This is a genomic window from Phycisphaeraceae bacterium, from assembly GCA_019636735.1.
Classification (GTDB): domain Bacteria; phylum Planctomycetota; class Phycisphaerae; order Phycisphaerales; family SM1A02; genus VGXK01.
In genome coordinates this window covers 1-57,671 of sequence record JAHBWY010000007.1, presented here as the reverse complement: position 1 = coordinate 57,671, position 57,671 = coordinate 1, and the positions used below count along the sequence as shown (strand labels likewise).

The following is a 57,671-nucleotide window of genomic DNA, read 5'->3' as shown; positions in this document are numbered from 1 at the left end:
GGATCGGCGTGATCCGCATGGCCATGGATGGCTTCATCGATGAGACCCTCGCGCTGATGCGCGACTGGGCGACGGGAGGCGCCCGCTAGATGCGCGAGGATCTCGGCGAGCGCACGATCGAACCGACGGCGAAGCGCCTCCAGGATGCGCGGGAGCGCGGTGATGTTGCACGGAGCGCTGAGGCGACCGGCGCCGTGGTGCTGGTGGCCGTGGTCGCGGCGTCGATGGTGCTGGTGCCGTTCGCGTGGGAAGGGGGGCTTCGAATGATTCGATCGCTCCTTGACCCTGCGAGTGTCGTCGTGGCGTCAACGGAACCGGGAGCGGCGCTCCTCGGCGGCGCTCGCTGGCTGCTCATGCTCGGGCTGCCGCTCGCGCTCGTGCCGGTGGTCGCGGCGTTCCTCGCGGGCCTCGCCCAGGTCGGCTTTCGAGCGACGCCGTCACGGGTCGCGCCCGATCCCACGCGCCTCGATCCGATCAAGGGATTCAAGCGCATCTTCGGCTTGGACAGCGTGGTCAAGTTCGTGCTCGACACGGCCAAGGTGCTGCTGGTGCTCGGCGCCGCCGGCTGGGCGGCGTGGTCGGCGGCGGAGGTGATCGTCACCCTGCCGGCGCTCGAATCGGGGGCGGCCTTTCTGCGCCTCGCCCGACTTGCGCTGACGGTTGCTGCGATTACCGCCGGTGTGGTCGCGCTCCTCGCCCTGCTCGACTGGTGGTGGCAGCACCATCGCTGGCGCGGCCGGCTCCGCATGACGCGCGAGGAACTCAAGGATGAACTGCGGCAATCCGAAGGTGACCCCGAAATGCGTCTTCGTCGGCGCCAGATGGCGCGGCAGATCGCCATGCATCGGATGACCGACGCGGTGCCTCGCTCCGATGTGATCGTGACGAATCCCGAACACATCTCGGTGGCGCTTGCCTACCGGCCTGGGCGCGATCGAGCGCCGATCGTGACGGCGATGGGCAGTGACGAACTCGCGCTGCGCATCCGGATGCTCGCGCAGAAGCACGGCGTGCCGATCATCGAGCGTCGCTCGCTCGCGCGGGCCCTCTGGAAGGACGCGGACATCGGGCGTGAGGTTCCGCCCACGCTCTGGAAGGCTGTCGCTGAAGTCCTCGCCTTCGTGCATCGCCTGAAGGGCCAGGTGGCGACATGAGCGCACCTGCACCTGGCTCCGGTGCGGCCGACCGTCTGGCGAATGGTTTCGCATGGCTCGCCGCGCGCAATGACCTGCTCGTTCCGCTGGCGTTCCTCGGTCTCGTCGTGGTGCTGGTCGTGCCCATGCCGACCTGGGCGATGGATCTTCTCCTGTGCGGGAACATCGCCCTCTCGTCGATCGTGCTTCTCACGGTCATCACCATGCGGCGCCCGCTCGACTTCAGTGTCTTCCCGGCGCTGCTGCTGGGCACGACGCTGCTTCGACTGGTGCTCAATGTCGCCAGTACGCGGCTGATTCTGGGCATGGAGACGGAGACCCCCGTCGACGCCACCGCCGTCGCGGGTCATGTGATCGAGGCCTTCGCCGATGTCGTCGCCGGACGCAACGCCGTGGTCGGCGCGGTGGTCTTCACCATCCTCGTGATCGTGCAGTTCGTCGTGATCACCAAGGGCGCCACACGCATGAGCGAAGTGGCCGCGAGATTCGTGCTCGACGCACTGCCCGGCAAGCAGATGGCGATCGATGCCGAGCTTTCCAGCGGATCGATCGACGACAAGGAGGCTCGCAAGCGCCGCGATGAGATCATGCGCGAGGCGGACTTCTACGGCGCCATGGATGGCGCGAGCAAGTTTGTGCGCGGCGACGCCATCGCGGGCATCGTCATCACGGTCATCAATGTCGTCGGTGGACTCCTGATCGCCACGCTTCAGAAGGGGTGGTCGCCCGGCGAAGCACTGCGGACCTTCACCCTGCTGGCGATCGGCGATGGACTGGTGAGCCAGATCCCGGCGTTCATCGTGGCGATCGCCGCGGGCCTGATCGTGGCGCGGGCCGGTGGCGGCCGAACGATCGGCGGCGAGATTCCCGCGCAGATCGCGAGCCAGCCCGTCGCGCTCTGGATGATCTGCGGCTTCCTCTTCCTGATGGCGGCCACGCCGCTGCCGACCACGCCGCTTCTGATCGGCGGCTCGGTGGTCGGCGCGATCGCCTACTTCGCGGGGCGCTCGCTCGCCCGCAAGCGCCGGGCGCAGGAGGAGGCGAGCGCCTCGCCGACACCAGCGGAGCCTGCGGCGGGCGGGGAAGGCGCGGTTGACGCCCTCGAGATCGAGATCGGCTACGGGCTTGTGCCCCTCGTCGATGCGGCGGGAGGAGGCGATCTTCTCGCCAGGATCGGCGGCGTGCGCCGCCAGCTTGCCGGGGAGCTGGGGCTTGTGATTCCGCCAGTCCGCATTCGCGACAATCTCAGGTTGCCGCCCAACTCCTATCGCATCCGCCTGCGAGGGGCCGCGATCGGCGAGGGTGCCATCCACCCCGATCGGCTCATGGCGATGGACTCAGGCGTCACCGGCGCTCCCATCGACGGCATTCCCGGTCGCGAGCCGGCCTTCGGTCTCGAGGCGATCTGGATCGAACCCGACCTGCGCAGTCGCGCGGAGAGCTTGCATTACACGGTGGTTGAGCCCTCGGGAGTGGTTGCGACCCATCTCGTCGAACTCGTGCGAGAGCACGCCGATGAACTCCTCATGCGCGAAGAGGTCGCCTCGCTCCTCGCCGCGCTCAAGGCGCGCGCGCCGAAGCTCGTCGAAGAGACCATTCCCGCAGTGGTCAAGCCCGCTGAACTCCAGAAGGTGCTCCAGGGGCTTCTGCGAGAGCGGGTCCCGATCCGCGATCTCGAGGCGATCATCGAATCGACGGCGGATTGGATTCCCCACACGAGGGACCCCGATGTGCTGGTCGAGTACGCCCGGCACGCCCTTCGACGCTCCATCTGCCAGCAGTTTGCCGACAGCGACGCCGAGGGTCGTCAACGCCTTCACTGCGTCACGCTCGACCCCGCCGCCGAGGCGAAGATCGCCGGGCATATCGAGCGAAGCAACGCCGGGACGAGCGCCACCGTGCCGCCGGCGCTGGCGGCGAAACTCGCCCGCGCCGTCGCTGAAGTGGCTCGACCGCTGGCCGCCGCTGGCCGACCGGTGGTGGTGGTCACCGGACCCGGAGTCCGCGCGACGGTAAGGCAGATCCTCTCGCCTCACATTCCCGGAGTCGCGGTGCTTGGGTACAACGAACTGGCCAAGGGGGTCGACATCGAGTCCGTCGGCTTGGTACAACTCGATGCTCACGCGGCGCAGGCGGCATGACGCCTTGGATGCGTCGCGGATCGTTGAGGCGGGCGTGACCGCAGCATGAAGCCATGGAGGGCGTCATGAGCAGGTTGAAGCGATACAAGGCACTCTCACTCGACACATGCATGCAAGCCGCCCAGCGCGACTTCGGGGCTGACGCGGTCATTCATGCCGTGCGAAGTCGACGCGAGGGGCCCTTCTTCCGCCGCCGCCTGGTCCATGAACTGCTGGCCGGTCCCGCGAGCGATCTTCAGTCGATGGCGGCCGCGGGTTCAGCGCATCGTCCCTCGCCATCGGATCGCATCGCGCCGTGCATGAGTGAATCCGCCGAGGGACGAGGTGATGCCGCATCACCCGACGCGGACCTGCGAAGCGCGGTGGCGAAGCGCGCCTATGGCGCCGCGACGAGCGGCGTGGTGAGCGATCTTGATCGAAAGCGCACGCGCCTTCTCGCGCAGGCGATGGCGATTCGACTCGAACGGGACGAAGCTGCGCGACGCCTCGCCGAAGCCAACGAAGTGGAGACGCGGCGTCGCATGGCTCCCGACATCGAAGCGGGAGTCGACATCTCGCATCCGCTGCCCGCAGACGACCTTGCTGAGGGCGAGTCGGCGTCCGCTCTGAACGCACCCTCGGCGCGGCGATTCCTGCTGGTGCCCGCCGCTGGAGTCCGACACGCGACGGCGCCTGGCGATCTTCTGGCTGCGGAAGTGGCCGACCCGGCCCGCGCAGTCTCGATCCTCGCGTCCGATCTTCGGGCGCTGCGCGCCTTGGTCGAGCGCGTGGTGCAGGCGAGAGAGACCGGTGACGATCGCGAACTCGCCGAGGCGTATCTCGCTTCACCGGCACCGTGGACCGACTCAGTCGATGCCTCGCTCGTTGGTGAACCGCTCGCCGGCTTCTATGCCACCCTCATCGGGCACGCGATGGCGGCGGACCTCGCGCGGCGCCTGATCGAAGAGACGCACTCGCAGCTCTCGGCGGCCGAGCGCCTCGATCCTGTGACGGTTCGGATGGCGCTCCGAGATCGCGTCATGGCCCTGCTGCCGACGACTGCGCCAAGCGAGCCCGTGAGAAGGCGCGGCGTTGAAGGTCGCATGGGGCGCCCCCATGTGATTTCGCTGGTCGGCCCGACGGGAACAGGAAAGACCACCACGATTGCCAAGCTCGCGGCAGGTTTCGCGCTCAGCGAGGGACGCAAGGTCGGGCTCGTGACCACGGACACCTTCCGCATTGCCGCGGTCGAACAGCTCCGGACCTATGCGGACATCGTGGGACTGCCGCTGCATGTGGCCAAGGGCGAAGAAGGCGTTCGCGCCGCCTGCGAGACGCTCGCGGATCGAGACATCGTGCTCATCGACACCGCGGGGCGCGGACACACGGACCGTGAGCGGCTTTCGGAACTCGCGCGGCTGGTTCGCGCGGCGGAACCGGATGAGACGCACCTTGTGCTCAGTGCCACGGGGCGAGATGAGACGCTGGTGGCGCAGGCGCACGCCTTTGCGGGGGTGGGGGTCGATCGTGTCGTGGTGTCGAAGCTTGACGAGGCTGTCGGCTTCGGGGTTCTGCTCGGAGCGCTCTCGCGCATCGGGCAGCCGGTGAGCTGGCTGACCACGGGCCAGCATGTTCCCGATGACATTGAGCCAGCCCGGGCGGATCGCCTGGCGGAGCTTGTGCTTGGAGGAGTGGCGGCATGAGTGATCAGGCGGCGCTCCTGCGTCGAATGGTGGGGGTTCGCGAAGGAGCCGAGGGCGGGATTGGAACGCCAACGATCGTTCCCGAGACGAAGACTCCGCCGCTTCGGATGGCGCGGACCCGGGCGACCGCCATCGCGGTCACCAGTGGCAAGGGTGGGGTTGGCAAGAGCAATCTCTCGGTGAATCTCGCGATGGCGCTCGCGCAGCAGGGGGAGCGGGTGGCCCTGGTCGACGCCGATCTCGGCCTGGCCAATGCCGATGTGCTCTGCGGTGTTCAGCCCCTGGCGACCATCGAACAGTGCCTTGCGCTTCGTCGGCCGGTGCTGGACTGCGCGGTCGAGGTTCGCGGCCGTTTCACGCTGATTCCCGGGGCAAGCGGGGTGGCGCGACTGGCTGATCTTGACGCGAGTGATCGGGGTTGGCTGCTCGGCGAGATCGAGTCGATCGCGAACACGGTCGACTGGCTCATCGTCGACACTGGCGCCGGGCTCGGGCTGAACACGGTCGCCTTTGCCGCGGCGGCAGACCGCGTGCTCGTGGTGACGACCCCGGAGCCGCCGTCCATGGCCGACGCCTACGGCATGATCAAGACGCTTGCGCCTCGCGTCGAGCCCGGCGTGGTGCAGACCGTGGTGAATCAGGCTCGTGACGAGGAAGACGCCCGAGGCGTCTGGCTCAGGCTCGACCGCGTGAGCCGGGCCTTTCTCGCCCGGGAGCTGCCTCTCGCAGGGTGGCTGCCCTATGACGCGTCACTCCCGCAGGCCGTGCGCTCGCGGGTTCCGCTGCTCGAGCAGTCGCCGAACTCTCCCGCCGCACGAAGCATCCTCCGACTTGCGCAGCAGATGCGCGGTCCCTCACCGATTGCCAATCCGATGCAGTCGCGGCGCCATGGAGCGCCACCGAGTGACTCGCAGCAGGGCTTCCTCGGCCGTCTCCGGCGCCTGGTCATGGGGTGATCGAGGGCCGGAAGCAGCGTTGTCCACAACTTGTCTCGGTGCATGAACGGCGGATCGATCGGTCGGGCGCTTCAGTCAACCGTCGATGGCTCGTGGAAGGCGCGTGGAGGGGCGGTCGACGGTTTGCACCTCGACCCTAAGAAAACCCTACCAGCAGGCAGGATGTGCGCCGCAATCCGTCATCGACCCGGCATATCCCGCGCGATTCGTCGAGAGCGCACTTGCGTCGTCGTACTTTGGCCCCATATATTCCGCCACGCCTGAATTGTTCGTCATGGATCGACGACAGGTCAGGTGGAATCTCTGCTGTGGGGATTCTGGCTCGACGAGCACACCGTTGGGCCGCGTGAAGTGTCAAGGAGCGACCATATGCCGAAGACGAGTGCACGCAAGGCGCGTCAAGTGAGGGGCGGTGCTGTTTCGCAGGCTTCACCAGGGGCGCGTCGAAGGGACGGGTCAACGAGCGCGATCACCTCGCCTGCCAACTCGGCAGTCGCAGTCATCGAGCCGCCAGCCAAGGGACGCCGCATCGGTCGCAAGACCGTCGCCGAGCTGCCCGCGGTCACGGAACAAGTGACGAAGACTTCGAACGGCGACGCCGAGACGGACGCGCTGTGGACGGAGTTCCGTCGCGTCTCCCAGGCCAAGCCCTCGGAGAAGCAGGAGGCGAAGCGACGCGAGCTTCGCAACCGGCTCATCGAGCGCTTCTACGAGATCGTCAAGTTCACCGCCGAGCGCATGAGGGTCAAGCTGCCCTCCGAAGTCGATGTCGACGACCTCATGTCCGCGGGCCTCTTCGGTCTGATGGACGCCATCGAGGCCTTCGACCCGAAGCGCGGCGTGAAGTTCGAGACCTACTGCGCCCAGCGCGTTCGCGGTGCGATCGTCGATGAGCTTCGCAGCATGGACTGGGTGCCCCGCCTGGTGCGTTCGCGCACCGCCAAGGTGGAGCGGGTCCGCAAGCAGTTCGAGATGCAGACGGGCCGTCGTCCCACCGAGGGCGAGGTCGCCGAGCGCATGAATGTCTCCGCGGAGGAGTTCTCGAAGCTGAACAAGGATTCGCGTCCCGTCGGCGTCGTCAGTCTGAATCGCAAGTTCTTCGAGACCGACTCGAGCCGCGATGTGCGCGAGATCGATGTCATCGAGGACATTCGCCAGTTGAACCCCAACCAGCTCGCGCAGCGCGGCGATCTGCGGACGCTCCTGACGCGAGGGCTGTCCCGCGCCGAGCGGCTCATTCTCATCCTCTACTACGAGGAGGAGATGACCATGAAGGAGATCGGCGCCACGCTGGATCTCTCTGAGAGCCGCGTGAGCCAGATGCACTCGTCCATCATCCAGCGCCTGAAGGCGCGGATGAGCCACCGCCTCAAGGACGACTGAGAGCGTCTCGACGACAACACACAGGCCCTGACACGACCACCGTGATGATTCACGGTGGTTGTGTCATGCGAGCCCTCTTCACGGGGCTGCGAGCAATCGTTGGCAAGTCAGCGGGCGCCGACGAGTGCCTGATCGAAGCGAATCACTTCGGGAGTGACATCCGTCAGGATTTCAGCGGCCGTCTTCGCCTTGACCTCTTCGGCCGTCACGCCCGGCGCCACCTCGGTCAATCGGAAGCGGCGCTTCGCGGGGTCCATCTGGAGGACGCCGAGGTCGGTGATGACCATGTCGATGCAGCGAAGGCCGGTGAGGGGCAGCGTGCACTTCGGGATGATCTTGCTCTCACCCTTCTTGTTGCAGTGCTCCATGACCACGATGCAGCGACGCACGCCGGCGACGAGATCCATGGCGCCGCCCATGCCCTTGATCATCTTTCCGGGAATCATCCAGTTGGCGAGATCGCCCTCCTGGGAGACCTCCATCGCGCCAAGAATGGCCAGGTCGATGTGGCCGCCGCGAATCATCGCGAAGCTGTCGGCGCTTGAGAAGAAGGAGTGGCCCGGCACTCCGGTGACCGTCTGCTTGCCCGCATTGATCATGTCGGGGTCGACTTCAGAGTCGGTCGGAAAGGGCCCCATGCCGAGCAGGCCGTTCTCGCTCTGAAGCCAGACCGTCATGCCCGGCGGCACGAAGTTCGCCACCAGCGTGGGGATCCCGATGCCGAGGTTGACATAGAAACCGTCGCGGAGTTCGCGCGCGGCGCGCTGGGCCAGTTGGTTGCGATCAAGCGGCATGGAGATGTTGTAGACCGGCGGCGTCCGCCGGGCAACCGAAGTGCTTGAAGCGGGTGCGCCTGCCACGGCGCGTCATGACCTCGTCCGATGCCATCGAAGCGTGCCCGGGCAGCGGTAGACTCGCCGCCCCATGGGCAAGAGCATCCTCCAGCGGCTGAAGATCGATGATCACGAACGCTTCGACCCCTCCTCGGGGAAGGAGCGAGTGGTGAGCGAGAACCCCGCCACGGATCAACCGATCGCCTCGGTCCGCCTCGACGCGAGGGTCGATCTTGAGGCTGCCATTGCCCGGGCTGAAGCGGTGCAGCGCCAGTGGCGCATGGTCCCCGCTCCCAAGCGAGGCGAGGTCGTGCGGCTGCTGGGCGAAGCGTTTCGTGAGTGGAAGAGCGAGCTTGGCGAGATTGTCACTCTCGAAGCGGGCAAGATCCGCGCCGAGGGTCTCGGAGAAGTCCAGGAGTGCATCGACATCGCGGACTTCGCCGTCGGGCTCTCTCGGCAGCTCTACGGCTCCTCAATGCATAGTGAGCGCGAGCAGCATCGCATGTTCGAACAGTGGCATCCGCTGGGCACCATCGGTGTCATCACGGCGTTCAACTTCCCCGCGGCGGTCTGGGCCTGGAATGCGATGATCGCGCTCGTCTGCGGCGACTCGGTGATCTGGAAGCCGAGCCTGCTCACACCCATCACGGCGATCGCCTGCACCAAGGTGGCGCATCGCGTCCTGAAGAGCCAGGAGATCTTCCGGCCGAAGGTCGGTGATCCGCGTGACCTGCTGACGCTCGTGATCGGAAGCGACGCAGAGGTCGGCGAGCCGCTCGTCGCCGATCGGCGGCTTCCGCTCATCAGCGCCACCGGCTCCTGCCGGATGGGGCGCCGCGTGGGGCAGGTGGTGGCGGGACGCCTCGGCCGAGTGCTTCTCGAACTGGGCGGAAACAACGCGATCATCGTGATGAACGACGCCGACATGGACCTGGTGCCTCGCGCCGTTCTCTTCGGCGCAGTGGGCACGGCGGGTCAACGCTGCACGACGACGCGTCGGCTCATCTGCCAGGAGGGCATTGTTGACGCGGTCGTCTCGCGCCTCGTTCGCGCTTACGCCGGGGTTCGAATCGGCGACCCGTCGGATGAGGGAACCCTGATGGGGCCGCTCATCTCCGCGCAGTCTGTCACCCAGATGCGCCACGCGATCGAGCATGCGGTGGCGGAGGGGTGCGAGGTGCTCTGCGGCGGCCTTCCCGGCATCGATCGCTTCAAGGGGCGGCCAGGGCACTTCGTCGAGCCGACGATCATTCGAGTGCCCAAGGGCAAGGTGCCCGCGATCACGCGTGAGGAGACCTTTGCGCCGATCCTCTATGTCTTCACGGTGAAGTCGCTGGACGAGGCGATCGAACTGCACAACGGAGTCGATCAGGGGCTCTCGAGCGCCATCTTCACCGACAGTGTGCGATCGGCGGAGGGGTTCCTCTCTCACCAGGGCAGCGACTGCGGCATCGCCAATGTGAACATCGGGACGAGCGGTGCGGAGATCGGCGGCGCCTTCGGTGGTGAGAAGGACACCGGCGGCGGACGCGAGAGCGGTTCCGATTCCTGGAAGCAGTACATGCGACGCCAGACCTGCACGATCAACTGGAGTCGCTCGTTGCCGCTCGCGCAGGGAATCCGCTTCGGCGACGAGTAGGCGGGCGGAACGCGCGCACCTGCCGCGAGAGCGCGGCGTTGCCAGTGAAGGCGAAGGGGTGTCAGTCGTTCGAGCGCGTCACTCGCCGGACGGCGAAGCACCGCCGCTGCCGCCTTTGCCACCGGCGCCACTGCCAGGGGAGCCGCCTGAGCCGCTGCCGCCGTCACCGGTGCCTCCAGCGCCGCCGCTGCCACCGGCGCCTGAACCACCACTGCCGCCAGAGCCGGCGCCGCCGGGTGCTGCTTCGCCAGGTGCGGCGGGAGTCGCAGGTTGTTCACCCTTGGCTGGCGGAGTCGTACGGCCTTCCTTGAGGTCGGCGATGCGCTTCTTCGCTTCCTGCTCGCTCACCTCGGAGACCGAGATGATCTCAACGATCGTCTCGGGAACATCACTCGCCACGATCATCTGTCGCATCTCGCCGCTCCGGGCTGTCAGCGAGCGCTGTCCGGTGGGGACCACCCGAATGGCGTCGACCGTCTCCATGCCGCCGATCACCTCTCCGAAGACGGCGTAGCCGGGCTGATTGCCAGCCCATCGGGAGGAGTTGTCAACCACATTGATGAAGAACTGCGCCGTGGCGGAGTCGGGGTTCTGAGTTCGCGCCATCGCGATGGTTCCCCGCGCATTCTTCAGGCCGTTCTTCCACTCGTTCCGGATGGGCGCGTGAGTCGCCTTCTGAACTCCCTCCTTGTCGAAGCCACCTCCCTGAATCATGAAGTTCGGCATGACGCGATGGAAGATGGTTCCGTCATAGAAGCCCTCCTTCGCGTACCGCAGGAAGTTCTCGACGGAGATGGGGGCCTTCGCGCCATCAAGCTCGAGGATGATGGGCCCCTTGCTCGTCTCCATGACCACGAACGCGCGCTCCGGAACTGCGGCCTTTGCAGCGCCACCTGGTCCCGTGGAAGGAGTCGTGCCACTGCCGGGTTGCTCTGACCCGCCTTGCCCGCAGGCGAGCGGAAGGCAGAGCAGGGGGGCGAGAAGTGCGACCATTGCGCAACGACGAGAAGGAATGATCATGACGCCGTGACTCCGTGGAAATCGGGTGCGGATGAACCGGGCATCATATGGCAACACGCTGCGGTCGCTTTCGGGCAACGGCTCAATGGCGGCCGTGAAGCGGGTTCCCCAATGGCACGAGGGGCGCCATCGACCTACTATTGGCCGCGATGCGCGGACTTCTCCGAGCGGTTCTGGACCTCTTCAGCAGCGTGCGCCTCGGCGTCACGCTCTTCGTCCTCCTGTTCATCTACATGAGCATCGGATCGGCCGGGGTGATCTACCCGGTCCATCCGAACATCCTCCATCCGGCGGCATGGCGGCATGAACAGATCCGGCAGCGGCCCATCTTCGAGATGACGGAGTTCGAGTGGTTCCACTGGTGGCCCTTCGACCTGATGCTGGCCCTGCTGACGGCGAACCTCATCGTCACCACGATCCGCCGCATCCCCTTCAAGCCCATCAACTACGGGGTCTGGATGATCCACTCCGGGATCGTCATCCTGATCGTCGGCAGCGTCATCTACTTCGTCACCAAGGTCGAGGGCGAAGCGCCCGTGGTGCGTCGGGCGGTGGTCGTGGAGATGGTCGACGGCAACGGCGAGGTGGTCGCCTCGAACCGGGTGCTCGCCATGCCCGGCAACAGCACCGCGCTCGGCACCGATCGCGAGGGCTTCGCGATCGAAGTGCTCTCGACCGATCCGCAGTGGGAGCTCCTCTCCGGGCGCGATGCCGGTCAGCGCGCCTTCAGCGCGAACCTGCTGATCACCCGGCCCGATGGCACGCGCTTCGTGCGGCAGCTCATCGACGGCCACCCCGAATACACCGAGGATCTCGTCTTCACGGCCGATCGCGACCAGCCTCTTCAGCGTGCTGTTCGACTCTCGGGCGAGGCGATCATCGAGCCGAGGATTGTCGCCCGCATGGAGTATGAGAGCCAGGGGTGGGTGTACCTGCGCAATGACATATCGAAGGCGTGGGCCCTCTATGTCCGCAAGCCGGGGGAGCTCGAGTGGACCATGCGCCCGATTCACGGTCTCCCGCTCTACAACGAATGGGTTGGCTCATTCGATGATGTGACGGTCCCCGATGGACTCAGGATTCCCTCGCGCCCGCTCGACATCCGAGTGCCTGCAGTCGCCGACAATGACCCCTTTCCCGATGTCGCGTTCGAGATCGACGGCTACCTTCGCTACGCGGTCGATCGCACGCGCCTCGTCGATGGTGGCCCGGGTGCGCCTTTCAATCCATCGGTCGGCTTCACGCTGCGCGGCTCCGACGGCATGAACTCGACCTACACGCTCGCGGCCTTCGACCCCTCGGCGCGGACGGCGGAGCAGGGGCTCCTTCGCTTCCGCACCGTTGCGAGCGAGGAGGAGTTCGAGCGCCTCGTGCAGCCACCGGCCCTGCGCTTCCGGATTCCGTCATTGGGAATTGATCTTCGGGAGACGATCGACGGCGTGGCCCTCGTCGATCCGCAGCGGGGCATGACCCCGATCGGCGATCCTTCGAACGGCTACTCCTATCGCGTGGTGGCACTCGAGGATGATGTTCCCATCGCCGGAACGCCGGTGAGCCTCGCCATCGTCGAACTTCGCACGCCCAGTGGCCCGCAACGGCGCTGGGTCTTCGATCGCGCTGAGATGACGCGCGATGCACCAACTGACGCGAGCGATCCCCACCGGGCACCGGCTCTCGCCGACCCGTCGATCGAAGTGCTCTATGAGCCGGGAATCGGGCGGTCCATCGTCCTGCTGGTCGCGGGACCGGAGCCTGAGCGCCTTCGCAGTGTCACCGCGATCGGCAGTGAGCCGGCCCAGACGGCCGATCTCTCCGCCGGAGAGCGCACGGATCTCGGGGCCGGTCTCTCGATCGAGGTCACGCGATACCTGCCGCGAGCGCTCTCCGAGCCGCGCCCGCTCATCGTGCATCCGGCTCAGCGCATTCGTGATGCGGGAGAACTGCTCAGCCGAGTGCGCCTTCGCGCTCCCGAAGGAGCCCCCACATGGCTGCCCTTCCATCCCTATGTCTTCGATCGCCCCGAGGAGCGCATCCGTCGCAATGAGTACCGCCCGACGCGAATCAGGCTCGCCGATGGTCGTGTCGCCGAGGTCATCTTCGGTCGGCAGCGCATTCCGCTTCCGACGGAGATCATTCTCGACACCTTCGTCCTCACTTCGCATGTCGGTGGCTACACCGGTGAGACGGGGTCGATCCGCGACTACACCAGCGTGCTTCGATTCAGGAAGCCTGACGGTTCATGGGGAGCACCCACGGAGGTCAGCGTGAACGCGCCGGTCGAGAACGGAGGCTTCTCATACTTCCAGGCCAAGTGGGACCCGCCCGAAGAGGCGCGGCGGCAGGGTGAACGCGCCAGCCAGGGCCTCAACTACACGGTGCTCGGCGTCGGCAACAGGCATGGCGTGTACACACAGCTCTTCGGCGTCGTGCTCTCGACCATCGGCATGATCTACGCCTTCTATGTGAAGCCCATTCTCAAGCGGCGCCGCATCGCGCGGGTTCACGCGGAGGTTGCCGCAAGCGGGCGAGCACTCTCGAGGAAGTCAGGATCGAAGGCACTCGCCTCGACCGCGATCGTGGCGCTCGCCATGGTCGTTCCCATGCGAGCCGCCTTCGCCGACACGCCGTCCGAGGGCGCTCCTCCGAAGGCGCGTTCCTTCGCCGAGCAGGTCGATCTTCGTCCGCTCGGTTCCATTGCCGTGCACTCCGAGGGCCGACTCAAGAGCTATGGCAGCTTCGCCAACACCATCATGAATGTGGTGTCGGGCCCGCGCACGATCGCGGGCCAGTCGACGGCCTTCACCTACCTCGACATGCTCCTGCGCCCGGAGGCCTATGCCGACGCCGATGTGATCTACATCAAGAACCGCGAGGTTCGCGCGCGCATCGCCGAGGCGTGGCGTGCGGCGGCGGGTGATGCCGCCGTCATCGGTCGTCCGATCGCCGGGATCGATGTCTCGACCGTGTCGGAGCGCATGGATGTCTTCGAGCGAACCGGATTGATCAGCGAGCAGTTCCTGGTGGAGCCCGGGGTGCGACAGTGGCGCCGCGAACTCGCGAATGTCATGCGCGAACTGGAAGGGGACCTGATTCGAACGGCACGGCAGGTGGATCAGATCACGGCCGCGCTGAACCTGAAGAACCCCGCCACGCTGCTGATGCTCCTGCGCATCCTGCCGCCGGGTGGCGGGCGCACCGATGCCCCGTGGCGCACCATCGGCGAGATCCAGTTGCTGCCGGGCCCCGATGGCTTCGATGCCAATCGAGCGCGGCGCATGGGCGCCGAGGCCGCCGACACGCCGCTCGACGGACTTGACCCCGAACTCCAGGCGCAGATCGCCGCCGCGTGGCGAGCGCTGGTGACGGGATGGGGCTCCGGCGATGCGAACGCGGTCAACAAGGCCGTCCAGCAACTGGCTGACCTCCTGCACATGACCGATCCCGAGGTCTACCCCGAGACCGCGCGTCTCTGGTGGGAGAGCTGGTACTTCCGCAACGGCAACATGACGCGCGTCTGGCTCGTCTTCATGGGGGCGATCGTCTTCCTGCTGCTTGGACTCGTCTACCGCTGGCCCACGGCGCTGCGTATCGGCCTCGTGGTCTTCGCGGTGGCGTTCCTCCTTCAGACGACGGCGGTGGGACTTCGCTGGTGGATCTCCGGTCGCTGGCCAAACTCGAACATGTTCGAAGCGGTCACGACAGCGGCATGGATGGGCACCTGTGCAGCCGTGGTGCTCGAGATCCTCGCCCGGCGCATGCCGATGCGCGGCTACTTCGCGCTCGGCGCATCAGTGGGCAGCATGGTCGCGCTGATGGCGGTGGCCCTGATGCCCGCGCAGCTCAACCCGAACATCTCGAACATGATGCCGGTGCTTCACGATGTGTGGCTCTACATCCACACGAATGTGATCATCTTCAGCTACGCGCTGATCTTCATGGCGGCGGTGAGCGCCTTCGCGTACATGATCCACCGGATCACCGGTGGTGCCGCGACCTTTGCGCGCGTCGGCGGGGCGGGGGAGATGCTGGCGATGGCGTCCGGAGGCGCGGCAATGTCGGGTGTGCCGGGGAGTGACGCGCTCACGGCGCATCGAGGCGCTCGCCTTGGCGAGGTCCTCGATGGAGTCACCATGCTTCTCATGGAGATTTCCTTCGTGCTCCTCTGGGCGGGTATTGCGATGGGTGCGATCTGGGCCGACCACAGTTGGGGACGCCCATGGGGATGGGATCCGAAGGAGGTCTTCGCGCTCAACACCTTCCTCGTCTTCGCGATCCTGATCCATGTCCGGCTCTACGCCAAGGACAAGGGGCTCTGGACGGCCGTTCTCGCGGTGATCGGTGCCGCGGTCATGCTCTTCAACTGGATCGTCATCAACTTCGTGATCACCGGCCTGCACAGCTACGCCTGAGCCACGGCGTCGTGGTCAGTTGGGTTCGCGTCAAGCGGGCACCAGCGGCGTTCGAATCGCGCCGGGTCGACGGTGATCGAACCGCTCGGCGGGGCCTTCGCCTCGATCAGGCACACTCAGGTGGTGGTTGGCTCGATCACGACAGCCGTGCCGTAGCAGAGCACTTCGACGGCCGAGGTCGAGGCACCCACATCGGATGAGTCGTAGCGGAGGCCGACGATCGCGTTGGCGCCGAGCTGCTGCGCATGCTCGACCAGGCGATCGAAGGCGTGCTGCCGCGCCTGCTCGCACATGTCGGTGTAGGCACCGATGTTGCCGCCCACGATGCCCTTCAATCCGCCCATGATGCCCTGCGAAATCGTCGGCGCTCGAACAATGATGCCGCGCACCATGCCGCAGTACCGTGCGATGCGATAGCCCTCGAAAGAGAAGGTCGTGGTCACGAACATGTCGGTCCCTCGTGGAGGTCGCGGGCGATGATTGGTTCGCTCAGGGAGACTTGGCTTCCGCCTGCTGCGGGTAGAGGAGCAGGCGATCGTGGGCGAGCAGGATGAGATCCTTGAGGCCGTTGCCGGTGACATCGGCGATCCACCCCATGCTCGGCTCGAACTCGCGCGGTTCTCCGCTTGTGAAGAGTCGGCTCTCAAAGACAGCAAACTGATTGCCCAGCATCACCCGCTCCGACTCGGAGAAGGTGAGGATCTCGGCCATCTGCTGGCCGGCATCAAGCAGGACCACATCGGTGAAGCCGTCGCCGTTGACATCGCCCACCACCATTTCGTGATGGACGCGGCGCGGATCATCGCTCACATAGCTCGCCACCTCATGCATGCGCATCCGATCGCCGGCGAGGCGCACCACGGCAAATCCATCGTCCCCGATGAGCAGGATGTTGTCCTGCGTGTCACCCGAGAAGTGACCGGAGTGCAGTCGGTTGAACTTGAATGAGGGAATGTCGACGACATCGACCTGTCGCCACACCTGCGCTGATCCGGCCGTGGACCCACTCGCGTCCGAGGCACTCTCGCGGGCGAAGAAGAGAAGCTTGCCGTTGTCCGAGTCGCCCGCGACCACGCGGTCGCCCATGATGGTGAGCGAGTTGAGCTTGGCGTCGCGGGCGAGCGCATTCATCTGCTCGACCACCTGCCAGCCGGGGCTCTGGCCGGCGGGGGGCTTCGGGTCGTATCGAAGCGCGCGAATGAAGTTGCGATCGGCGACCAGCAGTTCCGGCTGGCCGTCGCCGGTGACATCGAAGACGGCGGTGTTCAGGCCACTGGCCGCCTGGACCAGCCCGAACTGTCCCATGTCCTTGCTTTCAAGCACCTTCCACGACTGCCCGTCCCAGTGCGCCATCGTCAACGGTCGATCGGGAGTGAAGAAGAGGACATTCGCGGCACCATCGCCGGCCTCAAGGGCAATCATCGTTTCCGGTGCGCGGGAGAGCTGTCCGAGCGCAATCGATTGCCGACCTTCCTCGGAACCGTCGGGAGGAATGAGCTCCAAGGTGAAGTTGCGGCCATCCTTGCACACGACGCCTACGCGGGTCGAACCCGCGACGCGCAGAAGCGCCATGGTCGAGGGCGTGACGCCCGACGGGAGCCGCAGCGCCTGCGGGAAGGGAATGCGACCGTCCTCGACCACGCTTCGACCGGCGACGCCCTCCTTCTCTGAGAGTGCGAACACCTGCACTGGGCCACCGGTCGGTGCATACGCCGCGACGCCGTTGAGATCGGCGTATGAGGGATTGGCAACGGCGCGATCGAAGCCCCGCCCGGCGCGCTGGAGGTACGCCATGATCGAGTTCGTCTGCGTGTTGGTGGCGAGAAGATCGAGGAAGCCGTCGCCGTCGAGGTCGACCACCGCGTAGTCGCGTCGGCGATTGCCCGGGTCTTCCCAGCTCCAGGTCTGGATGGCGGTCTGTCGATCGCCACTGCGATCGATCGGAGTCCGGCCAAACTCGTAGAACACGGTCCTCTTGCTCGGGCGCTCGATGAGCCCGAGCAGCGCCGCATTGCGGGTCGGCAGGCGCACGGCCGCCGCTTCGCGCAGCGGCACGCTCTCGAATCGAAGCTGCGGGCCGATCACCGTCTTGTCGCCATCTCGCGAAGTGAACCAGACCCGGATTGGCGAGGCGTCATCCGGCATCACGCCGACGATGTCCTTCGTGCCGTTGCCATCGAAGTCATCGATGAGCACCGCGATGATGTTGCCCGTGCCGGGCGAGAGCTCGACCGGCGTTCCGAGGTTGTCGCCATCAAGGGGCCAGATGGAGATGCGTCCGTTGACGATCGTGATGAGCTCGGGCTTGGCGTCGCCCATGACATCGGCGATGGCGATTGCATCGCGGTTCGCATTGAGCCCGCGCACGGGAATTCGGCGCGTCACTTCGAAGACGCCCGCCCTCGTCTGCCGGATGAAGACGATGTGCCCCGGCACTCCGACATAGATCAGGTCCATGAGCCCGTCGTGATCGAAATCGTAGGGAACAACGCCTCTCACTTCGTGGCTGACCGTGATGCTGTCGCGCCGGAAGCGCCAGTGATCGGGGAGCTCGTTCGGACCTCGTGGTGGTGGCGGCTCATCGGTCGGGAGGGCGCCCTTCTTCTGATAGAGGATGTCGAGCCGGCTCTTGTGGTTGTTGACGGCCACCATGTCGAGCAGGCCGTCGCCGTTGAGATCCACCACGATGAAGGGGCCGGCCCGCGGATCGATCTTGATGACCTCGAGCGGTTCGAATCCGAAGTAGCCCGCGAGATCGTCGGCGACCGCCATGGTTGGAGCCATGGAGACGGCCAGGGTGGACATCAGGGTGACCAGCGTGGTGCGCCGGAAAGATCGTGCTGTCATGGTGTTCCTTGGTGAAGCTCCCTTGCGGGAGGGGGAACGCTTATAGTAACGCTCTTGCACTCCCGAGGATCCACACCATGTTCGAGGCCTTGATCGTTGCCGTGGCGCTTGGCGCCGTCACTGAGGACGCCAAGGATGTCGTCACCCTCAAGAGCGGGGCCGTCGTCCAAGGTCAGATCCTGAAGCGCACGGATCGCCGGGTCTGGGTGGACATCGGTCCCGATGTCGTGGTTCTCGAACTTGAAGATGTCGGCGACATCGTCACCGCGGCGCCGGCGCAGGCCGCCGAGGTGGCTGCGGAGGATCTCTTCTTCGTGGCGGTGAACTCGCCCACCATGTCGCCCAAGGAGCACGCGAAGATCATCGGCCCATCGGTCATCAAGGTGCGGACACCGAGCGGTCTCGGCTCAGGTGTCATCATCAATCGCGAAGGCCACGCCATCACCAACGCCCATGTCGTGCAGGGCGAGACCAAGCTTCAGGCGACGGTCTGGTTCCCCGAGGCCGACGGTTCGCTGACGCGCCGCGATATTGACGATGTGGAACTGATCGCGGTGAACAACGAAATGGACCTGGCGCTCGTACAGCTTCCAGTAGTGCCGGGCCGCACCTATGTCCCCGCGCCACTCGAACGCGAGGAGCGCCTCGAGATCGGTCAGCCGGTCTTCGCGATCGGAAATCCTCTCGGGCTCGAGCGCACGCTGACCCAGGGCGTGATCAGCACGCCGCGTCGCAGCATGGGTGGACGAACCTATATCCAGACGGACACGCCCATCAACCCGGGAAACAGCGGTGGCCCGCTCTTCAACACCCGCGGCGAAGTGATCGGCATCACCAATATGAAGCTCATGTTCGGCGAGAACATGGGTTTCGCGATCCCCTCGCGATATGTGAAGGACTTCCTGCGCAATCGCGAGGCCTTCGCCTACGACAAGCGGAACCCGAACTCCGGTTACAAGTACCACGAGCCGCCCTCGAGAACGCGAGCAGGCGTGCCCCCGATGCTTCGAGATGGCAGCGGTTCCTGATCGCCGATTTCAAGACACTCCCATGAACTCACACACCCCCTTCGTTGCTGCGCACCGCGCGGCTTCCCGCTCGCGTCGTGCCTCGGTCGCGCTCGCGCCAGCAGCGCTCCTGATGGTGTTCGCCCATGGCCCGGCGCAGGCGGACGACTCGGTGTCCATCCGCACGATCGCGCCGTCGCGCAGCTTCGTGCTGGTGATGGCCGATGACATCCGGGGCTCGGTGGAGCGCTTCCAGCGCACACCGCTCTTTGCGCTCTGGCAGAGCGAGACGGTCCAGCGAGCGGTCGCCGATGACTGGAAGGAGTTCAAGGATGGTCTCACCGACCGTCTCAAGGAACTCGAGCTTCCCGAGGACACGCTGAGTTGGCCCGTGAGTGGAGGTCTTGCCGGGTACCTCGATCGCAACGAGGAGCTCGATGTCCTCGAGTCGACCTTCATGGGTGTCTTCGACTGGGGTGATGGCGCCGAGAAGATGGAAGCGTTCTTCGAAGCGAACATCAAGGAGATTGAGAAGCAGTCGCCTGACCGCGTGACGCGTCGCGATGTGCGAGGTCGCAAGGCGATCATCATTGATCTCCCGCAGCAGGGTGGAGGCTCCGGCCCGTCACCGCTCGGTCCGAACCCCATGGATGAACTCGGGGCGGTCGAGCGCATCGCCTATGTGCGCGATGGCGCGAGGTTCGTCTTCGCGTCCACCTTTGATGGACTTGAGGATGCGCTCGCGAACATTGATTCGCCGCCCAAGAACCTCGTGACCGACCAGGAGGATGCCCGGGATGCCCTCACGCAACTCGGCAAGGGCGATGTGCAGATTCTGCTCCGCACCGGACCGCTTCAGCCGCTCGTCCAGGAGGCGGGCGGCGGCATGATGGCGATGGCGTCGCCGCTGCTCACCCAGCTCTTTGGCGACATTCAGGCCTACGGCGGCTCGCTGACTTTCGATGGCTCGATTGGCCAGATCGACGGGGCCGTGTCCATCTTCTCGCCTGGGGGACGCAAGGGTCTGCTTTCGCTGTTGAGCACCGCCTCGCCGGGCGCGGCACCGGCGGTCGTTCCGACCGATGCCATTGGCTACGGCCGGATGAACATTGCCTTTGCGGATCTGATGAAGGTGGTCGATGGCACGGTCGCCAGTCTTCCTGAAATGTATGCGCAGGAGATCGAGCCGATGCTTCAGGCCTACGGCCCGGTGCTTCGAAGCGCCTTCGCGGCGCTGGGACCGGACCTCCATGTGTTCACCTCCGTCTCCACGCCCGCCGATGATGACGGCCAGTCGAACACGATCGCGCTTGCGTGCAGCGATGAGCAAGCGGTGCTGCCGCTCATCAACATGTTCGCCCCGATGGTTGGCATGCAGAGCCGCGACTTCCTCGGCCAGACGATCTTCACACTCGACGACTTCTCCGTCGGCTTTGGTGGCGGCTTCATGCTGATTGGTCAGACGCCCAAGGTGGAGCAGGCGCTGCGCAGCACGGCGCAGGGCGGCGGCGGTCCCATCCAGTCCCCCGCGGAGAAGGCGGCCATGTCGCTCCTTCCGTCGCGGCCGCTGGTCGGATGGGGCTGGTTCGACACCGTCGCCGGCTTCGAGGTCACACGCCAGGCCCTCATGGCTTCCGATGGGAAGTCGGAAGTGCTCGACTTTGTCGACGAACGCGGTCGCGTCGTCAGCGAGGTCGTCGGCGTCGAACTCCCGACCAAGATGATCGACACCCTGCGGAAGATGGATCCCGAGTTCATCTCGCAGTTCGTCGGCCCCCAGCTCTGGGATTTCGCCGCGGACAATCGGGGCCTCGTCTATCGCTTCAGCTTCCTTCGCCCGACGAAGGCTTCGTCACCCTGACGAGTGCGTCGACGACCAACTTCGCGTAGCGCTCCGGTTCGGCGGTGCCCGGTTCCGCGTGGTCGCTTCCAGGCAGCAGGTGAGAGGTTCCTCGGCCCTCGGGCACCCGCGCGGCGATCGCTCGACCATCCTGGGCTGGCGAGATGAGGTCACTCTCGGCCGAGATCACCGTGAGCGGAACCAGGAGCCCAGCCGCCGCGTCGGTCAACGCATCATCGCGCACGCCAAGAGTGCGGAGCACCATGAGCGAGGGGCGCACGAGGAGCGCGGATGGCAGCCCCCTCAGCGTCAGTCGAGCCGAGATTGGCGTGCGCACGCGGTTGTAGGGGGCGAGCGCGATCACGGCCCGGATCGCCGGTGAGCGGAGCGCTGCGCGGACCGCGATACCGGCCCCCATCGAGTGGCCGATCACGACGATCGGTGGAGCGCCAGCATCGAGCGCGCCGCGCTCGTTGAGGAGTGCGATGAGGTCATCGGCCTCAATCGAGCCGAGGCGGGTCAGCCCTCGCGCTTCGCCATGGCCGCGAAGATCGGGAAGGAGAACGCGCGAGGCGTGGGGGAGGACGAGGGGCGCGCGTCGCAACGAATCCCAGCGCGAGCGCCCCCATCCGTGCACGATGACGACGAGTGGACCCGCGGGGGCCAATCCCTCGAGATCCCAGCATGGGACTTCAAGACCAATGGAGAGTCGCGCATGATGCAGCCGAAAGCGGCCCTTCATGTCTGGCAACTCCTCGGGGTCGGCGGGGCTGCCCATCGTGAGGGCCCACGCGAGCGTGCGTCGACGCGGTCGCAGTGCTTCGAGGGCGACGCCCATCACCGCGAGAAGCCATGCGAGGAGTGCTCCGATCAGGATGAGTGTGACGACGCCGAACATCACGATCGCGCCGCGGCGCGCTCAAGGGCCGCATCCAGCGATGCTCGCGCCGCCAAAGCCCGCGCGAGGGCGGCGCCGCTCGCGCGATCAACGCTCTCCCGATCACTCGCCAGCAGCGAGAGATTCGCGCGGATGTTCAAGGCGCCTCCTTCGGCGGCGGCATGCGCGAGCGCACCTGCCACGCCGAGGTCACTGCGAAGCATGGGCGCGGTGATCGGCACGAGGCTGCTCACGCGCTCGAGAAGCTCCGCTGCGGAGTCGAGAATCTCCCGTGGTGGGACGATTGCGGAGCGGGCCGCTTCGGCAATGCGTGACGCGCGGGTTGGATCATCCTTCGGCAACGCCATGGCCGCGTTGAGACGCGCGTAGGCGGAGGCATCATCATCGGCCAGTTGCACCGCGTGGCGACGCTGCTGTTCGAGCGCGCGCCGGGCCTCTTCGAGCGCCGTCTGATGGGCCGCCAGTGAGGCCTTGCCGAGGGAGTAGGCGACCACCATCGCCGCGAGCGCCGAACCTTGCGCAAGCGCGAGCGCCGCGGCGGCGCCGCCGCCCGGAACAGGCGTCTTCGCCGCGAGCGCCTCGATGAACGCCTCGACAGTCATCGCCGCGACTCCGGCGGGTGCCGCGGAAGAGTGGCCCGGCCCGCTGGTGGTCACGCCCGCAGCTCCGCGCGGTGGTCCCTGCTGAGCGCGGCGACGATCGTCGCCACGGCGCCGTCGGCCTCCTCGCGCTTCATCGTGCGAGCGGGGTCCCGGAAGTGGAGACGCATCGTGACGCTCTTGCGCCCCGCGGTCTGCGCACCGCGATAAGTCCCAACAAACGCCAACGATTCGAAGCGAGGCGCCTTCGCCTCGATGACCGTCCGGGCCAGCGCCTCCCATGGCGTCCCCTCGTCGACGAGGATCGAGAGATCGCGCTCGATCGCCGGGAACGCAGGCATCGGCTGCGCGATGACCTCGGCGGGGTAGTTGTCCATGAATCGCCGGATCTCGAGTTCGGCGGCAACTACGGCGACATCGAGTCCGCACGCCTGCTGCACCGCCGCGGTGACGATGCCCGCCACTCCCACGCGCTCGCCGTTCCAGAGAATCGCCGCGGCGGGAGCGAGCGCCGGTGCAGGCGAGATTGCGTCCGCATGCTCCGCTCGGACCTCGACGCGTACACCGCTTCCAAGCAGTCGTGTCGCCAGTCTCTCGACCACGCCCCGCAATCGTCGGAATCCGGCGGTCGCGGTCGACTCCGTCAAGGGTCGTCCCGGTTCACCCGCGTCAAGCACCATGCCGAGAACCTCGCGCTCACGATGCTCGGTGCCTTCGAGGTGAAAGGCCGATCCGAACTCGAAGAGATCAAGCGGCGAGACGCCTGCATCGGCGTTGCGCTTGCGCACCTGGAGAAGACTGGGAATCACGCTGGGGCGGAGGATCGGCTCGCCCCCGGCCCGCTCATCATCGACGCGAAGCGGCGCATGCTGTGGCGGGAGGAAGGCCGCCGCGAGTCGCTCGGAGATCAGCGTGTGCGTGACGGTCTCGACAGCTCCAGCGCCGACCAGCATCGCCCGAACGGCGCGCTTCGCCATGATGAACGGCTGGGTTGCGCTCGGACGAACTTCGATCCGCTCCTGCACGGGGAGCGCGTCGAGTCCGTGGGTGCGCGCGAGCTCCTCGATCAAGTCCACTTCCCGCTCGATGTCGATGCGGCGCGGGGGAATGGTGCACTCGATTCGATCACCTCGCTCGACCGGTGCGAGTTCGAGCGCTTCGAGCAGTTCCAGCATCCGGCCCGTGCCAAGGTCGATCCCCAGCAGGGATCTCGCCCGGGCCGGGCGGATGGACACCGTTCGGGTCGCCGGTGCTGGCGCGCCCGCCTCGACCACCCCGAGTTCGAGCGTTCCACCGGCCGTCTCCAAGATCAACGCCGCAAGCCGCGCCGCGGCGGCATCGATGTCCATCGGATGGACCCCGCGCTGGAAGCGATAGGCGGAGTCGCTTGTGACCCGATGGCGACGCGACATTGCGCGGACCAGCGGACCGTCGAAGGTCGCGGCTTCAAGAAGCACATCCACAGTCTGCGCGGTCACCGCGGTCTCGGCACCGCCTTTCACGCCGGCGAGTGCTACGGGGCGCTCCCCATCGGCAATCACGAGATCCTCAGGAACGAGGGTGAGTGCATGCGCACCCTCTCCCAGGGGAAGAAAGCGCTCGCCAGCCTTCGCTCGGCGGACCCTGATTTCGCCACCTCGAAGCGCGGCGAGATCAAAGACATGGGTCGGCTGCCCCATCTCGAAGAGCACGAAGTTGGTGCAGTCCACCAAGTTGTTGCGCGGAATCTGGCCGATGGCGCGGAGCCGTCGCTGCATCCACTCGGGGCTGGGTGCCACTCGAACGCCCCGGATGATGCGGGCCGTGTACCGCGGACAGCCGACGGTGTCTTCGACCGTGACGCGCACGCTGTCGGAGGCCCGGCGGGGACCACCGGAGATGGTGGCACCCGGTGTCTTCAGTCGTCGTCCCGTCGCGGCGGCTATCTCACGAGCGAGGCCGAGGTGGCAGAGACAATCTCCTCGATTGCTGGTGGTCTCGATCTCCTGCGCCGTATCGCCGTCATCGAGCGGTTCCCGGCCATCGAAGGCGAGACCGACCCGGGTCAGCACGCTCGCCTGCTCGTCGGCATCGGCGTTCGGTTCGAGGTAGTCGTTGATCCAGGCGACGCTCGTTCGCATGGACGAAGGGTACCGAGGCGACCCGTCGCGTGTACCCTTCCGCCGTGGCTCCTCCGTCATCTCTGCGACATGCTGCGTCGATCGTCGCCGTGGTGCTTCTGCTGGCGGCGTGGTCGATGCCCGGCTGCGCCACCGACGAAGCGGCGCGCTCGCCCGGTGCTGTCGATGAACTCCAGCGACCTCCCGATGACTTCACGCTCGATGCGGTGATCCTGACAGGGCCGCGCGTGCCGGACCAGGGGCGCGTTGAGCTTCGACCCGGGCACTTCATTCTGCTTGCCGATGGCTCACTTCTCCATGACTCAGGTCCGAGCGTGAGCTGGTCGCAGAGGCCGGGGCGCGTCCGCATGCTCTACCAACAGCAGGTGGCCGATCTCTGGCGCCTTGCGCGCGATCTGGGCTTCACCAATCCAGCCAACGCCGACTTCACCGGGAACCCGGCGCTCGTGATTCCCGAGCGAGGCGAGACCATTCACATTCTTGCGCTCTCCGCGAATGGCGAGCGTTGGATCTTCGCTCGGAGCATGCCCGCTGGCGCCGACCCCGACCCCGCCTTTGCTCGGATCCTTCGCGCGCTTGCTGAACTGGCGTGGAGCCGGGATCCGGCGCCCGATCGCTTCCTTCCCATCCGCTATGACTTCGGTCCGAATCCCTACACGGGGTTCCGTCGGCGCGCTCCATGATTCGCAGCGTCCGAGTGAATGTGAAGCGCGATGGGCCAACGGCGCCGCGGGTCGCGTCGGATCAGCAGCGCGTGGTGCGATCGGGCGCGGTGATGCTTCTCAGCGTCGCGATGGTCATGCTGCTGATCGTCGGCGGGTGCGAGGGCCTCGGCTCATCGGATCGGCGACCGCAACGCACCGGAGGTGACTCGCTCCTCCTCTGGATCGCGAAACCTGCGGAACAGTCCTACGAACTCTTCCGCGTGACCCCCGCGGGCGATCTTGAGTATGGCGGCGGAATGGCGGCCTTCAACAGCAACACGACCTGGAGTGGCGCGATGACCGACGCCGAGATCGCCTCATTCCGGTCGCTGCTGGCCCGCACAGGCTGGTGCTACGGGTTTCCGGAGAGTGATCGGGAGAGTTCCGTTCGAGTGCGCCTTGAAGTGTGGTGCGACACGAGGCAGCGGACTTGGGAAGGTCGTGGTGAACCGAGCAGTGTGACGGAGATGCGAACCTTGCTCGAACCCATTGCGAGGCGCCGATTTGACGCGGCGCTCGAGCGCTTGCCCGAGGCTTCCGATCGAAGGTCGATGACGATCGGCACTCCGCGACCGGAGGAGCGCCGCGCGGCACCGCCATCCTCGGGTGATGGCGCCGGGACGGGAGCCGAGCCTTCGGAGCCGAATCCGTGAGTGAGCGAGGTCCGTGCGTCGGCATCGATCTCGGCACGACTCATTCGCTGGTGGCGATCTGCGATGAGCGCGGCCCGCGTGCGCTGAGCGATTCGGAAGGCCGCTCGCTGCTGCCATCGGTCGTGCGATTCGAATCGGGCCAGGCGCCGCTGGTCGGGTGGCCAGCACGCGACGACCCCGATCCGCCGCCCGAGAGCGTCACGATCGCCAGTTCCAAGCGCTTCATGGGGCGCAGCGAATCGGAGAGCCGCGCCCTTGCGGCGGATCTTCGATTGGCCCTTGCGGAGGGACCTCGTGGAATCGCCGCGTTCGCCACGCCCGACGGCGTTCGGACACCGCAGGAAGTGGCGGCGCGCATTCTTGACGCGCTGCGGACGATCGCCGAGCGGGAACTCGGCGCGACGGTTCGGCGCGCGGTGATCACGGTCCCTGCGTACTTCGATGACGCGCAGCGAAAGGCGACGCGCGATGCGGCACGGCTGGCGGGTCTCGAGGTCGAGCGCATCGTCAACGAGCCCACGGCGGCGGCGCTCGCCTATGGGCTCGATCGTCGGCAGGGGGAGACCGTCGCGGTCTTCGACCTCGGCGGCGGGACCTTCGACATTTCTCTGCTGCGCATTGAACATGGGGCCGAGGATGGCGCGCTCTTCGAAGTGCTTTCGACCGCAGGTGACACGCGCCTTGGCGGCGATGACTTCGACCGCGCGCTTGAGTCACTTGTGCCCGGTGCAAGCGAGGCGAGTCCGGCCGAGGCTCGCAGGCTGCGGCGCGAGGCGGAGCGTGTCAAGCGACTCCTTTCGGAGATGGACGAAGCGCTCTTTCGATCGGGACTTGGGAAGAACGGCGAGGAAGTCGTCATTCGCCGGGAGGACTTTGAGAGAGCGGTCGAGCCGCTGCTTGAGCGCGTGGCGCAGTGCTGTCGCCGTGCCCTCGAAGACGCGGGCAGGCCTGCCATCGATCGCGTCGTCATGGTGGGCGGCATGACGCGCATGCCTGCGGTCCGCCGCACCGCGGCAGGGCTCTTCGGGATCGAACCTTACATCGCGCTCGATCCCGACCAGGTCGTGGCGCTCGGTGCGGCGGTGCAGGCTGCGATCGTTGACGGCGCGCGGCGCGATCTTCTGCTGCTCGATGTCATTCCGCTCTCGCTCGGCATCGAGACGCGCGGCGGGGGAGTCGCGAAACTTCTGATGCGAAACAGCACGGTGCCCACCCGCGCCGTCGAGCGCTTCTCGACGAGCGTCGACGGCCAGACCTCCGTCCTGATCCATGTCCTTCAGGGCGAGCGGGAACTGGTCCGTGATTGCCGGTCGATCGCTCGCTTCGATCTGCGAGGCATTCCGCCCATGCCCGCGGGCATTCCGCAGATCGAGGTCGAGTTCCTCGTCGATGAGAATGGCGTGCTCACCGTCAGCGCGGTGGAGCGTCGAAGCGGGCGCCGCGCCGGGGTCCAGGTGGTTCCGAGTTGCGGCCTGACTGCTGATGAAGTGGAACAGATGGAGGTCGAGAGCGTGCTCCACGCCAGGGATGACATGCGAAGGCATCGGCTGATCGATCTCGCGGTCAACGCTCGGCTCGACCTCAAGTGGATCGCCGATGCGCTCGATCGCGTCCGATCGCGCCTTGAGCCGGCGTATCTCGCGCAGCTTGAACAGGCCATGACCGAAGTTCAGTCGCTGGTTGACGCGGTGGAGCGCGGAAGCCTTGAGACGGTCGATCCCGATCGATTGCACCAAGCGAAGGAGGCGCTCGACCGGACCAGCGTGCGGATGCACGAGATCGCGATCACCGAAAGCCTGCGCGACGCCTGACCTCGATTCGGCGCCTGATCTCGACTCAGACGCTGGACCTTGGCTCAGACGCCTGATCTTGACTCTGTCGCCGGACCTCGGCTTCGACGCGGGACCTCAACCGTCGGACGCGGGTGTCGCCGAATCGCCCACACCCTCGCCCTCCCCCTCACCCTTCGCGGCGGGGGCGCACGCTTCCTCGCGGATCTTGGCCGCCTCTTCCGGGCGACCCGTCCGCTCGAGCGCCGCCGCGAGCGCGTCGCCCGCCTTCTGTCGAAGGGCCGGCGGGTCGGTCCGCTTGAGCTTCGACCACGCAAGGCGCGCATGCCCAAGCCCGCTGTCGGGAGTCTTCAACTGGTGCCGCGCTTCCGCGCACAGCAGGGCCTGTTCGATCTCATCGGTACGGAGTTGCAGCCGTGCGGAGAGGTCCATCGCCCGGATGCTGGTATCGCTGGCGGCCTGCCACTCGCCGAGGGCGAAGTTCGCTTGGGCGAGTCCGCGGAGGGACATCTGCATACCCCAGGCATCACCCAGCGGCTCCGCGAGGTCCAGGGACTGCTGGAAGAAGTCGCGGGCCGACTCACTCCGGCCGTCGCGCAGCGCCCGTGCGCCCGAGCGGTACGCCTGCTGACCCGCCCGGAAGTTCCGACGCTCGGCGTCGCTCCAACTGGCGAAGTTGGCGGCATACTCCCCGAAGATGGGATCCCGGAATGCTTCGCTGGCCAGTTGTCCGAAGCGGAGGCCCTTCCGCATCTCCTTCATCACATCTTCATAGGCCGCCCTCTGCTCCATCATCTTCATGGCTGTTTCGAGGTGGTTGTCGAAGAAGGCGAGCACCTGCTCGGGGTGGCGACGGAAGCTCTGGGTGATCAGCGCCGTGTCGCCATCGTCGAGCCATCGCTCCAGTCGGGCGGGGGCCAATCCGGGTTCAGCGCCGGCCGGCGCCTGAGCCGAGGCGGTGCCGGTCAGCAGCAGGAGTGTGAAGGTCACCGGAAGCCACCGTGGAGCGGATCGTGGCGTCAACAAGGCCATCGAAGGGAGGGTGAAGAGTCGCATGCGTGTCAGACTACCGCACTGAAGTCGCTTCCATTTTGGCGCGGTACGCCTATATTGATTGTTCACGCACTCCCGGTGGTCACATGAGAAGGCGGTGTGCCTTCGGTCCGGGCAGGAGACGCTCCGACGATGACAACGCACCATGTTCCCTCGACCGAACCGCAGGCCGGCAGCGCTGCGGCGGGTTCAGCGCAGCGCCAGCGCTCGCCTCGAAATGGCATCGAGCCCGGCTGGACCGTCGAGGACTCGATCGACCTTTACAACATGCGCGGCTGGGGCAAGGGATTCTTCGACGCGAACGAGCGCGGGCATGTCGTGGTTCGGCCGACGCGTCAGCCGGGGCGCGAGATCGATCTCTTCGAAGTGGTCAAGGGAATCCAGGATCGCGGTCTCAAGACGCCGGTGCTCCTGCACTTCTCCGACCTGCTCTCGCGGCGACTGAACGATCTGCACGACGCATTTCAGACGGCCATTCGCGAGCAGAACTTCAAGGGGGGCTACATCGGCGTCTATCCGATCAAGGTGAATCAGCAGCGCCGCGTGGTGGAAGAGGTGCGGCAGTATGGCAGCCCGCTGGGCTTCGGACTCGAAGTGGGAAGCAAGCCGGAACTGCTCGCCGTGCTGGGCATGACGAGCGATGCTCCCGAGCGCCTCATCATCTGCAACGGCTTCAAGGAGGAGCGCTACATCGAGTTCGTCACGCTGGCTGGAAAGCTCGGGCGTACCATCATTCCGGTCATCGAGAATCTCACTGAGCTCAAGCTCATCGTGGAGCTCGCCGAGCGTTACATGATCATGCCTCGCATCGGCGTGCGCGTGAACCTCTCGGCCCCGGGAGCGGGACGCTGGCGCCACAGTTCCGGCGCCAAGGCGAAGTTCGGCCTCTCCCTGAGCGAAGTGCTCGAGGTGCTCGACTTCCTCAAGAGCCGCGGGATGCAGGATTGCCTTCAGCTCCTGCACTGCCACATGGGCAGCCAGATTCACGACATTCGTCAGGTCAACGCGGGAGTGAGCGAGCTCGCCCGCGTCTATGTGCAGCTCGCCAAGCTCGGGGCAGGCATGAAGTACATCGATGTCGGGGGGGGCCTCGGCATCGACTACGACGGGACTCAGTCGAGCTTCGAGTTCTCGACCAACTACACGCTGCCTGAGTACGCGACGAATGTTGTCTACAAGATCATGTCGATCTGCGACGAGGAGGGGGTGGCGCATCCCACGATCGTGACCGAGAGCGGCCGCGCGATGGTCGCCCAGCAGAGCGTGCTCGTCTTCGATGTGCTCGGTGCGAATCGGCTCGATCGCTTCACGGTGCCTGCGGAGCTCCCTGCGGCGCCGAAGGGCGATGAACTGCCGCGACCGCTCATCGAGCTCTTCGATGTCTATCGCAATGTCTCGGAGCGAAGGCTTCTCGAGCACTACCACGACATTCTCGACGCCCGCGACGAGGCGATGCGCTCGTTCTCGCTGGGGTACATGTCACTGGAGCACCGCGCCCTCTGCGACCGCATCTTCTGGGCCACGGCGGCCAAGATCCGCGACAAGGTGCGCGAGCTCGAGGAGGTTCCCGAGGAGCTCGACGACCTCGAGAGTGTTCTGAGCGACACCTACTTCTGCAATCTCTCGATCTTCCAGAGCCTTCCCGACATCTGGGCCATTCACCAGCTCTTCCCGATCGTGCCGATTCACCGCCTGTCCGAGCGGCCGACTCGACGCGCGACGCTCGCCGACATCACCTGCGACTCCGACGGCCGCATCGATCGATTCGTCGACGATCACGACATCAAGCGCTTCGTCGAGCTGCACGACTTCCGCGAGGGCGAGGAGTATCTGCTGGGCGCCTTCCTGGTGGGCGCCTATCAGGAGACGCTCGGCGATCTCCACAACCTCTTCGGCGACACGCATGCGGCGCATGTCAAGCTCGACGAGCATGGGCAGTGGTGGATCGACGAGATCATCGAGGGTGACTCGGTCCGCGAAGTGCTCAGCTATGTTCAATACGATGTGAACAAGCTGCTTGCGGAGATTCGTCGCGAGTGCGAACGGGCCGTGCGCACCAAGCAGATGAGCGTCGCCGAGAGCGCCCAGCTCGTTCGGGCCTACGAGAGCGGGCTCGCGGGCTACACCTACCTTGAAAAGCGCGATTGAGTCGGCTCACGGCGCCGCGGCTGCGGCCCGGAGCGCGTCGCGAAGATCGGTGTCGAGGTCGTCAGCGAAGCGGCGAAGACCCTCGCGGATGCCGCGCCGGAAGCGCTCCTGTGTGCTGGCCGCGCGTTCGCGGTTCAAGCGTCGCAAGTCGTCGATGGGCACGAAGGGGTTGATCGTGCGCTGAAAGCGCTGGGTGCTCTCTCGAATCGGGGCGCTCAGTGGACCGGCGCAGGTGGCGCGACCGGCGGCGTCGATCGCATTGCGTCGGGTCACGAGCGCGTTGAGGCCATCCTCCGAAGTGAGCGCCGTGGTCGCGTCGAGTGCGGCGACGAGCGCCGGGATCTGCGCAAGGAAGTCATCCAGATCGGAGAAGACGGGGGGAGGAGTGCGCGACCATGGCTTGAGTTCTTCTTCGAAGAAGACGAGCGGACTTCGGCTGAGGACCCTGTCGACGCGGTCGATTGCTTCGAGCACTCTCGTGCAGCGGGCTGCATCCCAGCGCGACGCGGAGCCGCTGCTGGCGGCCAATTGAAGAGCCTTCTGAAGCTGGGCGACTTGCTCCACCAAGGCTCCCATCTGAGCGGCGATCTGCCTCCGCTCAGCCTCGATCACCGCGAGCGCCTTGGCGGACGGCGTCTGAGGAGTGGCTGGCTCCCGGGAGTCGTCAGGTTGTGGTGCGCCGGCGGGTGGAGTCGATGGCTTCGGCACAGGGGCCGGAGTGCTTGCGGGCGCTCCGCTCGGTAACGCAGGCTGTTCGGGGGGCGCCGCTCCGTCGGGCGGACGGGACTCGGGAGGTGGTAGGACAGAGGGCGTTGGAGACGGGGAAGCTTCGGGTGCTGCGGTGCCGCCCGACGAGCGAGTTGCAGGACGCGAAAGTGCTCTCGCTCGCAACGATTCGCGCGACTGGACGATCGCTTCAGGTTCGCTTCCTTCATCGGTGCTCGCCTGCGGTGCGGCCTGCTGGCCCGGTGGCACCGAATCTCTCGCATCGCGAAGGAAGAGCAGCGTGATCACCAGACCGAGACACACGCCCGTGATGATCACGGCGGCTGCGATCGAGAGCGCCATCACCTTGCCTGACGAGCGAGTGACTCGGCGGTGGGGAGCAGATTCAAAGATGGTTGACGCCCCCGGCGCTGGTACGGCCCGTTCATCGGAGGCGGGCTCGTTCTGCACCGTGAGCATCCACTTCAACAACTCGCCTCCCCGGAGTTTCGCAATGGGCGGAAGCACCCGGATGGCCGCGGCGTTCACCGCAAGGAAGTGCACGATTTCGTGGGCTGGAGGAGTCTCCAGGTCCGGCATGAGAATCGTGCGTCGACTTCGATCAACGGCGCCGACGCCCGTCACAAGATCAGGGTCACCGGCAAGCGACAGCACCCGCAGGCCCCAGCGCACCTGCGCGAGATCCTCCGAGGCGAGCACGCGCACCAGGTTGATCAGGTCCCGCCGATGCGCTTCGCTGTCAGGAAGCAGCACCGTCGGACGCTTGTGATCAAGCGCATCGAGGTAGGCGTCAACCAGTCGCAGGGTTCGGGGGCCGATGGTCGGCGGCGCACTCCTCGGCGGGTGGGCCAAGGCGAGCACGCGCGCCTCCTCGAAGCGCTCGCGGGCCCAGAGCTCAGGTCGTTGCAGGATCTGCTCGAGGTCGCCCCGGACCAGGTGCTCGTAGTCCGGAAGCGGACAGAGCAGGGTGCGCATGTCCAGCGTGGCGCGCCCGGCATCATCCGGGCTTCCCTGAAAGAGACGGGTGATGGCGCAGCGACCGCTCGGGAGAGGTCGAACGAGCACGGCGGGCTCCCGCTCCAGCGAGCGCAGGAAGTCAGGGTCGTTCGACTGCCCGTAGACGAGTGCTTCGAGCGCCCGCTGCTCCTCGCCAGTCACATCAGGACTGGCCGCACGCGTGCGGTAGCCCTGCTGAGACGCAAGGAGATGAACGCCCAATCGCATGGTCGACGCAAAGCCTCCTCAAGATGAAAGCACATACCACGCGATGAAGCCGCCGACGATGACGACGAACGCCACGAAGCTCCAGATGAGAGTCAGCACGCGCCGCTCCCGCCGCTCCGCCTCCTCTTCCGCCCGAATGGCGTCGGCCAGGAGACGGGATTGCTCGCTCTGCAGAGCTTCGCGCGACTCTTCGCGGCGAAGCCGGCCCATGCGCTCGAGACACCAGACGAGCGGCTCGATCAATCCCTCGGGTTCACCTCGAACCTGCGGCGCCGTTCGGCCCATCGGGTCGGGAATGGCTCGCACCGCTGCACACCCGAAGGCCTTCGCGCCGGGGGCCTCGCGCACCAGCGGCGGATAGTAGCGCTGGATAAAGGCGCGCAGTCCACCCGCGGCTTCGACCATGGAGCGATGAACATCGAACTTCGTGAGCACCACCGCCACCGGAACATGGGCGCCATGGTGCGTCGCACGAATGCGCCGGAGCGCCTGGATGGAACCGAAGTCCTCCTCCACGCGGTCTCCGGGGGGGGCCGAGAGGACTGAACCCGGATCGATGAGGATGATGACGGCCGCGGCGTGATCCACCTGGTCAAGCAGCGTGGCCACATCGGGACCTGAGAGTTCCTCGACGAACGCGCGGCGAAAGACCTCACCTGGGTAGTCGAGCGCCACGAGCCGCTCGCGTCCGCCGGGGTAGGAGACTTCGAGTTCAATCACGGCGCTTTCGGCGGTGGCCGCAGGCCACTGGCCGCGGGCAAGGTCATCCATGGCGCTGAGGCAGCGCAGGTGCGAGGGCCCGTTGAGGGCCTGCATCGACAGGCCGTGCGAACCGCGGAAGAGCTCGTGGTAGAGGCGCGCGAGAAAGACCGTCTTGCCGCTCGCTCGTCGGCCCAGGATGACGATCCGATCTCGAACTGCGCGATCGTCGCCCGGCTGGCTGAAGACCGAACGATCCTGCCGGATCACGGTGCCGGAGACATCGCGCTGACTGGGGCGCGGTCCCGCGCCGCTTCGCGCATCCGTTGGGGCGGCGGAAGGCGCGGGTGGTGGTGGGGGGGGACGGGAGCCTGGGCTCCGTGCTCCGCCCGGCGTGCCGCCCGGAGGCGGGATGGGTGAAGGGTCATCGTGAACCTCGATGGGGCCCGGGAAGGCGCTCTCCTCACCGAGGTCGATGAAGGTCTCATCCGGCGGGTCGCCGTCGCGCCCGATGGGATCGTCACGATGACCGTTCGATGACCCGCGCTGCGCCATCTGGCGTGACCTACATCCCCATCACATAGGCGAAGATGAGCGGGGCCACGATGGTCGCGTCGCTCTCGATCATGAAACGCGGCGTGGTCGGAGCGAGCTTCCCCCAGGTGATCTTTTCATTGGGACTGGCGCCCGAGTAGCTGCCGTAGCTTGTCGTTGAATCGCCGATCTGGCAGAAGTAGCCCCAGAGCGGCACCTTCGTGCGGCGCAGGTCCTGGTGCAACATGGGCACGACACAGATGGGGAAGTCACCGGCGATGCCGCCGCCAATCTGAAAGAAGCCGATCGGGTTCTTCGGAGCGGTCCGCTCGTAGATCTCCGCGAGCTCCATCATGTACTCGATGCCACTTCGCACGGTGTGCACATGCTTGACATCGCCCTCGATGCAATGGGCCGCATAGATGTTGCCAAGCGTGCTGTCCTCCCACCCCGGCACGATGATCGGCAACTGGCGCTCCGCGGCGGCCAGGAGCCAGGAGTTTGCGGGATCAGTGTCGTAGAACTTCTTGAGCTTGCCCGAGAGCAGGATGCGATAGAAGAACTCGTGCGGGAAGTAGCGTTCACCCGCGCGATCCGCCCGCACCCACTCATCGAGGACCGCGCGCTCCAGTCGTCGAATCGCCTCCTCCTCGGGGATGCAGGTATCGGTGACGCGGTTCAAGTGGCGCTTGTAAAGCTTCGTCTCCTCGGTCACCGGGAGTTCGCGCCAGTGGGGCACGCGCTCATAGTGGGTGTGGGCCACCAGGTTGAAGATGTCCTCTTCCAGGTTGGCCCCGGTGCAGCAGATCATGTGCACCTTGTCGCGTCGGATCATCTCCGCGAGCGAACGCCCGAGTTCCGCCGTGCTCATGGCGCCGGCGAGCGTGACGAGCATGCGCCCGCCCTTGTCGAGGTGCCGGATGTATCCGTCCGCCGCGTCAATCACCGTGGCGGCATTGAAGTGACGGAAGTGCTCGCGCATGAAGGCGCGGATGACGCCTGCACCGGCGCGGCCGCGCTCGGCGGAGGCGCTCTTCGGTCGGGAACTGGGGCGGGCGGTGCGGGTTCGGCGCGTGGTCGTGGCGGTCGGCATGTCGGAACTCGAAGTCAATCAGGTCAGGCGGCGAGTCGCCGCAGTCGAAGGGCGGCGCGGACACGGTGGGCACCGAGCAGAATGAGCTCGACACCGAAGAAGATCACGAGGACGAGAAAGGCGATGCCCGGGGAGAGAAGCATGATGGCGCCCACGATGGCGGTCAGCACGCCGTTGAGGAGCAGGACGCCCCAGTGCTCGCGCCCCGGCATGGAGAGCGCCGCGACAATCTGGAAGATGCCGCCCGCGAGTGAGAGTGCGCCGAACACCTGAACGGCGCTTCCCGCCGCAACCGCCGGCGCGAAGATTGCGCCGAAGCCGAGCAGAATGGCCAGGAACGGCCCGAGAAAGAGCAGCACCGAGCGAAGACCAACCTCGTGCAGGCGGAATGCGGTGACGAGGCCCGCTGCGCCCACCAGCACCAGAAAGAACCCGAGCCCCTGCACGAACGCCTCAAGGATCCACGGTCGCGGCAGGATCGCCCCGATGAGGAGCAGGACGCCGAGCAGCGTGAGAAGAACGCCGTCGATCAGCACCAGTTTCCAGTGGCGCGTTCGACCAGCCGCAATGACCATCGATGTCATCGAGTTGCCTCCATGGGCCGATCATACCGGGGCCCCGGACCCTTGCGCAGACTTCGCGCGGAGTGAATCTCCCCTTGGGCGACCGCTCACGGTGGGCGAGCGCCGGGTGTCGATCAATGGTCAGACCAGGAGGGCTCGTGCGAACGCGCTTCAGAACCATCTTCATCAGTGACACCCACCTCGGGACGGGAAGTGCCCGCGCGGACGACCTCGCCTTCTTCCTGAAGCGGGTCACATGTGACCGCCTCTACCTCGTGGGCGACATCATTGACATGTGGTGGCTCAGGCAGCGATGGAAGTGGCCGGCGTCGCACACGACGGTCCTTCGTCGACTGCTCAAGTTGAGTTCGAAGGGCGTGGAAATCATCTACCTGCCCGGGAATCACGATGATGCGGCCCGACCCTACGCAGGCATGGAGTTTGGCGGCATCAGGGTGGAGTTGGCGGCACAGCACGAGTGTGCCGATGGTCGGCGCCTTCTTGTCTGCCATGGCGACCACTATGACCTCGTGGTTCGCACCCGACCCTGGCTCGGAATGCTCGGGAGCGCCGGCTACGAGGTTCTGTTGCGCGCCAATCGGTTGTGGAACGCCGGCCGTCGCATGTTCGGGCTTCCCTATCACTCGCTGGCGCAGGCGGTGAAACTCCGTGTGAAGCGCGCGTGCATGTATGTCTCCCACTACGAGGAGGAGCTGCGGCGCGAGGCGGAGCGTGGAGGGTGTGATGGCGTGGTCTGCGGCCACATTCACAAGGCCGAGCTCCGCGTCGACCAGGGCCTGACCTACGCCAACTGCGGCGACTGGGTGGAGAGCTGCACGGCGCTCGTTGAACACGAGGATGGGCGTCTCGAGCTGCTCGACGGGCTTGCATTCAACGAGTCATGGCGCCGCCTGGAGGAGAGCGGCGCCGTTCCCACCGAGGATCCCGACCCATGGATCGACCCACCATTGCCCTTCCCGCTGCCCCATGTCGAGCCGTCGAAGGCGCATCGGGCGGCATCATCCTGCTGACGGCCAGTGTCGGCAGCGGACACACGCGCGCCGCGGAGGCCGTGGCGGTCGCTCTGCGCGAATCGCTCGAGGAGAGAGGTCAGTCGACTCCGGTGCGCATCGTCGATCTGCTCGATGAGAGCCCGCGGATCGTCAGCGTGGTGTGTCGGGATGCGTACCTCGGCCTCGTCCGACGCGCACCGCGCATGCTGCGTTGGCTCTACCACCGCTTCGATCGCCCCGCGGCTTCGGGCCTGCGGGGGCGCCTCCTCTGGCGGGCCCTCGGGCGAGTTCGCCGACTGGTCGATGAAAGCCGCGCGGAGACGATTGTCTCGACCCACTTCCTCGCCAGTGAACTCGTCGCGGCGATGCGCCGCGGGGGGGCGACGGTGGCGCTCAACACGGTCGTGACCGATGTCGACGCGCATGGGATGTGGATCTGGCCAGAGACGGATCGGTACTTCGTCTCCGGGGCGCGCGCGGCCGCGACGCTCGCCTCGGCGGGGGTGCCCGCGAGCAGGGTGATCGAAACGGGCATTCCCATCGATCCCGCCTTCGAGCGCCTGCCTCCAGCGCCATGGGCTCGACGCGCGCTCGGCCTCGATCATGATCGCCCGGTGATCCTCTTCTCAACCGGTGGCGCCTTCGTGGGGCCGGCGGAGCGCTGTGTCTGTGCGCTGGCGAACATCAACGGTCCCGCGCAGGTCATTGTCATCTGTGGTCACGCCGCGGCCGTCAAGCGCGACCTTCAGGCCAAGGCGGCCGATTGGCTGTTGCGGCCCGGAGTCACCCTGCGTTTCGAGGGGTTCACCGATCGCATGCACATCTGGATGGCGGCGGCCGATCTCTTCATTGGCAAACCAGGTGGGCTGTCGAGCGCCGAGTGTCGGGCTGCGGGGCTTCCCATGCTCATCACCTCGGTGATTCCCGGCCAGGAGGAGCACAACGCGGCCGAAATGATCGCCTGTGGCGCCGCCCAGCAGATACCGTCGCTCGACGCGCTGACAGAGCGCGTCAATCGCCTGCTTTGCGGTCAGGCCACGCCCTCGCTCGTCGCGATGCGTGCCGCCGCCCGCGCCTCTTCGCGCGCAGGGGCGGCCCGGCGCATCGCGGAGCTCGTCATGCACCATCGTCGCCGGCAATGGCCTGCGCTTCGGCGCGCTGATGCTCCTGCAACTGCTCCGGTGAGGCGACACGCGGGTTGACCCACTCCGTCAACGCCGCCCAGCCCCGGCTTTCGTCATCATGGGGCAGGTAGCCGCGTACGACGCCGAAGACCTTGAAGCCCTGGTGCAGATGGAACGAGAGGGTGGGATCGTGGAGTTCGCCGCGGACGACCGCGCGGACATACTGGCGTGGTGTCATGGTCGACGCATGCAGGTGATAGCCCGGCAGCCGTGAACCGCCGCGCTTGCGCAGCAGCCCGCGGCGCTTCACGACCTCGATGGCCTCGGCGGCGAGCGCATGGGCGATGCCGTGATGCTGAAGCGCGGGATCGGTCATCATGTCCGCGATGTAGAGCGTGCGTCCATGGCGCGCATCGTGATTGGCGAATGAACCACCGGCGGTGAAGGTGCTCCAAGGCGCCGTGGTTCGATAGTCATCCCATCGGATGATGAGCGACGCGAGCGTGCCCGACACCGTTCCGTGCTCCACCGACTCGGCCACCAGTTGCCCCTCGGGAAAGAGCGCATGGTGCGTCTCGAGCTCCTTCATGGTGTAGGGCCGCTCGGTGGGGTAGATCACCTGGCAGAGGCGCTCGATCGCGTCGTAATCGCGGAGTTCGAGAGGGCGGACCCGAATGGGGCTCGGCTGATGGCTGGGCGCGGAGGCCTGGGGTGGCTCAGAAGTCATATCGCACGCCAAGGTAGTAGCGCAGGTCGTTGTTGGTGCTGCCCGGTGGGACATCCGACTGGTACTCGTTCCGCAGCCCGCCCACGAAGGCAAGTCCCTGGTCATTCAGCCGAACGATCCAGTCGAGGCGAGCGAGGATCCGGTAGTCGCCGAAGTCCGTGAGACTCGGCGCAATGTTCACGCTGGCTTCGAGGGTCTGCCATGAGTTGATCCACCAGGCAAGAGCCGCCTCGCCGTAGGCCTCGGGCGTCCACTCATCGGAGGTTCCGAACTCGCGCGTTGCACCGAATCCGCCCTTGATGGTGATGGCAAGTGGCCGCTCATGAAAGATCCGGTAGCCGAACCCGGCATACCCGCTGAGTCGATGCTCCCACGCCTGGAACTGGTCGTACTGGTACTGAAGTTTGCCGAAGGCGAGCCAGTTCGTCGGGATGAAGTAGTAGTCGTAGACCGAAGTCGCGAGCAGGTTGTTGTCCGTGGTCTGGCTGTCCACGAGGCTCAGGAAGTACTCGGCGGAGGTCGTCCAGCGATCGGTCCAGGTTCGTCGAGTGAGCGTGCCCGCGACGCGAAGATCGAGTTGCGTGTCGTCAGAGTTCACCCCGGCGAGCGCCGCCTGGGCGCTCAGGAGCCACTCCACCGTGCCCGGAGGAGGCAGAGACTCGTCGGTTTCAAGCAAGTCGACACGCCCCGCCGCCCACGCTGGTCGCGGAGGGTCACCTACCTTGCGTGGGGCGCGACCCGCGGCAACCGCTTGGGCATCCGCCGGAGGCGCGAGGAGGTCAGCATCTTCGAGCAGGTCCTCCGAATCGGGCGGAACCGCTGCAAAGTCCAGACTCCCGTTCACCGTCTTCGGAGGCGGAACGACCGGGATCGACTCAACTCGGGCAACGGACGACTGGGGAACGACCAGGCGGCCAAGGATCGCGTGGGCGAGCACGAGTTCACCAGCCGTTGAATCGACGAGTGTTCCGCGCAGGACCTCGCCGGTCACAAGGTGGACCACGACCTCGTCGGATGGAGGTGCTGAAGCCTGCGGCGGATTGGCGAGAGCGGCGGAGTGCACGATCGTCATGGCCACGATTGAGGGCAGCAGGGCCCGCATGCGGGCGCAGGTGGCGCGGAACGACCGCAGCAGCGCGCCCGCGCTGCGGGAGGCGAACGACATCGACAGCATCGCGTGAAAGTATCCGATGCCAGCACGATCGCCAAGACGGCCTCGACCACCGGGGGACTGCGCGGAGCCGTGGAGCGAAATGCTCTTCACGCAAGGGCGATCGAGTGGCCCGGAGGTTCGCGGCTGGCCCGTTTTGGTGGTACCTTCACGCATCAGCAATGTCACGGACGACTGTCGCGGCTCTGATCGGTCTATTCGTCGTCGTCATCCCGGGGTGTCTCGTCGGCCCGAACTACGAGCGGCCGGTCATCGACATGCCGTCGTCGTACCGACCTCCCGCCGCGCTGCGAACTTCGCCGGCAGAGGCCCCGCTCGATGAATGGTGGCTCTGCTTCAAGGACCCGACCTTGAACGCGCTGGTTGCCCGCGCCGAGAGCGGAAGCCTCACTCTTCAGCAGGCGGCGGCCAATGTCCAGGTCTATCGGGCTCGCTACGGCATCACCTACAGCGAGCTCTTTCCGAGTATCAGCCTCGGGGCGTCCTACTCGCGCAGTCGGGTGAACTTCGCCTCGCTCGGCGGGGCCGAGGGAACCAACTCACCCTTCAACGACTGGCAGTACGGCCTGGCGCTCTCCACATGGGAGATCGATCTCTTCGGCAAGATCCGTCGCGCGATGCAGGCGCGGCAGGCCGAGCTTCAGGCGACGGTGGAGCAGTATCGCCAGGCGCTGGTCTCACTTCGCGCCGAAGTTGCGATTGCCTACCTGACCGTCCGTACGCTTCAGGCGCAGTTGCGCTACACCCGCGAGTCGGTGGAACTCCTCTCGCAGGTCGTTCGCATCACCGAGGCCAAGTTCGCCGCCCAGACGACTTCGCTGATCGATCTCTCGCAAGTCAAGGCGCAGCTGGCGACCTCGCAGGCGCGCATTCCCGTGCTTGAGTCGCAGATCATCGCGCAGTCGAACGGGCTTTCGCTGCTGCTCGGAGAGATGCCGGGCCCAGTGGCCGACGAACTCGCGGAGCCGGCGCCGATCCCGCTGCCGAACGACGAGCTACTCCTCGGCATCCCAATGGACCTTCTCCGTCGCCGCGCCGATGTGCTCGAAGCGGAGCGGCGCCTTGTGGCGGCCGTGGCGCGGATCGGTGTCGCTGAAGCGGGGTTCCTGCCCGAGCTCACGATCATGGGCGTCTGGGGCATTGATTCGACCACCTTTAGCGGCCTCGGGGACTGGGGTAATCGAACCTACACCTTCGGTCCACGCATCACATGGAACTTCTTCAATGCGGGGCGCGTCGTGAGTCAGGTGCAGGAGGCGCAGGCGCAACAGCTCATCGACGAGCTTGGCTACCGACAGGTGGTGCTGAAGGCGGTGAGCGAGGTGGAAACTTCGCTGACGAACTATGACGGCACGCGCCGCGCCATGCGCGACTTCGAAACCGGATTGACTGATGTCACTCGCGCGTACGAGCTGGCCGTGACGCGATATCGCGCGGGCACCATTGACCTGACGCAGCTTCTTCAGTTTGCCCAAGTGGTCCTCCAAGCGCAGGATGGCCTTGCCCAGGCAACCGGACAGACGGCGCTCAACCTCGTCGAGATCTATCGATCGCTCGGCGGTGGCTGGGAGCGCGACGCGATTCCATTCGGCGGCGCCGATGCATTCGGACCGGACGGCACTCCCCCCGATGGTCGTGACTTCCCGCCGCAGCGGCCGAAGGACCAACCTCCCCAGGAGACGACGAGTTCATCATGACAGCAACTCAGACCGGTTCATCCATTTGGTTCGCACGAGTTGCCGATTGGTGCTGTCGCCGCGGTTCGAGGGAGTCGCTTGGCGTGATTGCACTCCTGGGCGTTGTGCTCGTCGCCGGCGGATGTCGCCGACATGCCGCCAAGCCCACGGCCGTGCCGTCGGCACCCGTCGAGGTGGCGACGGCGGCGCGCAGTGATGTGCCCGTCTATCGCGAGTACCCGGGAACGCTCGAGAGCATTCGCACGGTCGAGCTGAACGCGCGCGTCGAGGGATGGCTCCTTCGCCAGCATGTGCCCGACGGGGCGATGGTGAGCCCGGGACAGACCATCTATGAGCTCGATCCGGCGCCCTTTGTCGTCGCCCTCGACCAGGCGCAGGCCGACCTTGCCGTCGCCGAAGCGCAGTACGCCAATGCCAAGCAGAAGTACGAGCGGAATCGCCCGCTGGTCGAAGTGGATGCCGTTTCGGCGGAGGAGTTCGAGACGCTCGAGGCGCAGTACCTCGGCGCCCGCGCGACGGTGGAGGCGAGGACGGCCGCGGTCGAACAGGCGGCGTTGAACCTTTCCTACTGCGTCATTCCGAGCCCGGCGCGAGGCCAGCTCTCACGCTCGCGGGTCTTCGAGGGCACGCTTGTCACGCCCGGCGTGAACGCCACGCTCAACAATGTTCGGCAGCTCGATCCGTTGTGGGTGGAGTTCCAGCCGGTGAGCGATGATGTTCCCGCCCTGCGTGCGCTCATGTCGTCGGGCGAGGCGGTCACCGAGATCGCGCTGCCCGCATCGAGCAGTCAGCGCTGGTCGACCAAGGGCAAGGTCGTCTTCATTGACAACTCCGTCGGCTCGCGGTCGAGCACCATTCTGAGCCGTCTCGAGTTTCCCAATCCCGACCTTGCGGTCCTGCCTGGAACCTATGTGACGGTTCGCCTGAGGACCGCCACGCTCTCCAATGTCGTCACCATTCCGGAGAGTGCGATTGCCTATCAATCAGCGCAGGCGACCGTCTGGATCGTCGATGCGCAGGAGCAGGCGAACCTCGTCTCGATCGAGACCGGACCGCGCGGTGGTGCGGGCATCGTGGTGACGAAGGGGCTCTCTGGCGGCGAGCGCGTGGTGACTTCAGGTCAGCTTCGGCTGCGTCAGGGTGAGCCGGTGCGCGTGGTCACGCCGCCATCGCCAAGCGCGGGGGGTGCTCCGGCTCAGGCCGCGCCAGCCGCGCCGGCCTCGGCTCCGGCGCGTTCTTCCCGGCGGACCACTTCGGGTGCCTCCCGATGATCGAGTTCTTCATCAAGCGTCCGATCTTCGCCGCGGTCATGGCGCTCCTGATGCTCATCGGCGGCGGGCTGTCGATCGTGCTCCTGCCGGTCGCGCAGTATCCGGAGATCACGCCGCCGACGGTGCAGGTCTCCGCGAACTATCCGGGTGCCAGTGCCGCGATCACCTCCGATGTGGTCACCCGACCCATGGAGATCCAGATCAATGGCGTCGAAGGCATGATCTACATGTCGAGTGCCTCGACGAACAACGGCACTTCGTTGATCACGATCACCTTCCAGGTTGGCTACGACCAGGACATCGGCGCCGTCGATGTGCAGAACCGCGTCTCGACGGCCATGAGCCAGCTCCCGGAGGAGGTCCAGAAGCAGGGGATTGCCATCGCCAAGCAGTCCACCGACCTGCTGCTGGTGGTGGGCCTTTCGAGCCCGAACGGCACCTACGACAGCTTCTTCCTGGGGAACTACGCCGACATCAATCTCACGCCCGCGCTGCAGCGCGTCAACGGAGTCGGCAGTGTCACGAACTTCGGACTGCTCCAGTACGCCATTCGAATCTGGATCGATCCGCAGAAGCTTGCGGCCCTTGGCATCACTCCGCAGGAGGTGGCGCACGCGGTCTCCACGCAGAATCAGCAGGTGGTCGGTGGCCAGGTCGGCGCTCTTCCGACCACGGGTGATCCGACCTTCACGCTTCAGGTGAATGCGCTTGGTCGACTGACGCTGCCGAGCGAGTTCGAAGACATCGTCGTGCGTCACACCGATGAGGGAGCGATCGTCCGCATTCGCGACATCGGAAGAGCCGAACTCGGCGCGGCCAGTTACGCCACCTCCAGCGAACGCGATGGCAAGCCCTCGGCGCTGCTGGGCATCTACCAGTTGCCGGGAGCCAACGCCTTCACCGTGGCCAACGGCATCCGAACGGCCATGAGCGAGCTGTCGTCGAGCTTCCCGCCGGACATCGAGTGGAGCGTTCCCTACGACACGACACGATTCGTCTCGGCATCAATCACCGATCTGCTGAAGACCTTTGCCGAAGCCGTGGTGCTGGTGTTGCTGGTGATCTTCGTCTTCCTGCAGAACTTCCGCTCCACGCTGATTCCGATGATCGCCATTCCGGTGTCGATCGTGGGTGCCTTCGGCATCATGCTCGCTGCGGGATTCTCGATCAACACGCTCTCCCTTCTCGGTCTGGTGCTCGCGATCGGACTGGTCGTCGATGATGCGATCGTGGTTGTCGAGAATGTCGAGCGCCAATTCGAGGAAGGGATGACCGACACGCGCCTGGCAACAGCCAAGGCGATGCGCGAAGTGACTGGCCCGATTGTGGCGACGACGCTCTCGCTGGCCGCGGTGTTCGTGCCCGCCGCGCTCATGCCGGGCATCACGGGGCAGCTCTACAACCAATTCGCCATGACGATCGCCTTCTCAGTGGTCCTCTCAGGCATCAACTCGCTTTCGTTGAGCCCGGCGCTCTGTGCTCTGCTGCTGCGGCCCCGGCAATCGGGGCATGTGAAGTTCATCGCCTTCCGCGCGTTCGACTCCGCCTTCAGCGGTCTCGTCCGCTTCTACGAGGCGTTGGTGCGGGGAGCGATCCGCGCATGGTGGCTCGTGGTGACGATCTTCGTCGCCGGCTTGGCGCTGACGGCGTGGCTCTTCGTGACGACGCCGACCGCCTTCATTCCCGATGAAGACAACGGCTACTTCTATGTGGCCTATCAGCTCCCCGCCGGTTCAACGGTCGAACGGTCGCAGGCCTTCGCGGCCACCTTGCGTTCGCTCATCGAGGAGGAGAAGCAAGTCGCCACCATCATCGAGGTGAACGGCTTCAACTTCATCACGAGCGTGCAGCAGACGAATGCGGGGTTCCTCATCCCGGTGCTGACGAACTGGTCCGAGCGTCCAGGAGCCGACCAGACCGCGAATGCCATCATGGCGCGCCTTCGCCACGCGGTGGCAGAGCTTCCGGATGGAGTCGCCATGGTGGCCGGACCCCCGGCGATTCCCGGTCTCGGCAATGTGGGTGGCTTCCAGTTCCAGGTCAACGATCAATCGGGGCTCGGCCTTCCGACCCTGCTCAAGGCCGTGGAGGATGTGATTGCCGCGGCCCGCCAGCGCCCTGAACTGAGCAGGCTCAACCCGCAGTTCGACGCCAATGTGCCGCAGCTCTTCGTCGACTTCGATCGCACGAAGATGCAAATGCTCGGCATCAATCCTGATGACGCGTTCACGGTGCTCCAGATCAATGTCGCGTCGCTCTATATCAATCAGTTCAATCGATTCGGCAAGGTCTATCAGGTCTATGTCCAGGCTGATGCGCCGAGCCGCATGCAGCCCGACGATGTCCTGAAGCTCTATGTGCGCAATCGAAGTGGTGAACAGGTGCCGTTCTCCGCGTTCGCCACGGTGCAGTGGACCACCGGACCCGACAACCTCTCGCACTACAATGTGATGAACTCAGTCGCGGTCCTCGGTGACGCAAACCCCGGGTTCAGTTCTGGGCAGGCCATCGAGGCGGTCGATGCCATCTGTCGCGATGTCCTTCCGCCGGGCATCACGCACGACTGGACCGGCATCGTCTTCCAGCAACTCGAAGCGGGGAATCTCGCGCCGGTCATCTTCGGGCTCGCGGTGCTGGCGGTCTTCCTCTTCCTGGCCGCCCAGTATGAGAGCTTCGCCCTGCCGGTGCTCGTCATCGTGAGTGTGCCGCTCGCCGCGCTCGGAGCGGTCATCACGCTGCGGCTCTTCGGTCGCCCGCTCGATGTCTATGCCCAGATCGGCCTCGTGTTGCTGGTCGGGCTGGCGGCGAAGAACGCGATTCTGATTGTCGAGTTCGCCAAAGATGCCCGCGAGAGCGGGCAGAGCGCGATCGAGGCCGCCGCGACGGCGGCGCGCCTTCGCCTGCGACCGATCCTGATGACGGCCTTCGCGTTCATTCTCGGCGTCGTTCCGCTGGCCATGGCCACGGGCGCCGGTGCAAACAGCCGTCACTCGATCGGCTACACGGTCATCGGCGGGCTACTGGTCGGCACACTCTTCACGCTGGTGGTGGTGCCCACCTTCTATGTGATCGTCGAGTGGATTCGCTCGAATGTCTTCGGTGTCGATCCCGTGGAGGCACGGAAGCGCCTGTCGGCGTCACTCGCCGAGCCCGCTGCGGTCACGAGCGGCGGCGCCGCAGAAGAACACCGGTAAGGCCGAGCAGGGCCAGCGCCGCAGGCGTGGGAATGGGGGCCGAGTACTCGAAGGTGCTTCCGTATCCGACGGAGATGGATCCTGCCGACCAGGTCAGGCCGGTGAGGCGCGTCTCGCTGCCGAAGTTCTGAGAGCCCTTCGTATAGAGGAGACCTTCGATCTCGCTTCGGAAGTCGAAGCTCGCGCTGCCACCGGCGATGATGTAGAGACTGCCGCCGCCATTCGTCACGAAGCGAGTGTTGGCGCCTGCCGAGAGGGAGTCGCCAATATAGAGGTACACATCGCCACCGCTGGTGTCGGCCATCACGACTCCGGCCCAGCCGAGCTGGAACTTGCTGAAGACATACTCACCCGCGGAGAGGAGAAGGGTGGTCTCGGAGTTACTCGAGAATCCGGCGTAGGCGCCGGGAGCAAGGCTCGCCTTCTCGCGCCAATCGAGATTGATGGACACCTTGCCCCACGGAGGCATGTCACCGATGGTCGGCGACAGCCAGGTGTGCGGCGAGCCCTTCTCGATCACTCCGGTGATCTTGCTTCCCCAGCCGAGATCGAACGCGCCGCCTGCACCCAGCGAGCCTTCAATCAGCGAGGCGCCACCCACGGTGGTGGAGCCGCCGCTGCGAATGACGAAGCCATCGGGAGAGTCGATGACGACATCGGCGTGGGTTGCTGAAGACAGACCCAAAGCCGCCACCAGCGCCACGGTGCCCGAGAGGGCCAAGCGCAGCGGGGAGGTGGGGCGAGTGGGGCTGGATGAAGGTCGTGTGAAGGTCCTCGGCATGATGGATGCTCCGTTGAACAGGCAACGGTCGCTTCCATCTACGCCGTTCCAAGCGCCTTGTGAAGCCCCGCCGTCCATCGGCGCCATCCAGCCCGATCAGCCGGAATACATGGTCGTTGGATGGTGCGCCTGCACCGGCGGTGGCGGTTGGCGACCAGATGAGGCGGAGCTAGAAGAACCCCGCCGTCATGCCGCCATCGACCGAGAGCGCAGCGCCCGTGACGAAGCGGGCCTCGGCCGAACAGAGGAAGAGGACCGCTCCGGCGACATCGTCCGGCGAACCCGCGGCTCCGCCGGGCTGCTTCGAGAGGAACCAGGACATGCCCGCCGCTTCGGCGCCCGCGGCACGCTCGACCATCGGAGTCCCGATGACGCCAGGACAGATGGCGTTCACGCGGATGTTGTCCCGCACATACTGGAGGGCCGCAGACCTCGTCAGCCCGATGACCCCATGCTTGCTCGAGGCGTAGGGCGGCGACAGCGCATGCCCGGTGAGGCCGGCTGCGGAGGCGTTGTTCACGATCGAGCCACCGCCTCCGTGGAGCATCGCGCGAAGCTCGTACTTCATGCAGAGGAAGACCCCGCGGAGGTTGACCGCGTGGATTCGATCGAAGAGCTTCGCGTCGCACTCGTGCAGTCGCGCGGCTCCTCCAACTCCCGCGTTGTTGAATGCAGCATCGAGCCGACCGAACTCGCGCAGGGTTCGATCGACGAGGGCCTCGACGGCGGCTTCATCGGAGACATCGGTGGGAACGGCAAGACCGGTGCCCCCCGCCGCACGGACTTCGCGGGCGACCTCCTCGCAGGCTGCGGCGCGACGGGCCGCGATCACCACGCGGGCCCCCTCGGCGGCGAAGCGAAGCGCGGTGGCGCGACCGATGCCGGAGTTGCCACCGGTGACGATGACCACTGTGCCGTCGAACGCGCCAGGCATGAAGCGCACTGTACCGAGGCGGGTCGACGGTGACCGGGGCTGGCGCCATCGTGGTGGTCGCCCCGGGACCGACGGAGCCTCGCGTGCGGAACGGTCAACCCGGGAGCGGGCGAGGGTGGCCTGGGGCCGGATGGGGCCGGAACAGGAGGGAAGCGACGCCCCCATGGTCGGTCAGGGGGCGTCCTACACTCGGGCCATGCATTCCATCGCACGCGTGTCAGCAGTCGGTGTCCTCCTCACGATGGCAACCGCCTTGCGTTGCAACGCGCAAGGCATGGAACCGACGCTCGAGGAGCCGGCCGTCGCCGAGCCGGCTTTCACGATTCCTCCCTTTCGGATCGGCGCCGGGGCGCTCCAGCAGTTCAATGCAACGCTGGACAACGGCGGGCGCTACGGGGCGACTCATGTCTATGCGACGGCCGGCGCGGAGTTCGACCTCTCGGAGAGTCTCGAGCTTCGCATTCCCGCAGCCTTCGAGTTCAGCAGCTACCGATTCCGGGGCAGCGGGACCTTTGACTCCGCCCCATGGAGCGAGGTCTACGCGGTTGCGCTCGCCCCTCGACTCACATGGACGCTCTCGGAGCACTGGGCGATCACGGCAGGACCGGTCGTGGAGTTCACCGGCGAGCGCGAGGCTGACATTGGTGACTCCATCCAGTGGGGTGGACTCGGCGCCGTGCGCTATGCCTTCGATCGCGACCATGTCATCGGCCTCGGCCTGCTCGTTCTGACCCAGTTGGAAGACGATCCTCTCTTCCTTCCCGTCCCGCTGGTGGATTGGAAGCTCGGCGATGGCTGGCGCATCAGCAATGTGCGAGGGCCCGAGGCGAATCCGTTCGCCGGGCTCGAAGTGATCAAGTCGCTCGATGCAGGATGGGAAGTGGGTGCGGGCGCGGCGTATGTCACCCGGCGCTTTCGACTGAGCAATCGAGGCCCGGTGCCCGGGGGAGTGGGCAACGACAGTGGTGTGCCCCTGTTTGCGAGATTGACCTACAGGCCACACCCGGCGTTCCGCATCGACCTGATGGCGGGCGTCTCGGTGCTCAATCGCCTGACCCTCGACAATGCGCAGGGCGATCGCCTGACGGCGAGCGACGCCGATCCCGCGCCGCTCCTCGGCCTCTTTGCGTCGTTGCGCTTCTGAGAAGCGCTCGGGAAGGCGTGTCAGGATCGACGAATCCGATGGTCGACGACCACGAGCCGTCGCACTGCGGCACGCCGAAGTAGCGGCCTTGGTCGAATGGACCGTGACTGCGGCTCACCGCGCCTCGGCCGCGCCGTGCTCGCTGCCTGGCGCCGTGCCCTTGGCGCCGCCATGCGCCGCGCCATGGGGGCTGGCGGCGGTTGACGGCGGTGGTGCCAGATCGTCGCTGCCGATCGGCTTGGGGGCGCCGAAGAGCTTCTCCGAGAACCACTGGATGGCGGTGAAGAGAATCGGCGTGAAGATCAGGCCCAGGAAGGTGTTGCCGATCATCCCGAAGAAGACGCTCGTGCCGATCGCCTGGCGGCTCGCAGCGCCAGCGCCGATCGCGAAGACCAGCGGATACACGCCCATGATGAACGCAAACGCCGTCATGAGGATCGGTCGCATGCGCTGGCGGGAGGCAATGACGACGGACTCGGTGATGCTCATGCCCGACTCGCGATTCGCCTTGGCGAACTCCACGATGAGAATGGCGTTCTTGGCCCCCAGGCCGACGAGCAGCACCAGTCCGACCTGCGTGTAGATGTTGTTGTCCATGCCTCGCGCCATGAGACCGGCCATGGCGCCGAGCACCGCAAGCGGAATCGAGAGGATCACGGCCAGTGGCGTGAGCCAGCTCTCGTAGAGCGCGGCAAGGATCAGGTAGACGATCAGGAGCGCCATGCCGAAGACGATGATCGCCTGGTTGCCGACGAGCTTCTCCTGGTAGGAGAGCGCCGTCCACTCGAAGCTCATGCCGGGCGGCAGGATGTCCTGGGCCATGCTCTCGACGACCGCGAGCGCCTGGCCCGACGAGACCCCGGGAGCGGGCTGCCCCTGCACCACGGCGGCCGGGAAGAGGTTGTAGCGGATGACACGATCGGGTCCGAGTGTTTCCTCGATGGTCGCGAGAGTGCCCAGCGGCACCATGCGACCATCGGGCGTTCGCACCTCGAGCTTCTGCACATCTTCCGCGGTCATCCGGAACTGGCTGTCGGCCGAGAGCGTGACCTGCCATGTGCGACCGAAGAGATTGATGTCGTTGATGTAAGCGGAGCCGAGATACCCCGAGAGCGTCTGGAAGACATCGTTCAGGGGGATGCCGAGCTTCTTCACCTTCTCGCGATCGATGTCGGCGAAGAGCTGCGGCACCGCGGGACGGAAGGCGCTGTTCACACCGCGCAGCTTTGACTGCGCGTTGCCGTCGACGACGAAGCGCTGCACCACTTCGCCCATCGCTTCGCGGCCGAGGCCGCCGCGGTCCTGGAGACGCAGGTCGAAGCCCGACGCATTGCCCACGCCATCGACGGCCGGCAGTGAGAAGACGGGAATGATGGCGTCGGGAATCTTCGCGGTCTCGGCGGCAAGTTCCCGCAGGATCACATCGAGCGATCGGCCGGTCTTGGCCCGCTCCTCGAAGTCATCGAGTCCGATGAAGACGAGCGCGTAGTTGCTGCCGTTGTTGTTGATGAGCGAGAACCCCGGCAGAGTCGAGAAGTTGCGCACCCCCTCCGTGCGGGCGACGATCTCCTCCACCTTCTTCACGGCGGCCAGCGTCCGTTCCTGGCTCGCGGAGTCGGGAAGCCAGACCTCCACGAGCGCCAGACCGCGGTCCTCGGTCGGCACGAATGCCGTCGGAACCTGGGTGAAGCTCCACACCGTGGCGACCGATGCAAGCCCGAAGGTCGCGAGTGAAAAGGGCATGGCCGCCGGGTGAATCAGGAACTGGACGAGGCGGCCATAGGCGCCGGCGATGGCGTCAAACACCCTGTTGAAGGTGCGCGCAAACCAATCCTCCTTCTGGCCGGGCTTGTGCTCCTTGAGCAGGATTCCGCAGAGGGCGGGAGAGAGCGTGAGGGCGCAGACGGCGCTGAAGAAGGTGCTCACCGCGATGGTGAGGGCGAACTGCCGGAAGAGCTGCCCGCTGATGCCGGGAAGAAACGCGGTCGGCAGGAAGACGGCCATGAGCACCAGCGAGATGCTCACGACGGCACCCACCACCTCGTTCATGGCCTTCGCGGTCGCCTGCTTGCGAGGAAGGTGGGACTCCTTCATCACGCGCTCGACATTTTCGACCACCACGATTGCATCGTCGACCACGATGCCGATGGCCAGGATCATGCCGAAGAGAACGGGCAGGTTGACGGAGAAGCCGAGCAGCTTGGCGACGAAGAAGGTGCCGATGATGGACACCGGGATCGCCACGAGCGGAATGATGCTGGTCCGGATGCTGCCGAGGAACGCCACCACCACGATCAGAACGAGCACGACCGCTTCAAGGAAGGTGTGCTGCACCTCCTTGATGGCGCCGAGAACGAACTGTGAGGTGTCGTAGATGACATCGAAGCGCAGGCCTTCAGGGAGCTCGCCGCCTTTGCGCGCGAGCAGGGCGTTCACATCTTCGGCCACCTGCACGGCGTTTCCGCCGGGCGCCTGGTAGACCACCATGACGGCGGCCGGAACCTTCATGTAGCGGGCGAGGATGTCATACGACTTCCCGCCCAACTCGACGCGGGCCACATCCCTCAGGCGAACGATCCGGTTGCCCTCGGCGGCAACGATGATGTCCTCGAACTCCTCGACGGTTGAGAGGCGGCCCAGCGCTGAAATGTTGTATTGGAACGCCTGCCCCGACGGGATCGGCGGGCGACCGATCTGGCCGGCGGCGACCTGCACATTCTGTTCGTTGAGCGCCCGCATGACATCGGTCGTAGTGAGATTGCGGGCACGGAGACGCTCCGGATCGAGCCAGACCCGGATGCTGTAGTCCATTGCGGGGAAGATCTTCGCGTCACCGACGCCTGCAATGCGCTTCACCTCGTCGAAGACATTGATCGTGAGGTAGTTGGCGATGAAGAGATCGGAGTACATGCTCCGGGTCTTCTCGTCGTCCTTCGGCGCCAGCGCGAAGATCATCACGATGTTCGAGGACACCTTGTCCGTCGTGACCCCGTTGCGCTTGACCTCCTCGGGAAGCTTCGGCGTGGCGATGGCCACGCGGTTCTGCACGAGCACCGAGGCGATGTCAATGTTCGTCCCCAGCTCAAAGGTCACCTTCAGCGTGTACGAGCCGTCGCTCGCCGAGGTGCTCTCCATGTAGATCATCCCCGGCACGCCATTGACCTGCTGCTCGATCGGTGCGGCCACGGTGTCGGCCACCACCTGGGCGCTTGCACCGGGATAGGTCGTGGTGACCTGGATGACGGGCGGGGTGATGTCGGGATACTGCGCGACCGGAAGCGTCGGATAGCTCACCAGACCTGCCAGCAGGATCAGCAGGGAAATGACGATCGCGACGATCGGCCGTCGGATGAAGAAGGTGGTGCTCATGACGCTGCTGCGCCGTCCTTGATCTCGACCATCTTCGGGGTGACCTTGCTGCCCGGGCGCGCCTTCAGCACGCCGAGGACGATGACGCGGTCCGTCGGCTGAAGGCCGCTGGACACTTCGCGCAGCGACCCGCGACGCTCGCCCGCCGTCACGCGGCGCTGCTGGACCGTGTCGTTCGCGTCGATCACGAGGGCGTAGCGTCCAAGCTGGTCGGAAAGGAGTGCCGCATCGGGGACGAGGAGCGTCTCGTAGGTGGAGATCGGAAAGTGCATCGAAACGAAGATGCCGGGGACGAGCACATTCAAGGGGTTCTCGAAGACTCCTCGCACGCGAAGGGTGCCGGTCTCCTGATCGAGCTGCGGCGCGACATAGTTGACATGGCCGTCGAAGCGGTGCTGCTCGTGTCCGGGGATGGTGAGGTACACATCGCGCCATCGGCCGGGCGCGACCTCACCGGGTTGCAGTCCCTCCACCCGTTCGCCTGACTGCGAGATGATCTGCCGCACCATCAGGACATCCGCCTCGCTCACATCCACATTCACATAGACCGGATCGTCCTGCACGATGGTCGCAAGCAGGGTCGGGCCGTCGCGGCCGACCAGATTTCCGACATCGACATTGCTCTTGCTGATCCGGCCACCCATCGGCGCTCGAATCTCGCAGAAGTCGAGATCGAGCCGGGCGCTCGCCAGCGCCGCCTTGTCGGCGTCAAGCTGGGCGGCGATGGTGTCCCGCCGCGCCGCCTTGATGATCGCGTCAATGCGCGGACCGGCGTTCTGCGCGGCGAGGTCCTCGGCGAGCTTCGCGTCATTGATGGCACCCTCGAGCGACGCCTTGGTCGCCTCGACCTGCGCTGCAGCCCGGTTGACGGCCGCCTCGTATTGACGCTTGTCGATGACATAGAGCAGGTCGTCTTCCTTCACAAGCTGCCCTTCGCGGAAGTTCATCTGCTCCAGGAACCCCTGGACGCGAGCCCGGAGTTCGACCGTGGCCTTGGGAATGACCTGTCCCGTGTACCGCAGCTCCTTGGTCACCTCTTTCTGGATCGGAGCGGAGACATGCACTTCGGGTGGCGGAGGGGGCGCGTAGACATTCTGCTCCGACTCCCTTTCACAGGAGCCAAGGACGATGACCGCCGCCGCAAGAGGTCCGATCACGAGGCGTGGCCCCGTCACCCTGTTGGCTCGGCTCAAGGCGCCTCGTTTCAACGACTGCATCATGGGTTCACTCCCTTGGCGGACTCCGGCATCGGTGATGACTCGGGTGTGGCGCCCTCGCGCGGCGGGTTGACCTCGGCGCCTTCGAGGTCACTGCGAGGTCGCCGGAAGCCGAGATCGGAGCCGCGGGACCAGTCGGGACTCAGGACATCGCCCCAGTCGACGGTCTGTCGCATCCGCTCGATGGTGGCGGGATCGACCAGCTCCGAATCGCCGCGGATCTGCCAGCCTCCACCCATGCCGCGATAGGCGGCGATCGCGCCGAGAGCAATGCTCGCGCGCGCGTCAACAAGCAGGTCCTCCTGCTGAAGCTGGACTGTCTGGGCGTCATTGACCCGAATGAAGTCAACGGCACCGGCTCGATACTGGATGAGCGAGAGTTCGACACTGCGCTTCGCGGCGACCACGCTCTCGGCAAGCATGGTTGTGCGCTCGCGCGAACGGAGGAACCGGGAGAGGCCCGCCTCCACTTCGCCGGCAGCGCGCAGGACAGAATCCTGGTACGCAGCGGCCGCCTGTTCGTACACGGCGTCCTGCGCCCGGACGGCGCCGATGATGCGGCCGTAGTTCAGGATGGGCCAGTTGATTTCGAGACCGATGAACCCCTGGAAGGAGTTGCCGTCGAAGATGTTTCCGAGTTCGGGTGAACGGAGTCCGCGGTAGTTGCTGCTGGCAAAGCCGGTCAGACCGGCGATCGAGATGCGCGGCAGGAGCTCGGTCTCGGCGGCTCCGATGCGAGCGCTCTGGGCGGCGGCGAGGCGCTCCGCGGCTCGAACATCGGGGCGGCGGCGCAGGAGATCGGCTGGAACACCGATGGCGATCTGCGGGGGTGCCTCAGGAACCCTGGGGGGCGCACCACCGGGGGGCGTGAGCTCCTCGCTCAACTGGCTCGGCGCTCGACCAAGCAGGACGCACAGGGCAAGCGTCGTCTCGCGGATGGCGTTCTCGAGCACCGGGATCGTGGCCTCGGTGTTGAGAAGGGTCGCCTTCGCGGTCGACACATCGAGTTCAGAGACGGCGCCGGCGTCGAAACGGATTGTGGTGAGCTCGAGCGTGGCCCGCTGGAGGTCGGCGTTGGAGCGGGCGATGGCCACCCGCTCCTCGAAGGAGCGCAGCGCGACATAGGTTGCGGCGACCTCGGCGACGAGGCTGACCAGCACCTGGTCGTAGTCGGCCAGCGAGGCAAGAACCTCGGCGTCCGCCGCCTCGATGCCACGACGGAACTTGCCCCAGATGTCCAGCTCCCACACGGCCTGGAAGCCGACCTCGTTGAAACCGTACCAGCGATCACCTTCGCCGCCCGGAACATTCGCACTCAACTGGTTGCCGGCGATTCCCCCGAACGCCTCCTGCGTCTGCGGGAAGAAGCGACCCACCGCGATCCCTCGCCTTGCGCGAGCCTCCAGCACGCGCAGGCCGGCGGTGCGCAGCGTGAGATTCTCGCGATAGGCCTCCTCGATGAGCGCATCGAGCACGGGGTCGTTGAAGACCTGCCACCATTCGACATGGGCCTGCGACTCGAGCACCCCCGTTCCTTCGCCGGTGCGTTCAAGCCACTCCGCATTGACCTTCGTCTCCGGTGTTGCGTACTCGGGACCGATCATGCAGCCGCCGGCGAAGAGGGTGGCCACTGCCAGCACGGTGCTGCGCGTGACCGCGGTTCGTCCCACGGTGGCTACCGGGGACGAGCGCTGATCGCACCAGCCGGCGCCCCAACGGGGCGCTCGCAGGATGTTGTGGCTCGGGGCCCCGCGGGTCGGGGAACTGCGCGCGAACGCGTCGTGGGTACGCATGTCCTGGATCAAGGAGGGGGAAAGGGAGGTGGTCCGCGTCGATCAGTACTTTGAAGGAATGAACCGTCGGCCCTTCAACGAGGCCTGATCGTCATACGCGCCCTTGGTGGAGCGGTCGGGCAGATCGACCTTCTTGCGCTTGATCCGCGTGTACGGAATGACGCTCAGAAGATGAGCGATGCAGTTCAGGCAGGCGCGCTTCTTGTCATCGGAGGGCACGATGTGCCACGGGTTCTCGTCGGTGTCGGTCGCCTCAAGCATCCGGTCCCGCGCCCTCGAATAGTCGTACCAGCGGCGGCGCGAAGGAAGATCCATGGCGCTCAGTTTCCACTGGCGGAGCGGATCCTCGATGCGCGCCTCGAATCGTCGCTTCTGCTCCTTGTTGCTCACCTCGAGCCAGTACTTGATGACCCTGATCCCGGCGCTCTTGAAGTACCTCTCGACGATGGGACAGAGCGTGAGGAACCGCTCGCTCTCCTGCTTGCTGCAGAAGCCCATGACCACTTCAACGCCGGCGCGGTTGTACCAGCTCCGGTCGAAGATCACGATCTCCCCGGCGGCTGGAAAGTGCTGCATGTAGCGCTGCAGATAGAGCTGCGACTTCTCGCGGTCACTTGGCGCCGGGAGTGCGACCAGCCTGAAGCAGCGCGGGCTCACGCGCTCCATGATTCGTCGGATGATGCCGCCCTTGCCTGCGGCGTCTCGGCCTTCGAAGATCACAATGATGCGCTCACCGGTGGCCTTGACCCAGTCCTGCAGGAAGCAGAGTTCCACCTGGAGCTTCTTGAGCTCGCGTTCGAACTCGCGTGCCTTCATCCTGTCAGGCTTGTCGGGTTCGCTCTTCGTGGCGCGCTCCCCGGCTGTGGAGGTCTTCGTCGAAGGTGGCTTGGACGAGCTCTCGGCGTGCGACGATGTCTTCGATCGCCGCAGTTTGGCGGAGTGTGACATGTGATGTCCTGACCAAAGAGCACATCCACCGCCGTGGAGGTCGATCGATCAGGGCAACGATCTCGGTGCGCCGCCATCGATCGAGGACGCTGGTGGCGAGGCCGAGGGTGGTGGGCTGAGGGGAGCGTGGTCGGGCGCGGAGGTTTCAGGGGAGGGAGCGTCGGGGGGAAGCCCGAGGAAGTCATGCACCGCCGCATGAACGCTGGGGAACAGCGCGTCCTCCCCCACGATCGCAAGAACCCCGGTCCTGTGGAACATCTCCCGGAGCGGTCGGTTTGCGCGAGCGATGCGGAAGCTGATCCCGCGGTGCGAGAGGTCATGCGCCACGCGAACGAGCGCATCGGCGGCGGTCGAGTCGAACTCGGAGATCGCCTGCGCGTCGAGCACGAAGCATCGAGTAGGGGCGACGGAGCGATCGATGAGCGATCGCACGCGACCGACGAACCACTCGGCGTTTGCGAAGAAGAGCGGCGCGTAGACGCGATAGGCGATGACACCTGGTGCAGTCTGGCTGGTCGTCGGGTGATCGCCGCCGAGATCGTGGTAGCGTCGTCGTCCCGGAATCTCCTGGAGAACCGCATCCATCGGTCGCGTGAGGCGTCCGATCAGGTAGATGAGCGAAAGCCCAACGCCGATCAGGATGCCTTGGAGCACGCCGGCCACCAGCACACCGAGCAGCACCAGCAGGGCGAGAACGAACGCGCGCCAGCTGAAGCGAAGCAACTCCCGATACTGGTGCGGTTCGATGAGCCCGATGCCCGCGTAGATCAGGATCGATGCCAGCGCGACACTCGGCAGCTTCGCGAGCAGGGGAGTGAGAAAGAGAAGAAAGAGCAGCAGTCCGATGGCCGCCACAAGCCCCGAAAGCGGCGTGCGGCCTCCGGCGGCATCGTTCACCGTGGTGCGGGACTGGCTGGCGCCGATGGGAAAGCCCTGAACGAAGCCTGCGAGCAGGTTTCCTGCGCCGAGGGCGGTGATCTCCTGGTTCGCCCTGATGTTGTAGCCATTGCGTGCGGCGAACGCTCGTGCGAGCAGGACACCCTCCGGGACCATCAGGAGCGCCACGGCGAACGCGCCGGGAATGAGAAACTGGAGGTCGGAGACTCTGATCCACGGGACGGTGGGAACGGGGAGACCGGCGGGCACCTCTCCGACGAGATTCACGCCGCGCGCCTGCAGATCCATGGTGAACGAGAGCGCCAGTCCTGCAACGAAGACCACAAGTGCGGCGGGAATCCTCCGATCGATGAATCGAATCACGACCTGGAGGGCCACGAGGCCGAGTCCGAGCCATGTTGTGAGGCCGTGGAACTCCGGGTGTCGTCGAATGAGCTCACCGACGATGTCGAAGAAGTCCGACGACTCAAGCTTCAGGCCGAAGAACTTGCCCAACTGTGTCGACATCAGGATGAGCGCCGCACCGGTCATGTAGCCGACGAGAACGGGCTTCGATAGGAGGTCCGCCACCACGCCGGCGCGGAGCAGGGCGATCAGGAGGAGGATGGCTCCAGCGATGACGGCAAGGGCGGCCGCAAGCAGCGGTGCACGACTTGGATCGGCCGCCACCAGTGGC

Annotated in this window: 41 protein-coding genes (1 of these 41 running past the window's edge); 20 read left to right on the top strand and 21 right to left on the bottom strand. The window is 65.9% G+C overall.

All coding sequences use genetic code 11. The features are described from left to right. From KF724_10665 to KF724_10640, 6 genes are all read left to right on the top strand, one after another. Window positions 1-89, top strand: partial view of a flagellar biosynthetic protein FliR gene (locus KF724_10665; protein ID MBX3356142.1) — the final stretch only. It extends 685 nt beyond the left edge of the window; only the last 89 of its 774 coding nucleotides appear in the window; its start codon lies beyond the left edge, outside the window; the stop codon is at window positions 87-89. After that, window positions 90-1,154, top strand: coding sequence for an EscU/YscU/HrcU family type III secretion system export apparatus switch protein (locus KF724_10660; protein ID MBX3356141.1), 1,065 nt, complete (start codon window positions 90-92; stop codon window positions 1,152-1,154). Then, window positions 1,151-3,295, top strand: a complete 2,145-nt coding sequence (locus KF724_10655) for an FHIPEP family type III secretion protein (protein ID MBX3356140.1) — start codon at window positions 1,151-1,153, stop codon at window positions 3,293-3,295. The genes KF724_10660 and KF724_10655 overlap by 4 nt, the downstream gene beginning before the upstream one ends. Window positions 3,296-3,360: 65 nt before the next feature. Further along, entirely contained in the window at window positions 3,361-4,977 is a 1,617-nt protein-coding gene (locus tag KF724_10650) for a hypothetical protein (protein MBX3356139.1), read from the top strand. Further along, on the top strand, window positions 4,974-5,933 hold the full coding sequence (locus KF724_10645) for a MinD/ParA family protein (GenBank protein MBX3356138.1): 960 nt from the start codon (window positions 4,974-4,976) through the stop codon (window positions 5,931-5,933). The genes KF724_10650 and KF724_10645 overlap by 4 nt, the downstream gene beginning before the upstream one ends. A 369-nt stretch (window positions 5,934-6,302) precedes the next feature. Continuing rightward, entirely contained in the window at window positions 6,303-7,316 is a 1,014-nt protein-coding gene (locus KF724_10640; GenBank protein MBX3356137.1) for a FliA/WhiG family RNA polymerase sigma factor, read from the top strand. Between the two features lie 107 nt (window positions 7,317-7,423). Here KF724_10640 and KF724_10635 read toward each other — a convergent pair whose 3' ends face one another. Continuing rightward, window positions 7,424-8,110 (bottom strand): CoA transferase subunit B, encoded by a 687-nt coding sequence (locus KF724_10635; GenBank protein MBX3356136.1) that lies wholly within the window; start codon window positions 8,108-8,110, stop codon window positions 7,424-7,426. Window positions 8,111-8,240: 130 nt separating this feature from the next. Between KF724_10635 and KF724_10630 the strand changes: the two genes are divergently transcribed. Then, on the top strand, window positions 8,241-9,788 hold the full coding sequence (locus tag KF724_10630) for an aldehyde dehydrogenase family protein (GenBank protein ID MBX3356135.1): 1,548 nt from the start codon (window positions 8,241-8,243) through the stop codon (window positions 9,786-9,788). A 78-nt stretch (window positions 9,789-9,866) separates the two neighbouring features. Here KF724_10630 and KF724_10625 read toward each other — a convergent pair whose 3' ends face one another. Then, window positions 9,867-10,637 (bottom strand): peptidylprolyl isomerase, encoded by a 771-nt coding sequence (locus KF724_10625; protein MBX3356134.1) that lies wholly within the window; start codon window positions 10,635-10,637, stop codon window positions 9,867-9,869. 320 nt (window positions 10,638-10,957) lie between these two features. Between KF724_10625 and ccsA the strand changes: the two genes are divergently transcribed. Further along, on the top strand, window positions 10,958-15,217 hold the full coding sequence (ccsA, locus tag KF724_10620) for a cytochrome c biogenesis protein CcsA (protein ID MBX3356133.1): 4,260 nt from the start codon (window positions 10,958-10,960) through the stop codon (window positions 15,215-15,217). Window positions 15,218-15,333: 116 nt separating this feature from the next. Here ccsA and KF724_10615 read toward each other — a convergent pair whose 3' ends face one another. Further along, window positions 15,334-15,666, bottom strand: coding sequence for a YbjQ family protein (locus tag KF724_10615; GenBank protein ID MBX3356132.1), 333 nt, complete (start codon window positions 15,664-15,666; stop codon window positions 15,334-15,336). A 40-nt stretch (window positions 15,667-15,706) separates the two neighbouring features. Next, window positions 15,707-18,064, bottom strand: coding sequence for a VCBS repeat-containing protein (locus tag KF724_10610; GenBank protein MBX3356131.1), 2,358 nt, complete (start codon window positions 18,062-18,064; stop codon window positions 15,707-15,709). A gap of 77 nt (window positions 18,065-18,141) precedes the next feature. Here KF724_10610 and KF724_10605 point away from each other — a divergent pair, with 77 nt between their 5' ends. Together KF724_10605 and KF724_10600 are read left to right on the top strand one after the other, a co-directional pair. After that, window positions 18,142-19,092 carry a trypsin-like peptidase domain-containing protein gene (locus tag KF724_10605; GenBank protein ID MBX3356130.1) on the top strand — a complete coding sequence of 317 codons (951 nt, stop codon included), beginning with the start codon at window positions 18,142-18,144 and terminating at the stop codon, window positions 19,090-19,092. Between the two features lie 22 nt (window positions 19,093-19,114). Beyond that, complete coding sequence (locus tag KF724_10600) at window positions 19,115-20,932, top strand: hypothetical protein (protein MBX3356129.1); 1,818 nt, start codon at window positions 19,115-19,117, stop codon at window positions 20,930-20,932. On the opposite strand, the gene KF724_10595 is transcribed toward KF724_10600, so the two are convergent. From KF724_10595 to pheT, 3 genes are read right to left on the bottom strand one after another with little or no spacing between them, the layout of a single operon-like run. Further along, entirely contained in the window at window positions 20,895-21,809 is a 915-nt protein-coding gene (locus KF724_10595) for an alpha/beta fold hydrolase (protein MBX3356128.1), read from the bottom strand. The genes KF724_10600 and KF724_10595 overlap by 38 nt on opposite strands. Further along, window positions 21,809-22,465, bottom strand: coding sequence for a cyclodeaminase/cyclohydrolase family protein (locus tag KF724_10590; GenBank protein ID MBX3356127.1), 657 nt, complete (start codon window positions 22,463-22,465; stop codon window positions 21,809-21,811). The genes KF724_10595 and KF724_10590 overlap by 1 nt, the downstream gene beginning before the upstream one ends. Continuing rightward, window positions 22,462-24,528, bottom strand: a complete 2,067-nt coding sequence (pheT, locus tag KF724_10585) for a phenylalanine--tRNA ligase subunit beta (protein ID MBX3356126.1) — start codon at window positions 24,526-24,528, stop codon at window positions 22,462-22,464. Before pheT ends, KF724_10590 begins: the two co-directional genes overlap by 4 nt. A 44-nt stretch (window positions 24,529-24,572) precedes the next feature. Between pheT and KF724_10580 the strand changes: the two genes are divergently transcribed. From KF724_10580 to KF724_10570, 3 genes are read left to right on the top strand one after another with little or no spacing between them, the layout of a single operon-like run. Next, window positions 24,573-25,211, top strand: coding sequence for a hypothetical protein (locus KF724_10580; protein MBX3356125.1), 639 nt, complete (start codon window positions 24,573-24,575; stop codon window positions 25,209-25,211). Further along, window positions 25,208-25,885, top strand: coding sequence for a hypothetical protein (locus KF724_10575; protein MBX3356124.1), 678 nt, complete (start codon window positions 25,208-25,210; stop codon window positions 25,883-25,885). Before KF724_10580 ends, KF724_10575 begins: the two co-directional genes overlap by 4 nt. Then, window positions 25,882-27,696: an Hsp70 family protein gene (locus KF724_10570; protein ID MBX3356123.1), complete on the top strand. Its 1,815-nt coding sequence runs from the start codon at window positions 25,882-25,884 to the stop codon at window positions 27,694-27,696. The genes KF724_10575 and KF724_10570 overlap by 4 nt, the downstream gene beginning before the upstream one ends. Window positions 27,697-27,792: 96 nt before the next feature. Here KF724_10570 and KF724_10565 read toward each other — a convergent pair whose 3' ends face one another. Further along, window positions 27,793-28,731, bottom strand: a complete 939-nt coding sequence (locus KF724_10565) for a hypothetical protein (GenBank protein ID MBX3356122.1) — start codon at window positions 28,729-28,731, stop codon at window positions 27,793-27,795. Between the two features lie 129 nt (window positions 28,732-28,860). On the opposite strand from KF724_10565, the gene speA reads away from it, so the two are divergent. Further along, window positions 28,861-30,876, top strand: a complete 2,016-nt coding sequence (gene speA, locus KF724_10560; protein MBX3356121.1) for a biosynthetic arginine decarboxylase — start codon at window positions 28,861-28,863, stop codon at window positions 30,874-30,876. A 6-nt stretch (window positions 30,877-30,882) separates the two neighbouring features. Here the strand turns inward: speA and KF724_10555 are convergent, their stop codons facing one another. Genes KF724_10555 through KF724_10540 form a run of 4 tightly spaced genes read right to left on the bottom strand, consistent with a single transcriptional unit; the run spans window position 30,883 to window position 35,736 of the window. Next, a complete protein-coding gene (locus tag KF724_10555; protein MBX3356120.1) occupies window positions 30,883-32,826 on the bottom strand; it encodes a hypothetical protein in 1,944 nt (647 codons plus the stop codon). A gap of 18 nt (window positions 32,827-32,844) precedes the next feature. Then, window positions 32,845-34,080 carry a hypothetical protein gene (locus tag KF724_10550; GenBank protein MBX3356119.1) on the bottom strand — a complete coding sequence of 412 codons (1,236 nt, stop codon included), beginning with the start codon at window positions 34,078-34,080 and terminating at the stop codon, window positions 32,845-32,847. Window positions 34,081-34,090: 10 nt separating this feature from the next. Beyond that, a complete protein-coding gene (locus tag KF724_10545) occupies window positions 34,091-35,152 on the bottom strand; it encodes a deoxyhypusine synthase family protein (GenBank protein MBX3356118.1) in 1,062 nt (353 codons plus the stop codon). 23 nt (window positions 35,153-35,175) lie between these two features. After that, window positions 35,176-35,736 carry a DUF308 domain-containing protein gene (locus KF724_10540; protein MBX3356117.1) on the bottom strand — a complete coding sequence of 187 codons (561 nt, stop codon included), beginning with the start codon at window positions 35,734-35,736 and terminating at the stop codon, window positions 35,176-35,178. A gap of 137 nt (window positions 35,737-35,873) precedes the next feature. Between KF724_10540 and KF724_10535 the strand changes: the two genes are divergently transcribed. After that, window positions 35,874-36,746 (top strand): UDP-2,3-diacylglucosamine diphosphatase, encoded by an 873-nt coding sequence (locus KF724_10535; protein MBX3356116.1) that lies wholly within the window; start codon window positions 35,874-35,876, stop codon window positions 36,744-36,746. Further along, complete coding sequence (locus KF724_10530) at window positions 36,668-37,930, top strand: hypothetical protein (GenBank protein ID MBX3356115.1); 1,263 nt, start codon at window positions 36,668-36,670, stop codon at window positions 37,928-37,930. The genes KF724_10535 and KF724_10530 overlap by 79 nt, the downstream gene beginning before the upstream one ends. Here the strand turns inward: KF724_10530 and KF724_10525 are convergent. Next, window positions 37,845-38,579: a GNAT family N-acetyltransferase gene (locus KF724_10525; protein MBX3356114.1), complete on the bottom strand. Its 735-nt coding sequence runs from the start codon at window positions 38,577-38,579 to the stop codon at window positions 37,845-37,847. The two genes, KF724_10530 and KF724_10525, sit on opposite strands and share 86 nt — an antisense overlap. Continuing rightward, entirely contained in the window at window positions 38,569-39,843 is a 1,275-nt protein-coding gene (locus tag KF724_10520; GenBank protein MBX3356113.1) for a DUF481 domain-containing protein, read from the bottom strand. The genes KF724_10525 and KF724_10520 overlap by 11 nt, the downstream gene beginning before the upstream one ends. Before the next feature lie 68 nt (window positions 39,844-39,911). On the opposite strand from KF724_10520, the gene KF724_10515 reads away from it, so the two are divergent. The 3 genes from KF724_10515 to KF724_10505 all read left to right on the top strand — a co-directional run bounded on the left by KF724_10515 (window position 39,912) and on the right by KF724_10505 (window position 45,912). Beyond that, a complete protein-coding gene (locus KF724_10515) occupies window positions 39,912-41,447 on the top strand; it encodes a TolC family protein (GenBank protein MBX3356112.1) in 1,536 nt (511 codons plus the stop codon). An 83-nt stretch (window positions 41,448-41,530) separates the two neighbouring features. Continuing rightward, window positions 41,531-42,718, top strand: coding sequence for an efflux RND transporter periplasmic adaptor subunit (locus KF724_10510; protein ID MBX3356111.1), 1,188 nt, complete (start codon window positions 41,531-41,533; stop codon window positions 42,716-42,718). Further along, the gene (locus KF724_10505) at window positions 42,715-45,912 is read left to right on the top strand and encodes a multidrug efflux RND transporter permease subunit (GenBank protein ID MBX3356110.1); all 3,198 of its coding nucleotides are present in this window, start codon (window positions 42,715-42,717) and stop codon (window positions 45,910-45,912) included. Before KF724_10510 ends, KF724_10505 begins: the two co-directional genes overlap by 4 nt. Here the strand turns inward: KF724_10505 and KF724_10500 are convergent. Together KF724_10500 and KF724_10495 are read right to left on the bottom strand one after the other, a co-directional pair. After that, window positions 45,878-46,693 carry a hypothetical protein gene (locus KF724_10500; GenBank protein MBX3356109.1) on the bottom strand — a complete coding sequence of 272 codons (816 nt, stop codon included), beginning with the start codon at window positions 46,691-46,693 and terminating at the stop codon, window positions 45,878-45,880. The genes KF724_10505 and KF724_10500 overlap by 35 nt on opposite strands. 169 nt (window positions 46,694-46,862) lie before the next feature. After that, window positions 46,863-47,627: a glucose 1-dehydrogenase gene (locus KF724_10495; GenBank protein ID MBX3356108.1), complete on the bottom strand. Its 765-nt coding sequence runs from the start codon at window positions 47,625-47,627 to the stop codon at window positions 46,863-46,865. 274 nt (window positions 47,628-47,901) lie between these two features. Between KF724_10495 and KF724_10490 the strand changes: the two genes are divergently transcribed. Continuing rightward, window positions 47,902-48,771: a hypothetical protein gene (locus KF724_10490; protein MBX3356107.1), complete on the top strand. Its 870-nt coding sequence runs from the start codon at window positions 47,902-47,904 to the stop codon at window positions 48,769-48,771. Window positions 48,772-48,885: 114 nt separating this feature from the next. Here the strand turns inward: KF724_10490 and KF724_10485 are convergent, their stop codons facing one another. From KF724_10485 to KF724_10465, 5 genes are all read right to left on the bottom strand, one after another. Next, window positions 48,886-52,140, bottom strand: a complete 3,255-nt coding sequence (locus KF724_10485) for an efflux RND transporter permease subunit (protein MBX3356106.1) — start codon at window positions 52,138-52,140, stop codon at window positions 48,886-48,888. After that, complete coding sequence (locus KF724_10480; protein MBX3356105.1) at window positions 52,137-53,333, bottom strand: efflux RND transporter periplasmic adaptor subunit; 1,197 nt, start codon at window positions 53,331-53,333, stop codon at window positions 52,137-52,139. Before KF724_10480 ends, KF724_10485 begins: the two co-directional genes overlap by 4 nt. Window positions 53,334-53,356: 23 nt before the next feature. Then, the gene (locus KF724_10475; GenBank protein ID MBX3356104.1) at window positions 53,357-55,027 is read right to left on the bottom strand and encodes a TolC family protein; all 1,671 of its coding nucleotides are present in this window, start codon (window positions 55,025-55,027) and stop codon (window positions 53,357-53,359) included. A gap of 165 nt (window positions 55,028-55,192) precedes the next feature. Then, on the bottom strand, window positions 55,193-55,966 hold the full coding sequence (gene ppk2 / locus KF724_10470; GenBank protein ID MBX3356103.1) for a polyphosphate kinase 2: 774 nt from the start codon (window positions 55,964-55,966) through the stop codon (window positions 55,193-55,195). Between the two features lie 180 nt (window positions 55,967-56,146). After that, on the bottom strand, window positions 56,147-57,671 hold a 1,525-nt coding region (locus KF724_10465; GenBank protein MBX3356102.1), incomplete at its 5' end, for a SulP family inorganic anion transporter.

What these genes read in the sequence shown, in the direction of transcription:
- KF724_10660 (MBX3356141.1), top strand. Translation starts at nt 90, where the DNA reads ATGCGCGAGGATCTCGGCGAGCGCACGATCGAACCGACGGCGAAGCGC.
- KF724_10655 (MBX3356140.1), top strand. Translation starts at nt 1,151, where the DNA reads ATGAGCGCACCTGCACCTGGCTCCGGTGCGGCCGACCGTCTGGCGAAT.
- KF724_10650 (MBX3356139.1), top strand. Translation starts at nt 3,361, where the DNA reads ATGAGCAGGTTGAAGCGATACAAGGCACTCTCACTCGACACATGCATG.
- KF724_10645 (MBX3356138.1), top strand. Translation starts at nt 4,974, where the DNA reads ATGAGTGATCAGGCGGCGCTCCTGCGTCGAATGGTGGGGGTTCGCGAA.
- KF724_10640 (MBX3356137.1), top strand. Translation starts at nt 6,303, where the DNA reads ATGCCGAAGACGAGTGCACGCAAGGCGCGTCAAGTGAGGGGCGGTGCT.
- KF724_10635 (MBX3356136.1), bottom strand. Translation starts at nt 8,110, where the DNA reads ATGCCGCTTGATCGCAACCAACTGGCCCAGCGCGCCGCGCGCGAACTC.
- KF724_10630 (MBX3356135.1), top strand. Translation starts at nt 8,241, where the DNA reads ATGGGCAAGAGCATCCTCCAGCGGCTGAAGATCGATGATCACGAACGC.
- KF724_10625 (MBX3356134.1), bottom strand. Translation starts at nt 10,637, where the DNA reads ATGGAGACGAGCAAGGGGCCCATCATCCTCGAGCTTGATGGCGCGAAG.
- ccsA (MBX3356133.1), top strand. Translation starts at nt 10,958, where the DNA reads ATGCGCGGACTTCTCCGAGCGGTTCTGGACCTCTTCAGCAGCGTGCGC.
- KF724_10615 (MBX3356132.1), bottom strand. Translation starts at nt 15,666, where the DNA reads ATGTTCGTGACCACGACCTTCTCTTTCGAGGGCTATCGCATCGCACGG.
- KF724_10610 (MBX3356131.1), bottom strand. Translation starts at nt 18,064, where the DNA reads ATGACAGCACGATCTTTCCGGCGCACCACGCTGGTCACCCTGATGTCC.
- KF724_10605 (MBX3356130.1), top strand. Translation starts at nt 18,142, where the DNA reads ATGTTCGAGGCCTTGATCGTTGCCGTGGCGCTTGGCGCCGTCACTGAG.
- KF724_10600 (MBX3356129.1), top strand. Translation starts at nt 19,115, where the DNA reads ATGAACTCACACACCCCCTTCGTTGCTGCGCACCGCGCGGCTTCCCGC.
- KF724_10595 (MBX3356128.1), bottom strand. Translation starts at nt 21,809, where the DNA reads ATGTTCGGCGTCGTCACACTCATCCTGATCGGAGCACTCCTCGCATGG.
- pheT (MBX3356126.1), bottom strand. Translation starts at nt 24,528, where the DNA reads ATGCGAACGAGCGTCGCCTGGATCAACGACTACCTCGAACCGAACGCC.
- KF724_10575 (MBX3356124.1), top strand. Translation starts at nt 25,208, where the DNA reads ATGATTCGCAGCGTCCGAGTGAATGTGAAGCGCGATGGGCCAACGGCG.
- KF724_10565 (MBX3356122.1), bottom strand. Translation starts at nt 28,731, where the DNA reads ATGCGACTCTTCACCCTCCCTTCGATGGCCTTGTTGACGCCACGATCC.
- speA (MBX3356121.1), top strand. Translation starts at nt 28,861, where the DNA reads ATGACAACGCACCATGTTCCCTCGACCGAACCGCAGGCCGGCAGCGCT.
- KF724_10555 (MBX3356120.1), bottom strand. Translation starts at nt 32,826, where the DNA reads ATGCGATTGGGCGTTCATCTCCTTGCGTCTCAGCAGGGCTACCGCACG.
- KF724_10550 (MBX3356119.1), bottom strand. Translation starts at nt 34,080, where the DNA reads ATGGCGCAGCGCGGGTCATCGAACGGTCATCGTGACGATCCCATCGGG.
- KF724_10545 (MBX3356118.1), bottom strand. Translation starts at nt 35,152, where the DNA reads ATGCCGACCGCCACGACCACGCGCCGAACCCGCACCGCCCGCCCCAGT.
- KF724_10540 (MBX3356117.1), bottom strand. Translation starts at nt 35,736, where the DNA reads ATGACATCGATGGTCATTGCGGCTGGTCGAACGCGCCACTGGAAACTG.
- KF724_10530 (MBX3356115.1), top strand. Translation starts at nt 36,668, where the DNA reads ATGGATCGACCCACCATTGCCCTTCCCGCTGCCCCATGTCGAGCCGTC.
- KF724_10525 (MBX3356114.1), bottom strand. Translation starts at nt 38,579, where the DNA reads ATGACTTCTGAGCCACCCCAGGCCTCCGCGCCCAGCCATCAGCCGAGC.
- KF724_10515 (MBX3356112.1), top strand. Translation starts at nt 39,912, where the DNA reads ATGTCACGGACGACTGTCGCGGCTCTGATCGGTCTATTCGTCGTCGTC.
- KF724_10505 (MBX3356110.1), top strand. Translation starts at nt 42,715, where the DNA reads ATGATCGAGTTCTTCATCAAGCGTCCGATCTTCGCCGCGGTCATGGCG.
- KF724_10500 (MBX3356109.1), bottom strand. Translation starts at nt 46,693, where the DNA reads ATGCCGAGGACCTTCACACGACCTTCATCCAGCCCCACTCGCCCCACC.
- KF724_10495 (MBX3356108.1), bottom strand. Translation starts at nt 47,627, where the DNA reads ATGCCTGGCGCGTTCGACGGCACAGTGGTCATCGTCACCGGTGGCAAC.
- KF724_10490 (MBX3356107.1), top strand. Translation starts at nt 47,902, where the DNA reads ATGGAACCGACGCTCGAGGAGCCGGCCGTCGCCGAGCCGGCTTTCACG.
- KF724_10485 (MBX3356106.1), bottom strand. Translation starts at nt 52,140, where the DNA reads ATGAGCACCACCTTCTTCATCCGACGGCCGATCGTCGCGATCGTCATT.
- ppk2 (MBX3356103.1), bottom strand. Translation starts at nt 55,966, where the DNA reads ATGAAGGCACGCGAGTTCGAACGCGAGCTCAAGAAGCTCCAGGTGGAA.